The sequence below is a fragment of the Gilliamella sp. Occ3-1 genome (assembly GCF_001690655.1).
Classification (GTDB): Bacteria; Pseudomonadota; Gammaproteobacteria; order Enterobacterales; family Orbaceae; genus Gilliamella; species Gilliamella apicola_P.
Map to the genome: position 1 here is coordinate 57,672 of NZ_LZHQ01000024.1, position 57,671 is coordinate 115,342.

The 57,671-nt window shown below is 34.5% G+C and carries 47 protein-coding genes, 4 tRNA genes and 1 pseudogene (2 of these 52 cut by a window edge); 23 read left to right on the forward strand and 29 right to left on the reverse strand.

Annotation, left to right across the window (positions count from 1 at the left end):
* From dcuS to A9G43_RS06905, 4 genes are all read right to left on the reverse strand, one after another.
* Positions 1–1,614, reverse strand: partial view of a DcuS/MalK family sensor histidine kinase gene (dcuS, locus tag A9G43_RS06890; protein ID WP_065607758.1) — the 5' portion only. The gene continues 15 nt to the left of window position 1, outside the view; only the first 1,614 of its 1,629 coding nucleotides appear in the window; its start codon is at positions 1,612–1,614; its stop codon lies off the left edge, out of view.
* A 122-nt stretch (positions 1,615–1,736) separates the two neighbouring features.
* The gene (locus tag A9G43_RS06895; protein ID WP_065607760.1) at positions 1,737–2,891 is read right to left on the reverse strand and encodes an NAD(P)-dependent malic enzyme; all 1,155 of its coding nucleotides are present in this window, start codon (positions 2,889–2,891) and stop codon (positions 1,737–1,739) included.
* Between the two features lie 114 nt (positions 2,892–3,005).
* Entirely contained in the window at positions 3,006–4,301 is a 1,296-nt protein-coding gene (locus A9G43_RS06900; RefSeq protein ID WP_065607762.1) for a 2-hydroxycarboxylate transporter family protein, read from the reverse strand.
* Between the two features lie 318 nt (positions 4,302–4,619).
* Complete coding sequence (locus tag A9G43_RS06905; RefSeq protein WP_065560418.1) at positions 4,620–5,324, reverse strand: lipopolysaccharide core heptose(II) kinase RfaY; 705 nt, start codon at positions 5,322–5,324, stop codon at positions 4,620–4,622.
* 184 nt (positions 5,325–5,508) lie between these two features.
* Between A9G43_RS06905 and A9G43_RS06910 the strand changes: the two genes are divergently transcribed.
* Positions 5,509–5,802, forward strand: a complete 294-nt coding sequence (locus tag A9G43_RS06910; RefSeq protein WP_065560428.1) for a GIY-YIG nuclease family protein — start codon at positions 5,509–5,511, stop codon at positions 5,800–5,802.
* Between the two features lie 12 nt (positions 5,803–5,814).
* Here the strand turns inward: A9G43_RS06910 and A9G43_RS06915 are convergent, their stop codons facing one another.
* From A9G43_RS06915 to argD, 3 genes are all read right to left on the reverse strand, one after another.
* Positions 5,815–6,801, reverse strand: coding sequence for a serine/threonine protein kinase (locus A9G43_RS06915; protein ID WP_065607764.1), 987 nt, complete (start codon positions 6,799–6,801; stop codon positions 5,815–5,817).
* Between the two features lie 11 nt (positions 6,802–6,812).
* Positions 6,813–7,424 (reverse strand): ribosome biogenesis GTP-binding protein YihA/YsxC, encoded by a 612-nt coding sequence (gene yihA / locus A9G43_RS06920; protein WP_065607766.1) that lies wholly within the window; start codon positions 7,422–7,424, stop codon positions 6,813–6,815.
* 65 nt (positions 7,425–7,489) lie between these two features.
* Complete coding sequence (argD, locus tag A9G43_RS06925; RefSeq protein ID WP_065607768.1) at positions 7,490–8,701, reverse strand: bifunctional acetylornithine/succinyldiaminopimelate transaminase; 1,212 nt, start codon at positions 8,699–8,701, stop codon at positions 7,490–7,492.
* Positions 8,702–8,915: 214 nt separating this feature from the next.
* Between argD and A9G43_RS06930 the strand changes: the two genes are divergently transcribed.
* The 5 genes from A9G43_RS06930 (at position 8,916) to pflA (ending at position 15,273) form a co-directional block, all read left to right on the forward strand.
* Positions 8,916–9,185 carry an oxidative damage protection protein gene (locus A9G43_RS06930; protein WP_065607770.1) on the forward strand — a complete coding sequence of 90 codons (270 nt, stop codon included), beginning with the start codon at positions 8,916–8,918 and terminating at the stop codon, positions 9,183–9,185.
* Between the two features lie 8 nt (positions 9,186–9,193).
* Complete coding sequence (gene mltC, locus A9G43_RS06935; protein WP_065607772.1) at positions 9,194–10,261, forward strand: membrane-bound lytic murein transglycosylase MltC; 1,068 nt, start codon at positions 9,194–9,196, stop codon at positions 10,259–10,261.
* Between the two features lie 788 nt (positions 10,262–11,049).
* The gene (gene focA, locus A9G43_RS06940; protein ID WP_034914633.1) at positions 11,050–11,898 is read left to right on the forward strand and encodes a formate transporter FocA; all 849 of its coding nucleotides are present in this window, start codon (positions 11,050–11,052) and stop codon (positions 11,896–11,898) included.
* A gap of 67 nt (positions 11,899–11,965) precedes the next feature.
* Complete coding sequence (gene pflB / locus A9G43_RS06945) at positions 11,966–14,248, forward strand: formate C-acetyltransferase (protein ID WP_065574488.1); 2,283 nt, start codon at positions 11,966–11,968, stop codon at positions 14,246–14,248.
* Between the two features lie 245 nt (positions 14,249–14,493).
* Complete coding sequence (gene pflA / locus A9G43_RS06950; protein WP_141674043.1) at positions 14,494–15,273, forward strand: pyruvate formate lyase 1-activating protein; 780 nt, start codon at positions 14,494–14,496, stop codon at positions 15,271–15,273.
* A gap of 49 nt (positions 15,274–15,322) precedes the next feature.
* Here pflA and rarD read toward each other — a convergent pair whose 3' ends face one another.
* From rarD to recA, 10 genes are all read right to left on the reverse strand, one after another.
* Positions 15,323–16,219, reverse strand: a complete 897-nt coding sequence (gene rarD / locus A9G43_RS06955; protein WP_065607773.1) for an EamA family transporter RarD — start codon at positions 16,217–16,219, stop codon at positions 15,323–15,325.
* Positions 16,220–16,285: 66 nt separating this feature from the next.
* The gene (gene serS / locus A9G43_RS06960; protein WP_065607775.1) at positions 16,286–17,578 is read right to left on the reverse strand and encodes a serine--tRNA ligase; all 1,293 of its coding nucleotides are present in this window, start codon (positions 17,576–17,578) and stop codon (positions 16,286–16,288) included.
* Between the two features lie 155 nt (positions 17,579–17,733).
* A tRNA-Arg gene (locus A9G43_RS06965) sits at positions 17,734–17,810 on the reverse strand.
* 20 nt (positions 17,811–17,830) lie between these two features.
* A tRNA-Arg gene (locus tag A9G43_RS06970) sits at positions 17,831–17,907 on the reverse strand.
* A gap of 19 nt (positions 17,908–17,926) precedes the next feature.
* Positions 17,927–18,003: transfer RNA gene (locus A9G43_RS06975), tRNA-Arg, on the reverse strand.
* Between the two features lie 18 nt (positions 18,004–18,021).
* A tRNA-Ser gene (locus tag A9G43_RS06980) sits at positions 18,022–18,114 on the reverse strand.
* A gap of 123 nt (positions 18,115–18,237) precedes the next feature.
* Positions 18,238–18,438 (reverse strand): carbon storage regulator CsrA, encoded by a 201-nt coding sequence (gene csrA / locus A9G43_RS06985; RefSeq protein WP_065607777.1) that lies wholly within the window; start codon positions 18,436–18,438, stop codon positions 18,238–18,240.
* A gap of 136 nt (positions 18,439–18,574) precedes the next feature.
* Entirely contained in the window at positions 18,575–21,208 is a 2,634-nt protein-coding gene (gene alaS, locus A9G43_RS06990; RefSeq protein ID WP_065607779.1) for an alanine--tRNA ligase, read from the reverse strand.
* Positions 21,209–21,408: 200 nt separating this feature from the next.
* Positions 21,409–21,915 (reverse strand): regulatory protein RecX, encoded by a 507-nt coding sequence (locus A9G43_RS06995; RefSeq protein WP_065607781.1) that lies wholly within the window; start codon positions 21,913–21,915, stop codon positions 21,409–21,411.
* Entirely contained in the window at positions 21,908–22,954 is a 1,047-nt protein-coding gene (recA, locus tag A9G43_RS07000; RefSeq protein ID WP_065607782.1) for a recombinase RecA, read from the reverse strand. The genes A9G43_RS06995 and recA overlap by 8 nt, the downstream gene beginning before the upstream one ends.
* Positions 22,955–23,467: 513 nt before the next feature.
* Here recA and A9G43_RS07005 point away from each other — a divergent pair.
* The 3 genes from A9G43_RS07005 to A9G43_RS07015 are packed head-to-tail and all read left to right on the forward strand — an operon-like array spanning position 23,468 to position 26,949.
* Positions 23,468–24,712 carry a PqiA/YebS family transporter subunit gene (locus A9G43_RS07005; protein WP_065607785.1) on the forward strand — a complete coding sequence of 415 codons (1,245 nt, stop codon included), beginning with the start codon at positions 23,468–23,470 and terminating at the stop codon, positions 24,710–24,712.
* Positions 24,713–24,727: 15 nt separating this feature from the next.
* Positions 24,728–26,365: an intermembrane transport protein PqiB gene (gene pqiB / locus A9G43_RS07010; RefSeq protein ID WP_065607787.1), complete on the forward strand. Its 1,638-nt coding sequence runs from the start codon at positions 24,728–24,730 to the stop codon at positions 26,363–26,365.
* The gene (locus A9G43_RS07015; protein WP_081298064.1) at positions 26,362–26,949 is read left to right on the forward strand and encodes a PqiC family protein; all 588 of its coding nucleotides are present in this window, start codon (positions 26,362–26,364) and stop codon (positions 26,947–26,949) included. The genes pqiB and A9G43_RS07015 overlap by 4 nt, the downstream gene beginning before the upstream one ends.
* Before the next feature lie 44 nt (positions 26,950–26,993).
* Here A9G43_RS07015 and pabB read toward each other — a convergent pair whose 3' ends face one another.
* Positions 26,994–28,751, reverse strand: coding sequence for an aminodeoxychorismate synthase component I (pabB, locus tag A9G43_RS07020; protein ID WP_065607842.1), 1,758 nt, complete (start codon positions 28,749–28,751; stop codon positions 26,994–26,996).
* A 7-nt stretch (positions 28,752–28,758) separates the two neighbouring features.
* The gene (locus tag A9G43_RS07025; RefSeq protein ID WP_065607840.1) at positions 28,759–29,328 is read right to left on the reverse strand and encodes an anthranilate synthase component II; all 570 of its coding nucleotides are present in this window, start codon (positions 29,326–29,328) and stop codon (positions 28,759–28,761) included.
* A gap of 294 nt (positions 29,329–29,622) precedes the next feature.
* Between A9G43_RS07025 and manD the strand changes: the two genes are divergently transcribed.
* From manD to A9G43_RS07050, 5 genes are all read left to right on the forward strand, one after another.
* Positions 29,623–30,837, forward strand: a complete 1,215-nt coding sequence (gene manD, locus A9G43_RS07030) for a D-mannonate dehydratase ManD (protein ID WP_065607791.1) — start codon at positions 29,623–29,625, stop codon at positions 30,835–30,837.
* Between the two features lie 15 nt (positions 30,838–30,852).
* Complete coding sequence (locus A9G43_RS07035) at positions 30,853–31,869, forward strand: Zn-dependent oxidoreductase (RefSeq protein ID WP_065607793.1); 1,017 nt, start codon at positions 30,853–30,855, stop codon at positions 31,867–31,869.
* A 63-nt stretch (positions 31,870–31,932) separates the two neighbouring features.
* The gene (locus A9G43_RS07040) at positions 31,933–33,264 is read left to right on the forward strand and encodes an MFS transporter (RefSeq protein ID WP_304363219.1); all 1,332 of its coding nucleotides are present in this window, start codon (positions 31,933–31,935) and stop codon (positions 33,262–33,264) included.
* Positions 33,265–33,287: 23 nt separating this feature from the next.
* Positions 33,288–34,769, forward strand: coding sequence for a mannitol dehydrogenase family protein (locus A9G43_RS07045; RefSeq protein ID WP_065607795.1), 1,482 nt, complete (start codon positions 33,288–33,290; stop codon positions 34,767–34,769).
* A gap of 194 nt (positions 34,770–34,963) precedes the next feature.
* Positions 34,964–35,647 (forward strand): GntR family transcriptional regulator, encoded by a 684-nt coding sequence (locus tag A9G43_RS07050; protein ID WP_065607797.1) that lies wholly within the window; start codon positions 34,964–34,966, stop codon positions 35,645–35,647.
* Positions 35,648–35,737: 90 nt separating this feature from the next.
* On the opposite strand, the pseudogene A9G43_RS11390 reads toward A9G43_RS07050, so the two are convergent.
* A pseudogene (locus A9G43_RS11390) lies at positions 35,738–36,094 on the reverse strand (CHAP domain-containing protein); the annotation flags it as partial.
* Between the two features lie 492 nt (positions 36,095–36,586).
* Between A9G43_RS11390 and yccX the strand changes: the two are divergent.
* From yccX to A9G43_RS07075, 5 genes are all read left to right on the forward strand, one after another.
* Entirely contained in the window at positions 36,587–36,865 is a 279-nt protein-coding gene (gene yccX / locus A9G43_RS07055) for an acylphosphatase (protein WP_141674044.1), read from the forward strand.
* Positions 36,866–36,945: 80 nt separating this feature from the next.
* On the forward strand, positions 36,946–37,509 hold the full coding sequence (gene lptC / locus A9G43_RS07060) for an LPS export ABC transporter periplasmic protein LptC (RefSeq protein WP_065607799.1): 564 nt from the start codon (positions 36,946–36,948) through the stop codon (positions 37,507–37,509).
* Between the two features lie 3 nt (positions 37,510–37,512).
* A complete protein-coding gene (gene lptA / locus A9G43_RS07065) occupies positions 37,513–38,067 on the forward strand; it encodes a lipopolysaccharide transport periplasmic protein LptA (RefSeq protein WP_081298066.1) in 555 nt (184 codons plus the stop codon).
* A complete protein-coding gene (lptB, locus tag A9G43_RS07070; RefSeq protein ID WP_034913235.1) occupies positions 38,068–38,793 on the forward strand; it encodes an LPS export ABC transporter ATP-binding protein in 726 nt (241 codons plus the stop codon).
* Complete coding sequence (locus A9G43_RS07075) at positions 38,793–40,208, forward strand: RNA polymerase factor sigma-54 (RefSeq protein ID WP_065561222.1); 1,416 nt, start codon at positions 38,793–38,795, stop codon at positions 40,206–40,208. The genes lptB and A9G43_RS07075 overlap by 1 nt, the downstream gene beginning before the upstream one ends.
* A 72-nt stretch (positions 40,209–40,280) precedes the next feature.
* Here A9G43_RS07075 and leuD read toward each other — a convergent pair whose 3' ends face one another.
* The 4 genes from leuD to leuA all read right to left on the reverse strand — a co-directional run bounded on the left by leuD (position 40,281) and on the right by leuA (position 45,148).
* Complete coding sequence (leuD, locus tag A9G43_RS07080; protein ID WP_065561211.1) at positions 40,281–40,883, reverse strand: 3-isopropylmalate dehydratase small subunit; 603 nt, start codon at positions 40,881–40,883, stop codon at positions 40,281–40,283.
* A gap of 13 nt (positions 40,884–40,896) precedes the next feature.
* A complete protein-coding gene (gene leuC, locus A9G43_RS07085) occupies positions 40,897–42,297 on the reverse strand; it encodes a 3-isopropylmalate dehydratase large subunit (protein ID WP_065607802.1) in 1,401 nt (466 codons plus the stop codon).
* A gap of 156 nt (positions 42,298–42,453) precedes the next feature.
* The gene (gene leuB, locus A9G43_RS07090; protein WP_065607804.1) at positions 42,454–43,533 is read right to left on the reverse strand and encodes a 3-isopropylmalate dehydrogenase; all 1,080 of its coding nucleotides are present in this window, start codon (positions 43,531–43,533) and stop codon (positions 42,454–42,456) included.
* 67 nt (positions 43,534–43,600) lie between these two features.
* Entirely contained in the window at positions 43,601–45,148 is a 1,548-nt protein-coding gene (gene leuA, locus A9G43_RS07095; RefSeq protein ID WP_065607806.1) for a 2-isopropylmalate synthase, read from the reverse strand.
* Between the two features lie 444 nt (positions 45,149–45,592).
* Between leuA and nfsB the strand changes: the two genes are divergently transcribed.
* A complete protein-coding gene (gene nfsB, locus A9G43_RS07100) occupies positions 45,593–46,237 on the forward strand; it encodes an oxygen-insensitive NAD(P)H nitroreductase (RefSeq protein WP_065561215.1) in 645 nt (214 codons plus the stop codon).
* Between the two features lie 449 nt (positions 46,238–46,686).
* Positions 46,687–48,354, forward strand: a complete 1,668-nt coding sequence (gene ettA / locus A9G43_RS07105) for an energy-dependent translational throttle protein EttA (RefSeq protein WP_065607808.1) — start codon at positions 46,687–46,689, stop codon at positions 48,352–48,354.
* A gap of 92 nt (positions 48,355–48,446) precedes the next feature.
* Here the strand turns inward: ettA and A9G43_RS07110 are convergent, their stop codons facing one another.
* The 4 genes from A9G43_RS07110 to A9G43_RS07125 all read right to left on the reverse strand — a co-directional run bounded on the left by A9G43_RS07110 (position 48,447) and on the right by A9G43_RS07125 (position 53,471).
* The gene (locus tag A9G43_RS07110; RefSeq protein WP_065607810.1) at positions 48,447–50,075 is read right to left on the reverse strand and encodes a DUF2813 domain-containing protein; all 1,629 of its coding nucleotides are present in this window, start codon (positions 50,073–50,075) and stop codon (positions 48,447–48,449) included.
* Positions 50,076–50,090: 15 nt separating this feature from the next.
* Positions 50,091–50,894, reverse strand: a complete 804-nt coding sequence (gene rfaP, locus A9G43_RS07115; protein WP_065607812.1) for a lipopolysaccharide core heptose(I) kinase RfaP — start codon at positions 50,892–50,894, stop codon at positions 50,091–50,093.
* Positions 50,887–52,011, reverse strand: a complete 1,125-nt coding sequence (locus tag A9G43_RS07120) for a glycosyltransferase family 4 protein (protein ID WP_065607814.1) — start codon at positions 52,009–52,011, stop codon at positions 50,887–50,889. The genes rfaP and A9G43_RS07120 overlap by 8 nt, the downstream gene beginning before the upstream one ends.
* Positions 52,012–52,544: 533 nt before the next feature.
* The gene (locus A9G43_RS07125) at positions 52,545–53,471 is read right to left on the reverse strand and encodes a TIGR01212 family radical SAM protein (RefSeq protein WP_065607849.1); all 927 of its coding nucleotides are present in this window, start codon (positions 53,469–53,471) and stop codon (positions 52,545–52,547) included.
* A gap of 218 nt (positions 53,472–53,689) precedes the next feature.
* Between A9G43_RS07125 and glyA the strand changes: the two genes are divergently transcribed.
* Entirely contained in the window at positions 53,690–54,946 is a 1,257-nt protein-coding gene (gene glyA, locus A9G43_RS07130) for a serine hydroxymethyltransferase (protein WP_065607816.1), read from the forward strand.
* Between the two features lie 48 nt (positions 54,947–54,994).
* Here glyA and A9G43_RS07135 read toward each other — a convergent pair whose 3' ends face one another.
* Complete coding sequence (locus A9G43_RS07135; RefSeq protein WP_065607818.1) at positions 54,995–57,172, reverse strand: phage holin family protein; 2,178 nt, start codon at positions 57,170–57,172, stop codon at positions 54,995–54,997.
* 202 nt (positions 57,173–57,374) lie between these two features.
* On the opposite strand from A9G43_RS07135, the gene A9G43_RS07140 reads away from it, so the two are divergent.
* On the forward strand, positions 57,375–57,671 hold the 5' portion of the coding sequence (locus A9G43_RS07140) for an ABC transporter ATP-binding protein (RefSeq protein ID WP_065607820.1). It continues 1,629 nt past the right edge of the window; only the first 297 of its 1,926 coding nucleotides appear in the window; its start codon is at positions 57,375–57,377; the stop codon falls past the right edge of the window.

Here is a 57,671-nt window from a genome sequence, read left to right on the forward strand (position 1 = left end):
TTTCTCCCTATAAATCGCTTTTAGTGGTAATAATACTTTAAAACAGGCTCCTTTTTTATTACTTAGGTCACATAATTGAATATGCCCATTAAGTTCATCAATACTGGCTAATACTAAATACAATCCGATTCCACGATTATTGCCTTTGGTTGAATACCCTTTTTGGAAGATGTATTGAGTATCCTCATCAGAAATACCTTCACCATTATCATTAACCTCAATTTGGAGAGTATCATTATTAATTTCCAAATTGACATTTATCTGCTTATTGTCTAAAAATTGTACCGCATCTAAACTATTATCAATTAAATTACCGAGGATTGTGATTAAAGAGTGAGTAATTGAAATATCTGTAATTGGAGATAATTCTCCATTAATATTAAACAACAAACTTACTCCCAATTCTCTAGCTCGGCTAAATTTACTATTTAAAAAACCAGAAATAATAGGATCTTTGATTGCTTGAGTAACAAGTTTTGATTCAGCTTGCTGATTACCAATAATCTCTTCAAGATAATCAATTAACTCTTGTTTATTATTATTAAACGCCAAACCATAAATAACATGCAATTTATTATTAAATTCATGTGATTGTGAACGTAAGGCGTCGGCATAACGGTTTACTCCAGTTAAATTTTCTGCTAATTGTCTCATTTCGGTCATATCCCGAAACGAGGCAATAGCACCAACTAATGAACCATTAACAAGTAAAGGGACTCGATTTGTTAGAATAACTACTCCATTTATATTTTGCTCACAATCATATTCAGCAATCCCACTAACCATTACATCATGCAAACGAGTATTTGGAATAACATCTACAATTTGTTCCCCGATTACATCTTCTTTATTACTATTAATACGCAATATACGTTTAGCTTCATTATTAATTTGTGTAATGTAACCCTCCCGATTTATGACAACAATACCTTCTTTAACTGTTCTGATTATAGCGTCTCTTTCCTCAAATAAATGCGCCATTTCTGTAGGCTCAAGGCCATATAATATTTTTTTAATATTGCGAGATAACAATAATGATAAAATAACTGCCACGACTAATGATGCGAACAAAGATAACCAAATTGATTGACTTGTTCTTGATGCAAGTTGATTAATTTTTTGTAGTGTTTGTCCGACTAATACCGCACCAATTTGCTGATGCTCATCATTGTAAATAGGACTAAATGCACGCACCGAATTTCCGAGAGTTCCTTTGGCAATTGATGTATAAGATTCCCCTTTTAATGCTCTGTGTTCGTCGCCACCAACAATAGACAATCCTATTTTACTTTTATCGGGATGAGAAAGTCGTACTCCCTGCATATTAAAAACAACGACAAAATCAACTTGTGTTAATCTTCGTATTTTTTCGGTCTCATTTTGGAGAAGAGCTAAATTTTCAAAAGTAGGTGTTTGTATACTTTCTATTGTATTATTTGAAGAAGAAATAATTTTAGCGATATTTTCAACTCGTTGGCGAGATGTTTGTAAATATTCATTATTAACAAGTTGGATAATATAGACATTTTCAGCTATGGCTGATAACGTAAAAACTAAAAAGAACAAGCTTATCAGCTTAAATTTAAGTGTTAACCGATTAAAAAAGTATTTCATTTAATAGATCTTTCGACAGCAATATTGTGAATTTATATTAACCTAAAAATGATAAAAATCTGCTAATAAAATAGATAATTAGCAGATTATAATTAATACACCTTAACTAGCAAATAGTACATCTATTTTGCAGCGTTTTTTACGCTCTCAGCAACAACTTTAGCAACATTGAGTTCAAATGCATTAGGTAATATACATTCCGTCGATAATTTATCATCAGACACAATACTTGCTAAACCTCTAGCTGCAGCTAATTGCATTTTAAGTGTGATATTTTTAGCTCTTGCATCCAAAGCACCTCTAAAAATACCTGGGAATGCTAAAACATTATTAATTTGATTTGGATAATCGCTACGCCCAGTTCCAACAATATAAGCACCAGCGGCTTTTGCTTCTTCAGGGAATATTTCAGGGGTTGGATTAGCCATTGCAAAAATAATCGATTTTTCTGCCATGGTTGAAACCCATTCAGGTTTTAATACACCAGGAGCAGAAACACCAATAAATACATCAGCTCCTTTTACCGCATCTTCTAACGTCCCTTTTTGTTTTTCATGATTGGTAATTTTAGCCATTGCTAAATGATGTGGCGGTAATGAATCATCATCCTCAGATAAAATACCTACCTTATCGACTACTTTTAAATTGTTAACACCAGCTGCTAATAACATGTCAGCAATGGCTAAGCCTGCTGCGCCACCACCATTTATAACGACCTTGACAGACTCAATCTTTTTACCGGCAACTTTTAATGCATTATATAATGCAGCCAATACAACAATAGCCGTTCCATGCTGATCGTCATGAAATACAGGTATATCTAATATTTCTTGCAAACGTTTTTCAATTTCAAAACATCGCGGAGCACTAATATCTTCAAGATTAATACCACCAAAAGAAGGGGCTAGAGCCGCAATATGCTTAACCAACTCATCAGGATCTTGAGTGTTTAATGACAAAGGAATTGCATCTACATTAGCAAATTGTTTGAATAATATCGCTTTGCCCTCCATCACGGGAATAGCTGCCTCTGGCCCAATATTCCCAAGACCCAATACAGCAGAACCATCAGTGATAACTGCAACTAAATTACGCTTACTTGTATATTCGTACACAGATTCAGGATTTTCAGCTATTTCTGTACAGACTGCCGCCACGCCAGGGGTATAAGCGACACTCAGATCCGCCATAGAATTTACTGGTACTTTTGAATGAATTTCTAATTTTCCATGCATTTGTTTACTAATTGCTAATGCTTTTTCTTGAACTGTTGTCATAATTATTCCCTTCAAATTATTTTTAATAAAGATTAAAATCACTTTTTAATATTATGTTTTTATATAACAATTTATTTTAAAACTAATTATCTAATAATAGCTTATCATTTTTTATTACATATTTAGATAGCGCAACAATGCTGTGGTACAAATAACCATTAGTGCACCACCTAATCGAGTTGCTACTTGTGCAAAAGGCATTAGATTCATTCGATTAGCGGTAGAAAGTATTGCCACATCTCCAGTTCCTCCCATACCACTTTGGCATGAAGAAATAATTGATGCTTCGACTGGATACATTTTTAAGAAAAAACTACAAATAAATCCTGTCATAGAAACGGTAAATACGACAGAAATGATTGTAATAAAATAAGGAATAGTTAACACATTAACAACGCTACCCAAATCAATATATAGCAAACCTAATCCAGCCATTAACGGAAAAGTAAAATTACCTGAAATAAATTTATACCATTGTTGACTACCGCGCTCCACACTTTCAGGTAATAAACGAAAATACTTCACAACAGCAGTTGCAATAATCATTAATACAGGCCCAGGAAAGTGAGTAATCTTTTCTAAAATCATACCAAAGATAAATAATGTAGCTAAAATCATAACCGCACCACTCATAGCTCTAGCATCTAATGGCGTTTTATCTTCTTTTAAAGCATCAGCTAAACCATCAAATTCAATTTTCACTAATTGACCATGACCACTTAAATTTGGTTTGACTTCTCCAATTCGGCTCATTATGGCGGTAAAGGTAATGGCAAAAAAGTTACCTACGACAGTTGCAGGAATTAACGCACTAACAAATGAATCGTAATTTTGATTAAGAATATTGCTATAAGCGTTTGATAGTTGTAAAACACCTTCGCCAATACCACCAGCCATAACAGGCGAAACAGTATAGAAAAAAGCATGCCTCCAAGTATCACCAAAAGCAACGGCTACTGAAACACCAACCAATGCGGCTAGGCACATACCAAGTAACATCGGAATCATCATCCGAATAAAACCTTGAATTAAAATAACCCGATGCATACCTAAAATACTACCGCAAACTAAACTCGCAATATAAAAAAGTAAAAAGTTAGAATCTTTCATCAACATTTTTGTTGCAGTTAAAGTATTTTCGTCAAAAACACCATAGTAAACTAACAGTGATGGAACAATTAAAGATAAAATTGCAGGTGCACCAAATTTTTTAAAAAAAGGAATATTTTGCCCAAGCGTTCCTAAAAACCAACCTAATGGCAAAATAACAGCAAAGCCTCCAATTAATGTTCTTGGTAGCATATCTAATTGGGCGGCGATAATAACGATGATGGAACAAACAACGAAAATAGGTAAAGGTAAAGAACCTATATAAAGTTTATTTTCTTTTAATTTTTGCATCATGCTCATAATATAACCTCTTGCACTCCTAATTTATTTCAAAAGTACAATCAGTATAATCATGGATATAAAAATCAGAAGAATAAGAAAGTTATATAACTAATTATGTAATTAATGTAAGTCATTAAATAATTTGGATTGCATAAATTGAAATATAGAGACAGCTTTATCTAGCTATTCACCTATTGATTTACGAGTGTTTAAAATGATCAATACAGATCAAATTAAAATTATAGATTAATTGAAAGATTACGCATTAATAACCAAGGCCAGATACAAACATCAATTACCATTGTGAATGATGATACTCTCACCATGGTAAAATAATTAATCTTCTTTCCCTCGGATCTTCCGAGACAATCGTTTAAACCCATGAGTAAACTTTTTAATTGTCATTGCCAAAAAAGGAACCTTAATTTTGATATCAAAGCGTTCTTTCAGCTCGATTGCATCATTGGCTTTAGTTAACCAAATAAACCCTGAGTTCGTTAAATCAATGGCCTTGATTTTTCCTTCAGGCGTTAAGATAAAATTTCCGCCATGAATATCATTAGATACTAAATTATAACTGTGCAGTTTTTCAATACAGTTTTTAACTTGCTCGCCATACTCTTTCATTTCTTCCCACTTTAAAGAACGTCCTTCGATAAAATTAAAAATCATATAATGGCGTTTAGATTTTTGATCAAAAGCAACCAAATACAGTTCATAAGCAATATCGGCATTATCAAGTGATATTTTGGCGAGTTTACGAATCAAATTGAAATAAAAGTCGCCTGTAATTTTGGCGATTAAACGACGCTCTAAACGATGCTCAACACCGCCATCAATTTTAAAAATAAATTTTGATTCATTATGATCGATTAAATAAGTATATCGCTCTAATTTATCGCTAGGATCGAGTAATTCATGATGTCCTTCTTCTGCCAAAAATTGGTCAAAAAGTTCTAAATAATTGATTTCGTCATTTTGCACATAGGCGAACTTCATATCGCCACGTTGAACTTCAATAATCTTTGCAAAGTTATTCAAATTTTATTATCCCAGAATACATCAAAAAAGTTGACTTATCTTAAACATTATCTGCGTTAAAGTAAATGAAACAGTAACGTTTAACTAGTAGTACGATTAATATTAATTAAAAAGTGATGAATATTTGCTATGCCATTAAAATGATATTATGGTTAAATAATTGAATTTATATTATTGGTTAGTTATGTCTAATAGCTCATCCGAATGGTTTTTATATATTATTAGAACAGCAAAAAAATCACTCTATACTGGTATTACAACAAATGTGGAAAGAAGGCTTCACCAACATCAAACCAACAAAGGTGCAAAGCATCTAAAAGGGCAAAAAGATTTAACTATTGTGTACCAAATCTATATTGGTGACAGATCGATGGCGCTCAGGCTTGAGTACCGAATAAAACAGCTTTCTAAACAAAAAAAAGAGAAGTTAGTCACAAACCAACCTAATTTAAACGAATTATTAAAACTACTCAATTAATACGCTTTATATTCACATCATTGGCATTAACTGTATTGCAGGAGCTTTAATTGCATCAATTTGCTTATTAAACTCAGCTAATTGTTGACGCCAAAAATCCTCATCAGTAATCCATGGAAAGGCGATAGGAAAAGCAGGATCTTGCCAACGCTCTAAAATCCATGCTAAATGATGAACCATTCTCATCGCTCTTAAAGGTTCGATAAGCTTTAATTGATGATGATCAAACTCACAAAACTCCTGATACATTTCAATCAATAAATCCAACTGTAAACGTTGCTGTTGACGATCACCATGCAGTAACATCCACAGATCTTGAATTGCAGGGCCATTACGAGAATCATCAAAATCAACAAACATTGCATTATCGCGCCATAAAATATTACCCGCATGGCAATCGGCATGTAATCGAATAGGCTGCCAATCGTTATGCCAATGCTGTTCAACAGTTTTTATTAACTGGGCTAAAATATCTTTAAGGTCAGTTTGAACTTTTTTAGAAATATAAGCGCTAGATAGCAAGATATCTTGTGGCCGATAAAGATACTCTTCTAATCCAATAGTTGGACGATGTAAAAATGTCTGCTTAGCACCAATTTGATGGATACGACCAAGCAACATACCCACAGATTCCATTTGCTCGATATTATCCATCTCATATTGTCGTCCTCCAACACTAGCAAACAACGTAAACAGATAACCTTGATATTCGTGTAGTGTCGTATTATTAAATGTTAATGGCGTAATAACGGGAACCTCAGCATCAGCTAATTGTTTAGTAAACTGATGTTCTTCAAGAATTTGCTGACGATCCCAACGATTTGGTCGATAAAACTTAGCCACATAACGTTTATGATCTTCATCTTGAAATTGATAAACACGATTTTCATAACTATTTAACACAGTCAAACCAGAATCTATACTCAATCCTATTGAAGATAGGCTATCAATAATTAAATCTGGTGATAAAAATTGAAACGAAAATGTTGAACTATTCATTGAATGATCCTTTATTGCAAACTAAACCATTCATCTAATTTTTGTTTTAGAGCTTCAAGTCCAATACGCTTAGGTGATGAAAAAGGAGCGACAGTAATATCTCCTTGAAAAGGTAAAATGGCTTCTTTCACCATATTAACTTGTTTTTTTTGAGCGCCAGAAGCTAATTTATCAGCTTTAGTAAGCAGTAACATAATAGGGATATCAACAGAAACCGCCCACTCAATCATCTGTTGATCTAAATCTTTTAACGGGTGTCTAATATCCATCAATACAACCAAACCTTTTAAACTCTCACGTTTTTGCAGATATTCACCCAATGATTTTTGCCATTTACGCTTTATCGCCTCTGGCACTTGAGCATAGCCATAACCGGGTAAATCTACTAAACGGCAATTTTGTTCAACTTCGAAAAGATTAATAAGTTGGGTTCGACCTGGCGTTTTACTCGTTCTAGCAAGTCCTTTTTGATTGGTTAATGTATTAAGAGCGCTTGATTTACCAGCATTAGAACGGCCAGCAAAAGCAATTTCAACACCATTATCAATAGGTAGATGAGAAATATCAGGTGCACTCAAAATAAAATGAGTTTTAGCATAATTTAATGGGTGAATATTGGTCATAAATAAGTATCCTTTAAATGCAACGGCATTTAATTGACTAAAATGTCGTTACTGTATAGAAAAACTTAAGAATTGACAACTTTTTCCACAGCTTTTGCTAATCGAGTCATACCTTCTTTAATTTCATCTTCAGAAATAATTAGTGATGGGGTAAGGCGTAAAACATTAGATCCGGCATTTAAAATCATCACTTTAAATTCGGATGCTACGTTCAAAAAATCACGAGCTTTATTGTGAAATTTTGGCTGTAACTCTGCACCTAACAATAACCCTTTTCCACGATACTCTCGGAATAATTTAAATTTATCATTAATTTCCTCTAATTGCTCAATAAATACAGCACGTCGTTTTTGCACACCTTCAAGTATTTCAGGTGAATTAATAATATCAAAAGCCTCGCCACCCACAGCACAAGCTAAAGGGTTACCACCATAAGTTGTACCATGTACACCGGGATGCATAACTAAAGCAATTTCGTTTGTTGTTAACATAGCACTAATAGGAAATCCACCACCCAGTGCTTTAGCCGAGGTCAAAATATCGGGTTTTACATCATATTGCTGATAAGTAAATAAACTGCCTGTTCGACCCATTCCACACTGCACTTCATCAAACACCAGTAACGCTTTATATTCATCACATAGCTCACGCAAACCCTGTAAAAATTCTGGTGTGGCTGAAGTTAACCCACCTTCACCTTGCACAGGCTCTAGTACAACCGCACAAGTATGATCATCCATTACGGCTTTAACTGCATCAAGATCATTAAAAGGAACATGAATAATATCAGCTGGTTTTGGACCAAAACCATCCGAATACTTAGCCTGACCACCAACAGAGACGGTAAAAAATGTACGCCCATGAAAAGATTGATAAAAAGCAATAATTTTAGTCTTATAAGGATTGTATTTATGTATTGCGTAATGACGAGCTAATTTAAACGCAGCTTCATTAGCTTCGGCACCAGAATTTGCAAAAAAAACACGTTCAGCAAACGTATTATCGATAAGTTTTTGAGCAAGATTTAAAGCCGGCTCATTAGTAAAAACATTACTTACATGCCATAACTTTTCACTTTGTTCATGTAATGCTTTAACTAATCTTGGATGACAATGCCCAAGCGCATTTACAGCGATGCCACCTGCAAAATCAATATATTCTTCACCATTTTGATCCCAAACACGACTCCCTTTACCCTTTACGGGGATAAATTTTGCTGGTGCATAAATAGGTAAAATAACTTTATCAAAAAGTTCACGTGTGATTTTTGACTGCATTGTTTAATCCTTATTTATTTTATTAACTAGTTCCTATCATTTTAATCGAACTAATTGCGGTGTAAAGTAAATAATTATTCAAATATTTTAAATTAATATTCACTAATTAAAGGTGAATTCAATTTAAAATTAATATAATAATTTTCTTCTTATCTATAATTATTTTCAGGTATAATCAGCCTTTGTTTGTTAATTGTACTTAAAAGAGATAAAAATGAGTCGTATTGTTTATTGCCATTATTTAAAAAAAGAAGCAGAAGGATTAGATTTTCAACTTTACCCAGGAGAGCTTGGAAAACGTATTTTTAACGAAATATCCAAACAGGCATGGCAAGAATGGCTCAAAAAACAAACTATGTTAATTAACGAAAATAAATTCAATATGATGAATCTAGAACATCGAAAAAAAATTGAAGCTGAAATGATCAAATTTCTATTTGAAGGCGAAGAAGTGATTATTGACGGATATAAACCCCAAAATTGAGATGCAAAATGAAAAAAAACATTAAAATCATCACATTAGTTGCTATTATAAGTCTTCTAACAGGTTGTTCTAGTACAAATTCAAAAAAAGATGAAGACTATTATATTAAAGATACTAATGCTTTTAATATATTAATTAGCCAATATGCTAATAACATTGAACAAATTTGGGGGCCTAAAGAAGTCCTTATAGCAGGCCCAAAAGACTATGTTCAATATGAAGATAACCTAAGAACTCGCGTCCATATTAATTTCGTTTCAGGTATAATCACTATTGAAACCATGGCAGAATCACCAATAGAAAATCTAAAAGAAGCGATAGTTTCGACATTACTTATGTCAGAGCCGGTTGACATTATACGACATGACAAAATCAGCCAAGATTTATCTCAAGAACCATTTTTATACAATCAGGTGTTAGATCAAGATCATCAACCAATTCGTTGGAGTGGCAGAGCTAATAGTTTTGCTGATTATCTACTTACCAATAACATAAAAACCCGCTCATCAGGTTCTCATAAAATCACTTATGTTGAAATTAAACTAGTTCCTAACCACATAAATCAGCGTGCCAAAAAATTCCTACCAATCGTAGCCGAAGCCTCTAATCGTTATTTTATTGATGAACGTTTGATTTTAGCCATTATGGAAGTTGAATCAGCATTTAACCCATATGCTGTCAGCCGTACTGATGCACTTGGATTAATGCAAGTACAACAACACACTGCGGGCCGTGATATTTTCAAATTACGAGGAAAATCAGGTGAACCAAGTCGAAAATTCTTACTTGATCCGCGTAATAATGTTGATATGGGTACAGCCTACTTATCATTACTGAAAACCAAATATTTAGCAGGCATTAATAACCCAATCTCGTTAAGATACGCCATGATTACTTCTTATAACGGTGGGGCAGGTAGTGTATTGCGCACATTTTCTAACGATCGCAACGAAGCGATCAACATCATAAACTCAATGACACCAAAACAAGTTTATCGAAAACTGGCCACATCTCACGTCTCGAAAGAATCACGTAATTATTTAATAAAAGTTAGTCGGATTTTAGATAATAAATAAGCTAGTAACAATCATTAACCATCACCTCATCATTACTTATAAATGATGAGGTGATGGTTAATTCTGAAAAGATAGGAATAATAATTCTTTGATTAGGCAAAAGGGGAAATATGTGATTTTATAAAAGTTTGTTTTTTTTATTAAAATATAAGTTATAAAATTATTAGCGTTGTTTATAGTGATTTAAGAAACAACAATAATGGATATACATAAAAATTGAAATTAATACCCTATCACAGATAAGGAAAAGAGCGACTACACAAGAAAAAATAATAATATTTACTACTTTTTTTTGAAACGTTTTAAGTTGAAACGTCCGACCATTTGTAATGTATTAAAAAGCCTGATTAGAATAGTGTGGTTCTTTCAAGCAAGTAGTAAATATTGAATGTTTTGCGGGTAACGAGCGCGAATGTTAAGGAACATGTAATAATATGTTAAAATTTGTGATGCCTATTGCGTATATTAAAATTTACTCAACTGGTTTACTCATAAATAAATGGGAAAAATTGAAACAGTGTGATACGTATTTTAATGGTGATGCGACATAATCAGCCAATATTTAGCCATTTAATATATATATAAAATAAATAGAGCAAGATTAATACATCAAGTGTGGATAAATTTTTTCAGAAATTGTTACATTACACTTTTTACTGCTAGCAACTTCTTTAATAAACAGCGTTTTTTTGTGGTTTTAAAATTTTTTAATAAAAAAACGTGATCTGCTTCAGATTTTGAGTATACTATGCGTCTCATAAAACCCTAGTTTTTTTGAGGATGTTAGTTTGAGTACCAATAAACTTGTGGATTCATATTCTCCCGCACAAATGACCCAAATTGCTGAAGATCTTGGCAATTACAAAGTAAACAAACACCCGTGTAGTACGATTTTATCCGCAATGCTTGCTGGTGTTTATATTTCTATCGCTTTTGTATTTTATATTACCGTAACAACAGGAACAGCAACCGTTGCTTTTGGTTTGGCAAAATTAGTCGGCGGTATTTGTTTTTCTTTAGGACTTATGCTTGTTGTTTGTTGTGGTTCTGACTTATTTACTTCAACAGTATTGACCATTTTACCTAAAATGACCCATAAAATTAGTTGGACTAAAATGATTCGTAATTGGATTTTGGTCTATGTTGGTAACTTTATTGGTGCTATACTGTTTGTCACAGTTATTTGGTTTTCTGGCCAGTATATGGTAGCCAATGGTTTGTGGGGACTAAATATTTTACAAACCGCCGATCATAAATTACATCACACCTTTATTGAGGCAGTATGTCTTGGCTTTCTAGCTAATCTAATGGTCTGTTTGGCCGCCTGGTTGAGTTACGCTGGTCGTAGTTTACTTGATAAAATGCTAATTATGGTTTTACCTGTTGCGATGTTTGTTGCCAGCGGTTTTGAGCATAGTATTGCAAATATGTTTATGATTCCTATGGGTATTGTGATTAAGAACTTTGCGTCCCCTGAGTTTTGGCAAGCAGCTGGTGTGTCGGCAGATGCATTTAAAGAGTTAACTATATCGCATTTTGTATTTAAAAATTTAATTCCAGTTACAATTGGGAATATTTTAGGTGGTTTAGCTGTAGCACTACCTTATTGGGCTTTATATTTACGTAAGCCACATTGATTTTATAATATTTACCCTAATATGTAATAGGGTAAATAGTTATTTTTGTAAACCTGAGGTGAAAATTATGAGTAATTTAAACGAAGTACAAGCAGCAGCTTGGAAAGGATTTAAAGATGGTGATTGGCAAAATAATGTTAATGTCCGCGATTTTATTCAAAAAAACTACACGCCATATGAAGGCGATGAGTCTTTCTTAGCTGGCGCAACTGAAGCTACAACTAAGTTATGGGATAAAGTAATGGAAGGCATTAAAATTGAAAATGCTACCCATGCCCCTGTGGATTTTGATACAAGTGTTATTTCGACAATTACTGCTCATGATGCAGGTTATATTGAAAAAGATTTAGAAAAAATTGTTGGCTTACAAACTGAAAAACCATTAAAACGTGCAATTATTCCGTTTGGTGGTATCAAAATGATCGAGAATTCTTGTAAAGCTTATAACAGAACGCTTGATCCTTTAGTCAAAAAAATCTTTACTGAATATCGTAAAACTCATAACCAAGGTGTTTTCGATATTTATACTCCAGATATTCTTCGTTGTCGTAAATCAGGTGTTATTACTGGTCTTCCTGATGCTTATGGTCGTGGTCGCATTATTGGTGACTACCGTCGTGTTGCGCTCTACGGTATCGACTACTTAATGCAAGATAAATTTGCACAATTTAATTCACTACAAGCTGATTTCGAAAACGGTGTTGATCTTCCAATGATTATGCAACGTCGTGAAGAAATTGCTGAACAGCATCGTGCACTTGGCCAAATTAAAGAAATGGCAGCTAAATACGGCTTCGATATTTCTGCCCCAGCAAAAACTGCACAAGAAGCAGTTCAATGGACATACTTTGGTTATTTAGCTGCGGTTAAATCACAAAATGGTGCTGCAATGTCATTAGGTCGGACTTCGACTTTCTTTGATATTTACTTCCAACGCGATCTTGAAGCTGGTTTAATTACAGAAAAAGACGCTCAAGAAATTGTTGACCATTTTGTTATGAAGTTACGTATGGTTCGTTTCTTACGTACGCCAGAATATGATGAATTATTCTCTGGTGACCCAATTTGGGCAACTGAATCTATCGCTGGTATGGGTGTTGACGGTCGTACATTAGTTACTAAGACTTCTTTCCGTTTCTTAAATACTTTATATACAATGGGTCCATCTCCAGAACCTAACATGACAATCCTTTGGTCTGAAAAATTACCAAGTGGATTTAAAGAGTTCGCATCAAAAGTATCTATCGATACATCATCATTACAATATGAAAATGATGATTTAATGCGTCCTGACTTTAATAATGATGACTATGCTATTGCATGTTGTGTAAGCCCAATGATTGTTGGTAAACAAATGCAATTCTTTGGTGCGCGTGCAAACCTTGCTAAAACTCTACTATACGCAATCAACGGCGGTGTGGATGAAAAATTAAAAATGCAAGTTGGTCCTAAAGAGACTCCAATCACTGATGAATATTTAGATTTTGATACAGTGTTTGCTCGTTTAGACCACTTTATGGATTGGTTAGCAAAACAATACGTAACAGCATTAAATGCAATTCACTATATGCACGATAAATACAGCTATGAAGCATCATTAATGGCGCTTCATGATCGTGATGTTATTCGTACTATGGCTTGTGGTATTGCTGGTCTTTCAGTTGCAGCTGACTCTCTTTCTGCGATTAAGTATGCAAAAGTAAAAGCAATTCGTGATGAAGATGGTTTAGCTACTGACTTTGAAATTGAAGGTGAATATCCACAATTTGGTAATAACGATCCACGAGTTGATGATATCGCTGTTGATTTAGTTGAACGTTTTATGAAGAAAATTCAAAAACTTAAAACTTATCGTAATGCAACTCCTACACAATCTGTATTAACCATTACATCAAATGTTGTTTATGGGAAGAAAACAGGTAATACTCCAGACGGACGTCGTGCTGGTGCGCCATTTGGACCAGGTGCTAACCCAATGCATGGTCGTGACCAAAAAGGTGCGGTAGCTTCATTAACATCTGTTGCTAAACTTCCATTTGCTTATGCTAAAGATGGTATTTCTTATACTTTCTCTATCGTTCCAAATGCATTAGGTAAAGATGATGATGTGCGTAAACGCAACTTAGCTGGTTTAATGGATGGTTATTTCCATCACGAAGCTACAGTAGAAGGTGGTCAACATCTAAATGTTAATGTATTAAATCGTGATACATTATTAGATGCGATGGAACATCCTGAAAAATATCCACAATTAACTATTCGTGTTTCTGGATATGCGGTGCGTTTCAACTCATTAACTAAAGAACAACAAAATGACGTAATTAATCGTACATTTACGCAAAAAATTTAGTTTAGTTAATTGTTAGATTAATTGAAATAGCGTCCTTAAGGGCGCTATTTTTTTATCAGCACGAACACTATTTTGCCAACTTTAATTAAATATTAATACGATGATAATAATTTAATATTGTTGATATTTATCCAGTATAATTAATCGAAATATAATTCATGGCGATTAATACTATTGGTTTAAGTTTGACGATAGTGGAGTTAAAATTATTAAAAAGTCATATGAGCAATGATTCGAGATTATCTATGGAACAACAAAATATTATTATGACAACTAAGTCGCCTGTTAAAGGCCGTATCCACTCTTTTGAATCCTTTGGTACTGTTGATGGTCCAGGGATTCGTTTTATTGTTTTTTTTCAAGGTTGCCTAATGCGTTGCTTGTATTGCCATAATCGTGATACATGGGATTTAAAAGCTGGTCGAGAGGTCACCGTTGATGAGCTTATGAAAGAGATTGTTTCTTACAAAAGTTTTATTATGCCCAATGGTGGTGGTGTGACAGCTTCGGGCGGTGAGGCTACGTTACAAGCTGAGTTTGTTACTCAATGGTTTATAGCTTGTCATCAAGAAGGCATTAGTACTTGTTTGGATACTAATGGTTATGCAAGGCAACTCGACCATGTTGTTGATGAACTTTTAGAGGTAACAGATTTGGTCATGCTTGATTTAAAGCAAGTTAATGATGAAATTCATCAAAAATTAGTTGGAGTGTCAAATAAACGAGTTCTTGAATTTGCTAAATATTTGCAAAAAATTAATAAGCGAACTTGGATACGTTATGTTGTTGTTCCTGGGTGGACTGATGATGATAATTCCGCACATCTGCTTGGTAAATTTATTGAGGGGATGGATAATATTGAGCGTGTAGAATTACTTGCTTATCATAAACTAGGTGCTTATAAATGGGATACGATTGGTGATAAATATAAGTTGGAAGGCGTTGAGGCTCCACCAAGAGAAACCCTTGATAGGATCCAAGGTATTTTAGAAAGCTATGGTCATTATGTTACATTTAGTAAATAGTTGATAGATTGTTTGATAAGAGGCGCATTCAATTGTGCCTCTTTTGTATCTATTGTAATCTTTTTCGTTTTATTGCACGTATAACAAAAATCCCACCCTCAAAAGCTAGAATGCAAACAGATAACCAAATAAATCCATATGATACAATATGTTCTGATGAAAATTTCTCATGCAAAAACAGTATAGAAATAACTGTTAGTAGTACTGGCTCTACATATCCTAATAAACCAAATAATCCCATAGGCAGTAAGCGACTTGCAACAAAATAGATTGCAAAAGCAATAGCCGTGATGATCCCCAAGGTTGGTATGTAAATCGGGAAATCAGAAAGATCACTAATTATTTTGTCTAAACGATAATTTAAGGCACAATATATAAGGCACCCTAGGAAGATAAAGAAAAAGTCAGAAAACGTGCCCACAATGCCATCTATTCGCAATTTGCGCCTTGTCATAAAGTAGATTGGATACCCCAAAGCAATAACAGCGGTTTCCCATGAGAAAGCACCAGTGATGTAAATTTCAATAGCAACGCCTAATATTGCAAGTGCAACAGCTATTTTTTGCAAGAAGCTGAGCTTTTCTTTATAAAAAATTTTCCCAGAAATCACCATTGCTAGTGGCAATAAAAAATAACCTAGCGATGCTGATAACCCATGTCCGTTAAGTGGTGCCCAAATAAAAATCATCATCTGTATTGTGAGCAAAACAGAAGAAAATAATAACCCTAATAAAAAAAGTGGTTGTTGTTTTATTCGTCTAAAAAGTGCAGTTATAACTGACCACTGTTTTCCTGCAATGATTAATATAGCTATTGTAGGAAATGAAGTTAGTAATCGCCAACAAAAAATATCAACAACAGATAAGGAGTGTAACAAAACTGGGTAGTAATAAAGTAACCCAAAGAGACATGATGCCAGTATTGAAAGCGCTACACCTTTTATCATTTTTTTCACCTTTATTAATAAAAAAATAGCGCTAATAGATAGCGCTATTCTCTAAGATAATGTGAGTTATTTAATAAACTCAACACCATTCATATAAGGTACTAAAACGGATGGAACTTTAATTGAACCATCTGCTTGTTGATAGTTTTCCATAATAGCAACAAGTGTACGTCCAACAGCTAGACCAGAACCATTTAGTGTATGTACTAAATATGTTTTATTATCAGCTTTATTACGATAACGAGCTTGCATTCGGCGAGCTTGGAAATCCCACATATTTGAGCAAGAAGAAATTTCTCGGTATGTATTTTGAGCTGGTACCCATACTTCAAGATCATAGGTTTTACAAGAGCCAAAGCCCATATCTCCAGTACATAACACAATTTTTCGATATGGTAATTCAAGTAATTGTAATACTTTTTCTGCGTGAGCAGTTAACTCTTCTAATGCTTTCATAGATTCTTCAGGTTTAACAATTTGAACTAATTCTACTTTATCAAATTGATGCATACGAATTAAGCCGCGAGTATCTTTACCGTAAGATCCTGCTTCAGAGCGAAAGCAAGGGGTGTGTGCTGTCATTTTTAAAGGTAATACACTTTCATCAAGGATTTCATCGCGCACAAGATTAGTGACAGGCACTTCGGCAGTTGGAATTAACGCATAATTACTGCTTTCAGCTTCTTCATCAAGCGGTTTAGTATGAAATAAGTCACCTGCAAACTTTGGCAATTGCCCTGTTCCAAAAAGTGTTGCTTGATTGACTAAATACGGAACATAAATTTCGGTATAACCGTGCTGTTCTGTGTGTAAATCTAACATGAATTGAGTAATAGCACGATGTAAGCGTGCTATTTGTGATTTCATAACCACAAAACGAGCACCTGTGAGTTTTACCCCTGCTGCAAAGTCAAGATCACCAAAGCGTTCTCCTAATGCAACATGATCTTGAATTGGGAAATCAAATTTTCTTGGTGTGCCAAAGCGAGAAATTTCAACATTATCATTTTCATCTTTTCCGTCGGGAACAGAGGCATCAGGAATATTTGGGATAGTGGAAGCGATATCTCTAATTTTGCTTAGTAGGATATCAAGCTCTGCTTTAGCGCTATTGAGTTTTTCACCAAGTTTATTGACTTCCTCACGGACAGCGGTAATATCTTCGCCTCGTGCTTTGGCTTCACCAATTGCTTTTGAACGAGCATTACGTTCGGCTTGTAAGTTCTCGGTTTCAATTTGTAATACTTTGCGTCTTTCTTCTAAGTGACGAATCGTATCAACATCTAATTTAAATCCTCGACGTGCTAATTTATTAGCAACAACATCCAATTCATTTCGGAGTAAATTTGGGTCCAACATAAATAATGTCCATTATTATTAACTAGGAAATATGTTTCTACTTTATCGTTATTCTATTATAGAAAAGAGAACATATAAATTAAAAGTAGATTGATTTACCAATATAAAAATTTGTGAGCTTAGTATACTAGAATTATATCGGGATTCAACCGAAATGGCGCACCCGAAGGGATTCGAACCCCTGACCGCTCGGTTCGAAGCCGAGTGCTCTATCCAGCTGAGCTACGGATGCGTGTAAGTTCGTTAAAAAAGTGGTGCATCCGAAGGGATTCGAACCCCTGACCGCCCGGTTCGTAGCCGAGTACTCTATCCAGCTGAGCTACGGATGCGTTTTGAATTTATTTAAAATGGTGCATCCGAAGGGATTCGAACCCCTGACCGCCCGGTTCGTAGCCGGGTACTCTATCCAGCTGAGCTACGGATGCATACTTTAATTTATTAAATGGCGGTGAGAGAGGGATTCGAACCCTCGATGCAGCTTTTGACCGCATACTCCCTTAGCAGGGGAGCGCCTTCAGCCTCTCGGCCATCTCACCAAGACATTATGACTTTGCTTGAACAACAAAATCATAATGTGTGGCGCACATATTACGTTTTACAAAAAATAAGTCAAACATTTTTTTGTTTACGCGTGCTAGTTGTTTATTTACTACTCAATATTACTCTCTTGGCTCCAATAATTCATCATTTGTATCTTGTGATTGATGAATTTTGTTATATATCTCTTCCCTATGAATAGAAACTTCTTTAGGTGCATTAATACCTACTCTGACTTGATTTCCTTTCACGCCTAAGATAGTAATAACTACATCATCACCAATTATTAGTGTTTCACCTACTCTCCTAGTTAAAATTAACATTAGATCTCCTAATATCAGTTAAGTATATTCAAACAATTTTAATATATAGCTTCGTCAGCCCCCATCAATAAGACAGAAAGACGGAATATTACAGAAACACTTAATATTCAACTAACAAATATTTGAGCATATCTGGCTAACTTGCTTGTAATTTATTACTGATTTCTTTTTTCACAGAAGATAAAGCTTCTGGTAATGCTGAGAGATCCATTCCACCTGCCTGAGCAAAATCAGGTCGCCCACCACCTTTACCACCTATTTTTAAAGCTAATTGGGAAACTAATTCTCCAGCTTTAACTATATTGACTAAATCGTTGGTTACACTAGCAGCTAAATTGATTTTATCACCATTGACGGCGGCCAAAATTATCACGCTTGTCTTTAATTGATTTTTAAGATCATCAATCATCGTTCGTAATAATTTTGCTTCAACGTTATCAAGTTTAGCAATTAGTAAATTTTTACCATTGATTTTTTCGCATTGATTAAGTAGTTGTGCACTTTCTTGGCTAGCTTTCTGTGCTTTTAATTGTTCAATTGTTCTTTCAAGCTGTTTATTTTGATCGATCAATTGCTCAATGCGCACTAAAACTGCCGACTTATCACTTTTAGTTAGTTGTCCAATCTGAGTTAATAAATTGGATTCATTATGTATCACATCTATTGCATTTTGCCCTGAAGTTGCCTCAATACGGCGTACACCAGAAGCTATGCTTGATTCTGATATTATTTTAAATAAACCAATATCACCAGTTCTATCTACGTGAGTACCACCACAAAGTTCAATTGAAAAATCGCCCATTGTCAAAACTCTAACGATATCTTCATATTTTTCACCAAATAAAGCCATTGCGCCTTTATTTTTAGCCTTATCAATTGGCATTAGCTCAATATCTACTGGTAAATTATGACGAATCTGTTGATTTACTAAGTTCTCTATTTCAATAATTTGTTCTGGCGTAATGGCTTGATTATGTGAAAAGTCAAAACGCAGATAGCTATCATTAACTAAAGACCCTTTTTGATGAACATGGTTACCTAAAATACGTTGTAAAGCAGCTTGTAATAGATGCGTAGCTGAATGATTACGGCGAATACGTTCACGTAATTCAACATCAATAGCAGCAGTGACATTATCACCAACTTTTAAAGAACCTTTTATGATTTGTCCTATATGACCAATACTGTTACCATATTTTTGGCTATCAAAAACACTAAATTCAAGGTTAGCTGCAGTTAGTAAGCCTTTATCACCAATTTGGCCACCAGACTCTCCATAAAATGGTGTTTTGTCTAAAACGACAATAGCTTCATCGCCAGCGTGAATATTCTCGACTTTTTGACCGTTTTTAAATATAGCAATAACTTTTCCTGATGATTCTGTTGCTTGGTAACCTAAAAATTCAGTTTTATCATCAAGTTTGATAACATTACTATAATCAACATTAAATGAGCTTGATTCGCGAGCTCGTTTTCGTTGCTCTTCCATGCATTGGTTAAAGCCATCTTCATCGATAGTAATGTTTTTTTCACGACACACATCTGCCGTTAGATCTAATGGGAAACCATAAGTATCATATAGTTTAAAAGCAATATCTCCAGGTAAAACTTTACCTGTTATTTTGGCTAATTCCTGATCTAATAATGATAATCCTCTTTCAAGTGTCTTCAAAAACTGCTCTTCTTCAATTTTGAGTGCGTCTTCGACTAGTTTTCGATTATTTTCTAATTCAATCGCTGCACTTCCCATCACATCAATTAGTGGTTTAACTAGTTTATAGAAGAAAATATCTTTTGCTCCTAGCATGTGCCCATGGCGCACTGCGCGGCGAATAATGCGGCGTAATACATAGCCTCGCCCTTCGTTCGAAGGCAAAACACCATCCGAAATTAGGAATGCACAAGAGCGAATATGGTCGGCAATAACGCGTAGCGATTTATTTTCTAAATCTTTAGTCTGAATAACGTTAGCTGCATCATTAATTAATTTCTTAAACAGATCTATTTCATAATTAGTGTTAACGTGTTGCAAAACTGCAGCAATACGTTCCAGTCCCATACCTGTATCAACAGACGGTTTAGGTAGTGGTTCCATTGTGCCATCAGGATGGCGATTAAATTGCATAAAGACAATGTTCCAAATTTCTATAAATCTGTCACCATCTTCTTCTGCGCTACCAGGAGGTCCTCCCCAAATATGATCACCATGATCATAGAAAATTTCGGTACAAGGACCACAAGGGCCAGTATCCCCCATCTGCCAGAAGTTATCTGAGGCATACGGAGCACCTTTATTATCACCGATACGTACTATGCGTTCTTTAGGGATACCGATTTCTTTTTCCCATATTGCATATGCTTCGTCATCTGTCTCATAAACGGTAACGGTTAACTTCTCTTTAGGTAAGTTAAACCATTCTTTACTGGTCAATAATTCCCATGCAAAATGTATTGCATCATGTTTAAAGTAGTCACCGAAACTAAAGTTTCCTAACATTTCAAAGAATGTATGATGCCGAGCAGTGTAACCAACATTATCTAAATCATTATGTTTACCACCAGCACGAACGCAACGTTGCGATGTTGTTGCTCTAGTGTAAGAACGCTTATCAACACCAAGGAATACATCTTTAAATTGATTCATTCCAGCATTGGTAAATAATAGTGTTGGATCATTGTGTGGAACAAGGGAACTACTTGCGACAACTTCATGTCCTTTGTCACGGAAAAAGTCAAGAAAACTTTGACGAATTTCTGCAGTACTTTTCATTTATGCTTCCATATAAAACGATAGATTTTTAAACATAGTAATATACCCGTTACAACTAAAGTTGAAAAGTAAATATTCCTAAATTGGAGTGGTGCTAACTAATATTACAAGTAAATAGGGATAAAATAAAAAAGAATTAATGAGCTTTATTTGTAATAGGCTTTAAATTATATATTTTGTATTCTAGATATTATAATTATTTAAGTCAACAAATCGTAAGCAGCTTTAATATCATCTTGTGTATAACCTCTAGCAATTAAAAAATGAATAACTTTTTGTTTTTTATTGTTATTTTCAGGTTTGATTTGTTTTGACTTTTTTAATAATTGTTTATATGCAAGGTTTTCCCAGTTGATATTAGATGTTTGCAATAGTTGACGACTTAAGTCAATAGATAAGCCCCGTTGTTTAAGTTCCATTGCAATTTTATATTTTCCGTAACCTTTATTGGCACGAATAACAATATATTTTTCAATATAGTGGGTGTCATTTATCCAATTTTGATTAATACAATATTCAATCACATCTTGTATTTCAGTTTTTAGTTTAGTCAATTGGTCATGATATTCTTCTTCTGTACTTTGTTGCTTTTTTGCAAAAAAGCATATCATTTTTTTGCTTAGTTCATATGAAGAGTGATCGCGCTGTGCAAGTAATTGCACAGCTTTATTTAAGATTGATTTATTGAGTTTTTTTTCATTATTCAAGGCTGTCATTCTCTAATGAAATATCGTCTTCAGGTGCTGTAAAATCTGCTGGGCTATTTAGTAATAAATCACGTAGTTTTGTTTCGAGTCCTTTTGCGATTTCAGGATGTTCTTGTAAAAACTTAATTGAATTAGCTTTACCTTGCCCAACTTTTTCGCCATTGTAGCTATACCATGCACCAGCTTTATCGACTAATTTATGTTTAACCCCTAAGTCAATCAATTCGCCTTCTTTGGAAATACCACAACCATAAAGAATCTGGAATTCTGCTTGTCTAAAAGGTGCTGCAACTTTATTTTTAACTACTTTAACTCGAGTATCATTACCAATAACATCTTCGCCTTCTTTAACAGATCCTGTACGACGAATATCAAGGCGAACAGAAGCATAGAATTTTAGTGCATTACCGCCAGTTGTTGTTTCTGGACTACCAAACATAACACCAATTTTCATACGAATTTGGTTAATAAATACAACTAAACAATTTGCATTTTTTATATTCGCAGTTAGTTTACGTAAGGCTTGTGACATTAAGCGAGCTTGTAATCCCATATGAGAATCGCCCATTTCACCTTCAATTTCAGCTTTTGGTGTTAATGCAGCTACTGAGTCGACAATGATAACATCAACAGCACCAGAACGAACCAATGCATCACAAATTTCAAGAGCTTGTTCTCCAGTATCAGGTTGAGAAACTAATAAGTCGTCAACCTGAACGCCTAGTTTAGCAGCATAAATTGGATCAAGTGCATGTTCAGCGTCAATAAATGCACAAGTTTTACCTTCTTTTTGAGCTTGTGCTATGACAGATAAGGTAAGTGTTGTTTTACCAGATGATTCTGGTCCAAAAATTTCAACAATACGACCCATTGGTAAACCGCCGATACCTAGTGCAATATCAAGTCCTAAAGAACCTGTAGATACAGCATCCACATCTAACGTTTGGGTATCTCCTAAACGCATAATTGAACCTTTACCAAATTGTTTTTCTATTTGACTTAATGCAGCGGAAAGTGCGCGTTGTTTATTTTCGTTCATATTGTAAAATTCCAAGAAGTTAAGATTGATAATCATTATACTGTATTGTTATACAGTATCAAGTTTTTTTATACACAACAATTATTTAGTTAATTATGGAAATTACTTCACAAATTTTTATGGATAATTTATTTGATGTAATAACTGAAACTAACAAATGGTGATAAAATATCAATATTCAAGATTAAATTTATTGGTTTATTCTGTTAATTTTATAACTATAAATTTTTATCAAATTTAAGCTAATAATGAAAGAATAATGTATTTGATAAAGATTGTTTTCTTTTATATTTAATAATAATTAAAATTCGCCAATTTAATTTAGTAATACTTTCATAAAAAAAAATCATTTGATATGATTGGTTTTGAATCAGACACAACCAACTTTTATTCATTAAAATATTTGTTCTTCAAAAGATTATTTAATAATAATGTATTAGTTTTACATTTAAATGTAATGCTAATCTAAAATATTTATACAGATTCAAAAATATTTCGAAATAAAGGAAAATAATGGCCATTGATAAACAACATTATGTTTTATGCTCACACTGTGATTTGGTCATAGAATTAGCTGATATAACAGTAGGGCATAAAGCTGTTTGCCCGCGCTGTAATACTACATTAGCTAAAAATGGTAGCAATATGAAGTTTAGAGCTGCTATGTATGCTACTTGTTCATTAATTATGATTATTGTCGCCTGCGGCTTTGTCTTTATTGATATCCGAATTGTAGGAAATTACATTGGTGTTAGTGCATTAGATATTCCTAAAACCCTTTATTTAGATAAATATAGCTATGTTTCAGCGCTTTTTATTTTATTTGTTTTGCTTTTTCCTATATTTAATTTGTTAATTACCGTCCTGCTTTGCTCCAGAATTCAATTAACAAAATATCGCAAACGCGATCTACTTATTGTTTATGAAAAATTTCAACATTGGTGTATGCCGGAAATCTTTCTTACTGGTGTTTTGGTCAGTTTTGTTAAATTAATGAGTTATGGCAGTATTGGGGTCACTGGTACGTTTTGGGCATTTTGTCTATTTGTCTTTTTTTATATAAAATCTTTAGTTATTTTCTCTCCTGAAGTAATTTGGAACGAAATTCATCGTAATAACTTTGCTGTTAATTCATTGAAAGTTGGAAAAACAGGAATTAGCCAAAATCTAAAATTATGTAATTGTTGTCAGGCTATATTACCCATAAATTATAAAAAATGCCCTAGATGTAAACAAAAAAGTAAAATTAGAGATCGTGATAAAATACAATGGACTATAGCTTTATTAATTACTTCATTAATTCTTTACATTCCTGCTAATTTGTTTGGAATTATGATAACTGTTGTTTTGGGGGTGGCATCAACTTCAAATATCATGGATGGAGTTATTTATATGTGGCAAGCAGGTGATGTACCTGTAGCTCTTGTTATTTTTCTCGCTAGTGTCGTTATACCAATTTTAAAAATTATTTCACTAAGTTGGCTTTGTTATTTTGCATTAGCAGTAAAACGGAAAAATAAGAATAATTGCTTAAAAATGAAAAAATTATATACTGCAGTTGAGTTTATTGGTAAATGGTCAATGATAGATATATTTGTTGTTTCTGTTATTTGTTCTTTAGTGAGAAATCAGCAAATGATGGGGGTTTATCCAGATATTGGTGTTACATTTTTTGCAACTGTCGTTATTATCACAATGATTGCATCACAAAAATTTGATCCTCGTTTAATTTGGGATCGTCCGCAAAATAAAAAATAGTTTAATGGGAACAATATGGCTACATCAAGTAAATTGGCAAAAATAATTAAAATTAGAGCTATTTCAGCAATATGGATTATTCCTATTGTTACTGCAATTGTTGGTCTTTGGATAATCTACTCTCATTATGCTTATAGAGGTACTTCGTTCACATTACTAGCAAAAGATGCAAGTGGCATTGTTGCAGGTAAAACGGTAATTAAAAATCGCAGTGTTGATATTGGTATAGTCGATGAAGTGACGTTATCTGATGACTACCAGCAAGTGGTTATAAAAGGCCGTATTTATAATGATATGGAGCCGTTACTGAAAAATGATTCGATTTTTTGGGTTGTTAAGCCAGAAATTGGTCGTGATGGAGTAACGGGATTAGGTACTATTTTATCCGGTATCTATATAGAATTGGCCGCTGGAAACGATACTCACGGTTTTCAAAACAAGCCTTTTGCGCTTTTTGATACGCCTCCGTTGTCCGATCCTAGTATCAAAGGAATTCGCCTGAATTTAGAAAGTGAGCAAAATGGTGTAATTCCTCGAGGGGCAGCTATTATGTTTCATGGCTATCGCGTAGGCAATGTGGAGACTTCGGAATTTGATGTTGAATCGCGTAAGATGAAATATCAAATTTTTATTACTAAACCTTATGATGTGTTAGTAACACAAAACGTACGATTTTGGAAAGAAGGGGGTATCAATTTAACTCTTTCATCTCGAGGGGCAAGTCTAGATGTTCCTTCTCTGGATGTATTAATGTCTGGAGGAATTAGTTTTGATTTACCTGAAGGCTCCAAATTAGGTGCACCTGCTGAGCAAAATGCAGTTTATACATTATATGAAGATAAAAAATCTATCCAAGATTCACAGTATACTGAATATAAAGAATTTCTTATTATGCTTTCAGATTCTATCTCAGGGTTAACAGAGGGAGTACCAGTTGAATATCATGGTATTAGATTAGGAACAGTATTTAAAGTACCATTTTATACCGCTGAAATGTTAGAAAAATCATCAATTTTAAATAAAAGGGTGCCGATATTAATTAGGATAGAGCCTGATCGTTTATCTGAATTAGTTGATGAGAAAATCGATATTGCCGCTTTGATAATGAAAGAACAAAAAAATGGGTTAAGAGCGTCATTAAAAACTTCAAATATGTTCACTGGTGCGTTATATATAGATCTTGATTTTTATCCTGAGTTAAAAAATAAGTATGATCCTCAACTAGCGAAGCAGTTTGGTTACGATACAATTGAGGCGACTTCGACAGGGATTGCACAAATTCAGGCAAAAATTATGCAGTTACTTGACAATTTTAATAATTTGCCACTTAACAACACACTATCACAATTTAATCAATCATTAGCTTCGAGTGAAGGATTAATGAAATCATTAAATCGTATTATGGCAAGTAAAGAGATGCAAAATATACCAAAAGATCTGCAAAAGACATTACGATCATTAAATGAAACAATGAAAGAATTACAACCTGGTTCTGAACTCAATACCCAAATGAAAGAGAGTTTACAAAAAGTGCAACAGATGATGGATGAATTAACGCCATTACTTAATACTCTTAATGATAAGAGCAATGCACTGATTTTTTCTGCTCCAGCGAAGAAAGATCAAGAGCCTAAAGCAAAAGGTAAAAAATGATGAACAAAATATATAAAAAGCTACTTACAGTCATATTTATGCCATTACTTGCTATATTAGTCGGTTGTTCAGCTAACAACCCAAGTAAAAGCTATTTTCAACTAACTAGTAATTTACAGAGTCCAGTATCGCAAAAAATAAAAACTACCAAATATTTTATTTGGATTGAGTCGGTAGATGTGGTGAGTTTTTTAAATAAACCAGGTATTGTATTACAAACTGATAATATCAAATATGAAACAGCAATGCATCATTTATGGGCTTCAACACTATCTCAGCAATTGCAAGAACGATTGACGCAAGATTTAACGGTCATGTTACCAAATTATTTAGTCTCTAGCAGATCAATTACAACGCCAACATTGACGGTTAAGTTATTTATTGATGGGTTTCATGGAAGCTATACTGGTGATGCGGTGATTAAAGGACGATGGGTTGTTACTGATAGTAAAAATAATATTGAAAGCAAACCATTTGAACGCCATGTTCCTTTAGCAAGTAATGGATATGATGCTTTAGTTAACGCGCTATCTAAAGGTTGGCAGGATGAAGAACTAGACTTTGCAAACTCAATAAAACTTTAATGTCATAATAATATTCCGCCATAATGTTGGCGGAATATTTGAATTTAAACAGTAATTGATCTTAATGATCGTTTGAACTGACTAAAAACCTTGTCATCAATTTCTACCCATTTACGAACACTATTGATAAATGCGATTTTATCGGCTTTTAAAAGGTCATCTTTTAAAATCGTTTTTTCTAACAATTGATTGTGATCTAAATAAAATTGCCTCATGGTGCCAGCTAGTAACCCCGATTCTTTTTTAGGGGTAATCCATTGATCATTAATCAGCAATGCGAGGTTACCGTTAACAAATTCAGTTATTTCATTGTGTTGGTTAAAATTAATATATTCCTTTCCTGTAATTAAATTAGGAAAATGCTCCCGATTAGACGTTTTATGATACAAATATACATTTTGGTTATGAACACACTGCTTTGCAAATGCGATTTCATTGATCTCCATTGGCGAGTTAATTATATTCTCGCTAATGGTATATAGCCCATTTTTTTGCAGTAAAATTCTGACTTTATAGATATTCCCAATATTTTTATTAGTTGCATTTGCTAACTTAATAAGTTGCAACTTAATTGCATTGATATCATAGTTAAAATCAAAATAATCAGCTGATTGAGAAAGTCTCCTTAAATGTTCTTCCAATAAGAAAAATTGTCCTTTTTCAAGCAATAATGATTCAATGACATATTTGGGAGAAGAGGTGGTGCGAGTTAAAATTGCTGTTTTAGCTAAAATCTCATTATATTCCTCTTGTGAGGTTGAATCCCAAGTGATCCCTCCGCCAACACCATAATGCATTTGTTGATTGTGTATGGTTAAAGTCCGAATTGGGATATTGAATATAGCTTTGTTCATATATGGTTCAATATAACCAATTGTCCCGCAGTAAACTCCACGTGGTGAGTTTTCAATATCTGCAATAATTTGCATTGTACTGGTTTTAGGCGCTCCAGTTATTGATCCACAAGGGAATAGTGCTTGAAAAATATGATATAAATTAACATGTTCTTTCAATTCACCTTGAATCATAGAAGTCAATTGCCAAACGGTTGGATATTTTTCGGCTGAAAATAATTTAGGAACTGTAACTGATCCTGCCTTTGCAACCCGACTTAAATCATTACGTAATAAATCAACAATCATCATATTTTCAGCTTGGTTTTTTTCAGAGAATAATAATTCTAATTGTTGTTTATCTTGGTGATTATTTAAACCGCGCGCAGTTGTTCCTTTCATTGGTTTTGTTGTAATAATTTTATTTTCTAACTTAAAAAATAATTCTGGCGAAATTGATAAAATACAATAATCGTCAAACTCAATATAAGCGCAATAATCGGCTTGATTGTTCTTTTGTAGAAAGTGGTAATAATTAATAGCACTTTCATTAAATGAAGTAGTAAATTGAATTGTATAGTTGGTTTGATAAGTATTGCCTGATTCAATTTGAGATCGAATAAAGTTAATTTTTTGATTATATTCCTCAATTGATGTATCGCTTATCAAATCAAAAGTTGGTGGAGTGTAATCACTTATTTCTACATGTTTTTGCTCAATGATAGAAAATTTATCAAAAATACCAAATATCAATAGCGGCAAATCATAATTCTGTTTTGTTTTATTTTCACTATTGAACCCCATTGCGCTTTCATAAGCGAGATATCCAACCGCATAATAGCCTTGTTGTGTGAATTTTTCGATTGAATCAAATTGTTGTTTGATTGTTGAATAATCATCAGACTTTAAAATGGCGATAGGGTTGCAAAAATATTTATGTTGATCTTCAAAGTCGATATGAATTTTCATTCTAGTATTACTCATGGACAAAATTATCAATCATTTGTAAACCAAATTCGGTTTTAATTGCTTCAGGGTGAAATTGGACTGACTCGATGGGTAACTTTTTGTGACGTAATCCCATAATCAATCCTTGATTGTTTCTTGCTGTTACGATTAATTGAGAGTCTTTTGGTAAAAGCTTATCACAAGCAATTAATGAATGATAACGAACCACAGAAAGTGGGTTTTTGATCCCTTTAAACACGGCTTGACCATCGTGCGTTATTTCATCGACTTTTCCATGCATAGGTGTTGGTGCTTTGATGATCTTATAACCATAATATTGAGCAATCGCTTGGTGCCCTAAACAAACTCCCAATATTGGGCAAATATGACTAAATTCGGCAATAGTTGCAAGTGATATTCCAGCATCGGTAGGGGATCCCGGACCAGGTGAAATGATAATCTTAGAAAAGCTAAGCTCTTTTATTTGTTCAATTGTCATTTCGTCATTTTTAATCACTTTAATTTCTGCGCCAACTTGACACAAATAATTGTGAATATTGAAAGTAAAAGAATCATAATTATCTATTAATAATATCAAAATAGAGTCCATTAATTACATAGCGTATTGTTTTTAAACCATTGGCATTTATAACAGCCAAATTCCAGTCATACCCAGAGTCATTATACCGTTAATACAGTTAAAAACAGATATGATTGCCAGTTTGCTATCTTTTTATTTCCTTTTTTATACTGAAACATAGTATTACCTGAAACTTTTTAACAAAAATTCTCTTTCTCTGTGATAAATCTCACAAAGACATGCAACTCTACTTGTATGGTAGTATTTATGTCGTTATTTTTATCATGCTTAAATTTACAAAAGAGGTTTTAAATGAAAATTTTAAAAGCAGAAGTATTTGTATGTAGTCCGGGGCGGAATTTTGTTACATTAAAAATAACTACCGATGAAGGTGTTTATGGTGTTGGAGATGCAACACTTAATGGTCGAGAATTAGCTGTAGCATCCTATCTTAAAGATCATCTTTGCCCGCAACTTATAGGGCGAGATCCTCATCAAATTGAAGATATCTTTCAATATTTCTATAAAGGTGCGTATTGGCGCCGTGGCCCAGTTACCATGTCAGCCATTTCGTCCATAGATATGGCACTTTGGGATATCAAAGGAAAATTGGCTAATATGCCACTTTACCAGCTACTAGGTGGTGCATCACGAACAGGGGTCATGGTGTATTGTCATACGACTGGTTCAAGTATTGATGAAGCATTAGATGATTACGCTAAACATAAGGAAATGGGGTTTAAAGCAATTCGCGTACAATGTGGTATCCCTAGCATGAAGACAACCTATGGTCAAAGTAAAGGGAAAAACCTTGCTTATGAACCTGCAACAAGAGGGAATTATCCTGAAGAACAATATTGGGCAACCGAGAAGTATCTTGATTTTATGCCTAAATTGTTTGATGCAGTACGAAGTAAATTTGGTTTTAATGAGCATTTACTGCATGACATGCATCATCGCCTAACACCTATCGAAGCCGCTCGTTTTGGGAAAAGCATAGAAGATTATCGTCTATTTTGGATGGAAGATCCAACACCTGCTGAAAATCAAGAATGTTTCCGTTTAATTCGTCAACATACTGTCACACCAATTGCAGTCGGTGAAGTGTTCAATAGCATTTGGGATTGCAAACAACTGATTCAAGAGCAATTAATTGATTATATACGAACCACAATTACTCATGCAGGTGGTATTACCCATATGCGCCGTATTGCTGATTTTTCTGCTCTTTATCAAGTGAGAACAGGATCTCACGGACCATCTGATTTATCTCCAATTTGCCATGCTGCAGCACTACATTTCGATATGTGGGTACCTAATTTTGGTGTGCAAGAATTTATGGGGTATTCACAGCAAATGCTAGAAGTCTTTTCACCAAATTGGACCTTTACAGATGGTTACATGCACCCAAGTGACAAACCAGGACTAGGTATCGATTTTGACGAAAAACTTGCTGAAAAATATCCCTACAACCCAGCTTATTTACCTGTTGCTCGTTTAGAAGATGGTACGTTGTGGAATTGGTAAATTATAGGAGGTTATATGAAAAGTATTGTAATCAAAAAAACTAATGAATTGGTAATTGAGGAACGAAAAGTTCCTCAGCCTGCAAAGGGGGAAGTAAGAGTAAAAGTAAAATTAGCAGGTATTTGTGGTTCAGATAGCCATATATACCGTGGGCATAACCCATTTGTTAAATATCCAAGGGTTATTGGTCATGAATTTTTTGGTGTGATTGATGAAGTTGGTGAAGGGGTTGATAGATCTAGAATTGGAGAAAGAGTATCCGTCGATCCCGTTATTAGTTGTGGGCAGTGCTATTCTTGTTTAGTAGGCCGTCCTAATGTTTGTACATCTCTAATTGTATTAGGTGTTCATCGAGATGGTGGATTTAGTCAGTACGCAGTAGTTCCAAGTAAAAATGCTTATGTTATCCCAGATGAAATTAGTGATAAATTTGCAGTGATGATTGAGCCATTTACTATCGCAGCGAATGCAACCAGCCATTTAAAACCAACTGAAAATGATATTGCACTAATTTACGGCGCAGGCCCAATGGGACAAACTTCAGTACAAGCGTTAAAAGGAGTTTATAACGTTAAAGAGGTCATTGTTGTTGATCGAATTGAAGAACGTTTAGATATGGCAAAAATTAGTGGTGCTGACAGAGTAATAAACAACACTTCTTTATTTTTAAAAGATGAGCTAGATAAGCTTAGTATTAAACCGACAGTTATTATAGATGCAGCCTGTCATCCCTCCATTTTGCAAGAAGCAATTAGTATTGCATCACCAGCAGCAAGAATCTTGATTATGGGATTCTCAGGTGATGCCTGTCAGATAACTCAGCAATGTATTACAAGTAAAGAATTATCTATTTTTTCATCTCGATTAAATGCTAATAAATTTCCAGTTGTAATTGATTGGCTTAAGAAAAAATTAATTGACCCACAAAAGTTAATTACACATCAATTCGATTATATGCAAGTCATTCAAGCGATAGAAACTTTTGAAAAAGATCAAAAACTGTGTTGCAAGGTGTTACTCACTATTAGTTAGAAATTTTTAAATACATTTTTATTGATGATCTTTTTATATATAAAATTATAAGGCGAGTAAAATATGAATAACATAGGAAAGATTAAATGTGAAAGAAATGCTTCAGATTTAGTTAAAGCCGCTGTTTCTGGATGGCTTGGAACAGCATTAGAATTTATGGATTTTCAGTTATATTCTTTAGGTGCAGCACTAGTATTTCGTGAAATATTTTTTCCTGAACAATCGGCAATTATGGCATTAATTTTAGCTATGGGAACCTATGGGGCAGGATACATTGCCCGAATTGTTGGTGCTTTTATCTTTGGACGAATGGGCGATGCAATTGGTAGAAAGAAAGTATTATTTATTACAATTACTATGATGGGTATTTGTACAACACTAATTGGTGTACTACCAACTTATGCTCAAGTAGGTATTTTAGCTCCTTTAATGTTGGTTCTCTTACGTATAGTACAAGGATTGGGCGCTGGTGCTGAAATTTCAGGGGCAGGCACTATGCTTGCAGAATATGCTCCTATAGGAAAAAGAGGAACCATTTCTTCATTAGTTGCAATGGGTACTAATTGCGGTACATTGAGTGCTACTGCAATTTGGGCAATTACGTTTTTTTTGTTAGATAAACAACAGTTAATTGCATGGGGATGGAGAGTACCTTTTCTTGTAAGTGCGATCGTTATGATCTTTGCCATATGGCTTAGAATGAACTTAAAAGAAAGCCCTGTATTTGATGGTGTTAATGATGTAAATATCCAACCAATCAAACACATTTCATTAGTTGAAATGATAAAAAGTAAATCATTTTGGCTAGCAACTGGTTTACGTTTCGGACAGGCAGGAAATTCAGGATTAATTCAAACTTTTTTAGCAGGTTATTTAGTGCAGGCTTTATTATTCGAAAAAGGTACACCCACAGATGCTTTAATGATTAGTTCTATTGTAGGATTTATCACTATTCCTTTTTTAGGATGGTTATCGGATAAAATTGGGCGACGAATTCCATATATTATTTTGACTGTTTCTTCAATTATTCTTGCTTATCCAATGCTATCTATTGTTGTTGATAAAAGTCATTCCGTTAGCACTATAATGTTATGTTTGATTATTATTCATAATATTGCCGTACTAGGGCTATTTGCACTAGAAAATATTACAATGGCTGAAATGTTTGGTGCTCGTAATCGCTTTACTCAAATGGCAATATCTAAAGAAGCTGGAGGTCTTATTGCAGTCGGGTTTGGTCCTTTATTAGCCGGAATTTTCTGTAATATTGTCAACGATTGGTGGCCAATTGTTGTTATGATCATTGTTTATTCTTGTATTGGTTTGATATCAGCGATTTTTATGCCGGAAGTTAAAGACCGTGATTTATCTGATTTAAATGATGCCGCATTATAATTTAAAATTTTGAAGGAAAAATAATGAAACTATCAACTAAAACTTTATCACAACTACCTAAAGAGGTAGTTGTACCAAACTATGATAGAAATAAGCTTAAAACTAAAATTGTCCATCTTGGTCTTGGTGCCTTTCATCGTGCTCATCAGGCAGTTTTTACTGATATCTTAGCGGCTAAATATGGTAGTGATTGGGGATATTGTGAAGTCAATTTAATCGGCGGTGAAAAGCAAATTGAGGATTTAAAACAGCAAGATTGCTTATTTAGTGTTTGTGAAATGGCTTATGACAATTGGTCAACTCAAGTTGTTGGTGTTGCTAAAGAAGCATTACATGCCGATATAGATGGTATTGTCAAAATACTAGAAGTTATGACACGCCCTGAAATTGCTATTGTGTCAATCACTGTTACCGAAAAAGGTTATTGCTATTTACCTGCAACGGCATCAATTGATACCAATAATACACTAATTAAACACGATATTGAAAATCCAACTAAGCCAAAAACTGTCCCTGGTGTGATTGTTGAAGCATTATATTTACGTAAAGAAAAAGGTTTAAAACCGTTTACAGTTATGTCTTGTGATAATATGCCAGAAAATGGTCATGTAACGCGGAATGTCGTTTTGGCGTTAGCGAAACTGCGCGATCCAAATTTGGCTAATTGGATAGAACAAAATGTAACATTTCCTTCAACAATGGTTGATCGAATAGTACCAGCAGTGACACCAGAAACGATGGAAAAAATTCAAAAACAACTGGGAGGAATCGAAGATCCTGCAGGTATTGCTGGCGAACCCTTTAAGCAATGGGTTATTGAAGATAACTTTGTTGCTGGCCGGCCTGATTGGCAAAAAGCTGGCGCTGAACTTGTTAGTGATGTCTTGCCTTATGAAGAGATGAAGCTACGTATGTTAAATGGTAGTCACTCATTTTTAGCTTATTTAGGCTATTTAGCTGGATATTTACATATAGATGAATGTATGCAAGATCCTTTTTATGTTAAAGCTGCAAGGTATTTGATGATAAATGAACAAGCAAGTACACTACGAGTGAAAGGCGTTGATTTACAGGCTTATGCTGATTCGTTGTTTGATCGTTATCGTAATACAGGTTTAAAACATCGTACTTGGCAAATAGCCATGGATGGCACCTTAAAATTATCTCAACGTATGCTTGATTCAGTCCGTTTTCATTTAGCAAATAACACACCATTTGATTGTTTAGCTTTAGGTATTGCAGCTTGGATGCGGTATGTAAGTGGGACTGATGATGCGGGTAGGAAGATTGAGGTAAGTGACCCAATTGCCGATAAGCTGAAAGAACTAGTAGCAAATAGTCAAGATAATCAAGAACGAGTAAAATCGTTATTGTTATTATCACATGTATTTGGTGATGATCTACCTAACAATCAATATTTTGTTGAGCAGGTGACTAAAGCTTATTTGTCTTTGCGGGATATTGGTGCTAAACAGTCAGTAAAACAGTTAGAAAAAATTTCTTAAAGCATTATTAACAAAACTAACATAATTAATAAAAGCAAAGTGTAATTATCCACAAGGGCGTTACACTTTTCACCTTTACTTCTATTTAGCTCAAATAAGCTTTTTATATTGATAGTCATTTATCAAAAAAACTTTTCTTATATTTAAAAATCCCCTACTATTCTTCATAATTTAATTTTTATCTAAGATGATATATGTTTAAATCTGCCGACTTAAATATTTCAGAACCCGTTAATCAACAAATTTACCGTAAATTAAGAAAAGCGATTATTACTTGTCAAGTATTGCCTGGTGTTTTACTTTCAGAAAAAGAGATTTCTAGCCAATTTAATGTCTCAAGGCAACCAGTCAGAGAAGCTTTTATTAAGTTAGCCGAAGCGGGGCTTGTCCAAATTTTGCCGCAAAGAGGAACATTTGTCACAAAAATATCGATTAAAAAAGTTATTGATGGGCAATTTATTCGAGATGCAGTTGAATGTGCAATTATTAGACAAACCGCATTAAAAATTAATAATTCAGATATTTTATTACTGCAAAAAAATATTGATGAACAAAAAGAGGCCAATAAACATAAAAATATTCAATATTTTCTAGAAAAAGATGATGAATTCCACCAAATTTTAATGAACGTAATAGACTGCCAAATGGCATGGGAAACGGTTGAAAATATTAAAGCTATGATGGATCGCGTAAGATTTCTTTCATTAGAAGAAATTTCGCCTCCCGAAGATCTTGTTAAACAGCATGAAAAAATTCTGATAGCTTTAAAAAATCATGATCCAGATCTTGCAGCAATAGCTCAACATGAACATTTATCGGCTATTTTGGAGACTATAAAAATAGTATCAAAACAGAAGAATGAATGGTTTGTTGATTAATCTTTGATTAAAGATCTGAATTATTATTTTGAATATTTTCTGTAATTATGCCATTTGTTTTTTTGTTGTAGTTTACTCTGGTGCAGGCAATTATTTATTTTTACGTAAATAACCTAAAATACGGAAACTATCTATTTTCCATAATCTCTTATTAAAAATTAATGTATAAGTTGCACGACTGCTTTTGTTGGGACTAGGATTTTGTTGAATAATTTCAATTTTGTTATCGCTAACTTTGCTAATAATGGCAATATGACCATATCTTGACCAACCAAAAACAATAACATCTTCAACTTGTGGTTTAGTTGGTGAACCATTATGAAATTGTAATAAATTACGTTTAGGATTAAGTTGACCATCAGGAATTGATTCATCGAAGTAATTTTTAGCATGACCATAACTATCTAGTATTTTATGATTGAAGCGCTGATAATAAGAGCATTTGTTAAATTCAACACATTAATGTTTTTGATTTAAGTAATGTTTTTTCCACTATACATTATAGATGCTACCATTATAATAGACATTTACACTATTAAATTCATCAGTGACTCTGCTAATTTTTTGTGTATCAATTTCAATATTGGTAAAAGAATATGAATCAAGTATATAGTAGCTTAATACTGACAATAGCCAAATAAAGAACAGCCTTTTTCTATATTTTAATAACATTTTTATTTTTTTCGTTTTAATTATTTATAATTGTTTAATATATTAAAAAATAAAATTTAGTCGATAAGTAAAAACTTAATAATAGTAAGATTATTAATAAATCTAATATAAAACTAGACGTTTAGTATCTATTCATTAAATAGTATTTATTTTTTAATAAATTATTTAACTATGATAAGAAATTTTATTCCGCATTTATAATCTAAATTAGTATTTCATCATTAAGATAAAAATATATTTAAAATAATAATAAAATGAGGTTGAAGGATGATTAAAAAAATTAAAATAAATGTTGGTGGCCGTGTGCAAGGTGTAGGATTTCGTTTTTTTACTTATCAGCAAGCACAAAAACTGAGTTTAGTCGGTTATGTTCGAAATTTAGATAATGGAAGTGTTGAGATTATTGCTCAAGGTGATAGCTTACAAATAAGAAAATTGATAAAATGGATTGAAAATGGAGGTCCTGCTTCGTCGCGTATTTCACGTGTTAATATTTTTGAATTATTGCCACAAAACGATTTAACTTCTTTTAATGTTCGATATTAATTTAATGAAAAATAAAGTAGAATAATTAAAATTTTGGCATTCGAAATAATAATTTCTAATTAATGTGAAAAACGTAAGTTATGAATAAAAAAAATCTAATCAGTTTTTTACTTCTCATTGTTGTTATCGGTGTTTATTATAATTATCAAAAAGGAGATGAGGCGGTAGAACAATCTACCCCAAATATATCAGATAAGCCGATTTATCAAAGTGATGAAATGTTAACAGATATTTACGATTTATCTGGGGATCTTATTTATAAAATTGAGTCCAGTAATGTTAGGCATTTTGATGATTCAGATAATACTGAATTTGATTTGCCCAATTTTACGTTTTATGATCAGAATCATTTAGCTACATGGCATATTAAAGCAAAGAAAGCGACGTTGACAAAAGATAAATTTCTTTATCTTTACGATAATGTTCAATTAGATAATTTGACACAAGAAACCCAATTAAAACAAGTAAAAACTGATAATGCAGTGATAGATTTAACTTCACAATTAGTTAAATCAAAAGATCCTGTCATCATTAATGGGGTGGGGTTTTATTCAACTGGTATTGGTTTGGCGGGTAATTTACACACCAAAACGGCTAATATACTTGAAAATGTAAAAACATATTATAACACAGAGGTGAAATAAAACATGAATTCGCTAAAGCAAGTTGTTTTTTCATTAATTTTATTGCTACCAATCTCTTTAAGTAGTTTCGCTAATGAACCTACTTTGCAATCTAAAGACTCTAAAGAAGAACATAGAATGTTTGCTAATAATAAACCCATTAGGATAGATGCAGATAATCAAAAAATTGATATTGAAAATAACACAATTACATTTATTGGCAATGTTGTTATTATCCAAGAAGGATTAACAATAAAAGCTGATAAAGTGGTTATCACCGACACACAAGACACAAATAAGCAAAAAATTACAGCCTATGGTAATCCTGTGAATTATAAGCAAATTTTACCAGAAAACAATAAAGTTGTGACGGGTCATTCTTCACAAGTTATTTACAATGTAAAACAAAATAATGTTATTTTACGAGGTTATGCTGAATTATTTCAACAAGACAATCATATTGTTAGTGATCTGATTACATACGATGTTAAAAAACAGCAAATTTTAGCCAATCCTGGCAAGAATATGCGAGTAAAAAGCACTATTATCCCAAACCAAGTTAAAGGGATGAATAAATAAATGTCAATTTTAAAAGCGGAAAATCTGGCCAAAGTATACAAAAAAAGACGAGTTGTTGAAGATGTGAGTTTAACCGTCAACTCTGGCGAAATTGTTGGATTATTGGGCCCTAATGGTGCGGGTAAAACCACTACTTTTTATATGGTTGTTGGTATAGTGACATTAAATGCAGGTAAAATTTACCTTGATGATCATGATATCAGTATCTTACCTTTACATGAGCGAGCTCAAAAAGGTATTGGCTATTTACCACAAGAAGCGTCTATTTTTAGAAAATTGTCTGTTATAGATAACATTATGGCAATTTTAGAAACGCGCAAAGATATTGATAAAAATGAGAAAATCGATCGTGCCGAAGAATTACTTGAAGAGTTCCATATTTCTCATATTCGTGACAGCATAGGACAATCTCTATCAGGTGGAGAAAGACGTCGAGTAGAAATAGCAAGAGCGTTAGCTGCTAATCCTAAATTTATTTTACTTGATGAACCCTTTGCTGGGGTTGATCCAATTTCGGTGATAGATATCAAAAATATTATTAAGCATCTACGCGATCGAGGGTTGGGAGTATTAATAACCGATCACAATGTACGTGAAACTTTAGATGTTTGCGAACGTGCTTATATTGTTAATAAAGGACATTTAATTGCTGAAGGTTCACCAAATGACATCTTAAGTAACGAATATGTAAAACGCGTTTACTTAGGAAACGAGTTCAGATTATGATGAAAACCAGTTTACAACTGAAAGTCTCTCAACAATTATCCATGACGCCACAATTACAATTGGCGATTAAATTACTACAGTTGTCAACTTTAGAACTCCAACAAGAAATACAAACTGCGCTTGAAAACAATCCATTACTTGAAGTTGATGATCAATATGACGAAGTGAACGTTAAACAAAACGATGAAACAGAAAATATTGATACGCGTGAGGCTTTAGATAGCAAAGAGATTCCCGATGATATTCCATTGGATGCATCTTTAGATGATATTTATAGTGCAGGAACTCCATCTGGAACTAACTCAGATTATCGTAATGATGAATTGCCTATCTATCAAGGTGAAACTCACGAAACATTACATGCTTATCTGGAATGGCAACTTGAACTAACACCCTTTAGCGATACAGATAGGGCGATAGCGGTATCTATTATTGAAGCTATAGATGAGAGAGGCTATTTAACAGTTTCAACAGAAGAAATACTTGAAGAACAAGGTAATGATGAAATTGAAATTGCCGAAGTTGAAGCAGTATTGAAACGAATATGGAATTTTGATCCTATCGGTGTCGGTGCCAGATCGTTGCAAGAGTGCTTGTCTATTCAAATTCAACATTTAGACACTCCACCATTAGTTAAACAAATTATTGATAATTATTTAGACTTATTAGCCATACGTGATTATAGAAACTTAAAAAAAGTGTTAAATACAACAGATGAACAATTAAAAGAGGCTGTTGATTTTATACAACGTTTACAACCTTATCCCGGCGATTTGGTTAATACTGCTTCTCCAGACTATGTCATCCCTGATGTCATGGTAAAAAAGGTACAAGGAAAATGGGTTGTGTATTTAAATAGCGATACAGTTCCATCTTTACGTATTAACCAGCAATACGCCGATATGGTAAAATTAGCTAATGAAAGTGATGGGCAATATATTAGATCTCATCTGCAAGAAGCTAATTGGTTTATTAAAAGCATCGAAAACCGTAACGAAACCTTATTAAAAGTCAGCCAATTTATTGTTGAGCATCAGCAAGCCTTTTTTGAACACGGTGCTGAATACATGAAACCAATGATTTTGTCTGATGTTGCAACGGCAATTGATATGCATGAATCGACCATTTCTCGTGTAACAACTCAAAAATATCTGCATTGTCCAAGCGGAATTTATGAACTTAAATTCTTTTTCTCAAGTCATGTTAATAATGATTCAGGTGGTGAGGTTTCATCTACAGCTATCCAAGCATTAATTAAAAAATATATATCGGCAGAAAATAGTAAAAAGCCATTAAGTGATAGTAAATTAGTTTCGATGCTTGAAGAACAAGGCATTATTATTGCACGTCGCACCGTAGCAAAATACCGTGAAGCCTTATCAATTCCACCATCAAGTCAACGAAAACAGCTTTAAATTTGAATTCAAATTTTTTGGATATATATCGCTTATTTTAATCATGGGCGCAATTTGCGCCCTTTAATAAAATTAAGCTAAAAAGCTTGGAATTTTATGTTCAAAGTCGCTAATTGCATCTTCATGTTGTAGGGTTAAGCCAATATTATCTAACCCATTTAACAAGCAATGACGTTTAAAAGCATCAATTTTAAATGAATATTGCTTATCGCCGGCAATGACCACTTCATTAACTAAATCGATGGTAAATTCAATGCCTTCATTAGCTTCGACAATTTTAAATAGCTCATCGATATCTTCTTCGGATAAATTAACCAATAATAATTGATTGTTAAATGAGTTATTGTAAAAAATATCGGCAAAACTTGAACCAATAATGGTTTTAAATCCATAATCAGCAAGTGCCCATGGAGCATGTTCACGAGAAGAACCGCAACCAAAATTTTCACGTGTTAATAAAATGCTAGCACCTTTATAGCGGGGTTTATTCAAGACAAATTCAGGGTTAGGCTGCTCGCCAGCATCATCTAAAAAGCGCCATTCATGAAAGGCATGTTTACCAAATCCAGTGCGTGTTACTTTCTGTAAAAACTGTTTTGGAATGATTGCATCTGTATCAACATTAGCCGCATCCAAAGGAACGACTAGCCCAGTATGTTTTGTAAATTTTGCCATGACAAGTCTCTCCTTAAAATGGTTTGCGAATATCTGTAAAATGACCAGTAATAGCTGCGGCTGCTGCCATAGCAGGACTAACTAAATGTGTTCTAGCATCACGTCCTTGGCGACCTTCAAAATTACGGTTGCTAGTTGATGCACAGCGATCTCCCGGTGCTAATTTATCATCGTTCATTGCAAGACACATAGAGCAACCCGGTAAGCGCCATTCAAATCCTGCATCAATAAAAATCTTATCTAATCCTTCGGCTTCAGCTTGTTCTTTCACTGGTCCTGAACCGGGTACAACTAATGCTTGTACACCTTCAGCCACTTTACGGCCTTTAGCAATTTGCGCAGCAGCTCGTAAATCTTCTATACGTGAGTTTGTACAAGAACCAATAAACACTTTATTGATCTTAATATCAGTCATTTTGGTGCCAGCGATTAATCCCATATAAGTTAATGCACGCTCTGCAGAGTGTTTTTCAATAGGATCAGCAAAATCATTAGGATTCGGTACTGTTGCATCAACTGAAGTTACTTGACCAGGATTCGTTCCCCAAGTGACTTGTGGTGCGATATCTTTTCCTTCTAACGTCACAACTGTATCAAAATGTGCACCTTCGTCGGTTTTTAATGTCTTCCAATAGGCAACAGCTTTATCAAAATCCTCACCTTTAGGTGAAAATTGACGACCTTTTAAGTACTCAAAAGTCACTTCATCTGGTGCAATTATGCCAGCTTTAGCTCCCATTTCAATTGCCATATTACACAACGTCATACGTCCTTCCATGGATAATGATTTAATCGCATCACCACAAAACTCAACCACATGCCCAGTACCGCCAGCGCTGGTGGTTTTACCAATAATAGCTAAAATAATATCTTTAGCGGTAATGCCGTCAGCAACTTGCCCTTTAACTTCAATTTTCATGGTTTTAGCACGACCTTGTTTTAAGGTTTGAGTTGCTAACACATGCTCAACTTCGGAAGTACCAATACCAAAAGCTAATGCACCAAATGCGCCATGTGTAGCAGTGTGCGAATCACCACACACAATAGTCATACCCGGTAAAGTCATACCTTGCTCAGGGCCGACTACATGGACAATACCACGTAATGGGCTTTGTAAATCATATAACGAAACACCAAACTCTTTGGCATTTTTTGCCAGTTCGGTTAACTGAATGCGAGCCATTTCGCTACAGGCACTTAAATCATTACTTTTGGTTGAAGTGTTATGATCCATAGTTGCAAAAGTCTTATTGGGCTGGCGAACTTTACGATTCATTGCACGTAAGCCATCAAAGGCCTGTGGAGAGGTGACTTCATGAACTAAATGACGATCGATATATAAAATAGGCGTTTCATTTGGAGCTTCATAAACGACATGCGCATCATATAATTTCTGATACAGTGTTTTTGACATTGCAGATTCCTTATTATTTTTTACAACTGGTATTAGTTTTAAACTTTGACATTATTTACTAATCCTATAATTAATTGAATTAAAAAGGATACAAGTAGCAGTTTATTCTGCATACTTGAGTATCTTTTTACTACACATTTTACATAGCTAATTCAACTAAATAAGCTTACAAATAATGTCTCCCATTTCATCAGTTGAAACGGGTTGTTCTTTTTGTGCAAGATCGATAGTACGATAGCCTTGTTCTAATGCTTTATTTACTGCTGTTTCGATAGCTGAGGCAATATCATCACGTTTAAAGCTGTAACGGACTAACAAAGCTAATGACAAAATTTGTGCTGCAGGATTAGCAATATTTTTACCAGCAATGTCAGGTGCGCTACCACCAGCAGGTTCATATAAGCCAAAGCCTTGTTCATTAAGACTAGCAGAAGGCAACATACCCATTGAACCAGTTATCATGGCACATTCATCGGATAATATATCTCCAAATAAATTTGAGCATAAAATAACATCGAACTGAGACGGATCTTTAACAAGTTGCATTGTGGCATTATCGATATACATATGCTCAAGTTCAATATCAGGATAGTTTTTAGCTACTTCATTGACCACCTCGCGCCACAAAATTGAGGTTTGTAAAACGTTGGCTTTATCAATTGAAGTTACTTTTTTGCGACGTAAACGTGCAGCTTCAAATCCCATTTTTGCAATACGTTCTATCTCAAAACGATGATAAACTTCAGTATCAAATGCTTTTTCTTGAGCACTACTACCTTCACGTCCTTTAGGTAATCCAAAATAAATACCGCCAGTTAATTCGCGCATACATAAAATATCAAATCCACGCTCAGCAATATCGGTGCGTAATGGGCAAAGATCTTCTAAGCCTTGATATAAACGAGCAGGGCGCATATTAGCAAATAATTTGAAGTGTTTACGTAGTGGCAATAACGCACCACGTTCAGGTTGCTTTTCAGGTGGTAAATTAGACCATTTAGGACCACCCACTGAACCAAATAAAATAGCGTCAGCTTTTTCACAGCCTTCAAGTGTTTCATTAGGTAATGGGCAACCATGAATATCAATTGCTGCACCACCCACATCATATTCACTAGTAGTAATAGAAAGTTGATATTTTTGGCGGATAACATCTAATACTTTATAGGCTTGTCTCATTACTTCAGGGCCAATACCGTCGCCGGGAAGTACTGCAATATGGTAGTTTTGTGACATTTTTTATTCCTTTACAATCTAAATTAATTTTCATGTTTTGCTGTTAAACGGCAAAACAAATTATTTTTTAGTCATGATGTAATTTTTGTTTTTCTTGTGCAACTTGATTTGCTCTATATACATTATTCAATACATTAATTAAAGCCAAAGCCGATGAGTGAACAATATCAGTTGCAAGCCCCACACCATGGAACTTACGACCTTTATATTCGGCAACAATATCAACTTGTCCTAAAGCATTTTCACCTTGTCCTTTAGAAGCTAATTGATATTTTACAATCGAAATAGGTTCGCCAGTAATACGGTTGATAGCTTGATAAACAGCATCAACAGGACCGTTACCCGTTGCAGCATCAGAATACTTTTTATCACCAATTAACAAGCTAACCGAAGCGGTTGAAACAACCGTCGAACCTGATTGAACATTAAAATAGTCTAAAACATAATGTCCTTTTTCATCTTTTAATTGATTGATAAATATTAATGCCTCTAAATCATAATCGAATACTTGGCCTTTTTTATCAGCTAATTCTAAAAATGCCTCATAGACTTGATCTAAGTTATAATCTTTATCGTGATAACCAAGTTCTTCTAAACGATGTTTAACGGCGGCTCGTCCTGAGCGAGAGGTTAAATTTAATTGGATTTGATTTAATCCGATTGATTCAGGGGTCATAATTTCATAAGTTTCACGATTTTTTAAAACCCCATCTTGATGAATTCCTGAGGAGTGGGCAAAAGCGTTACTACCAATAATTGCTTTATTACCTGGAATTGGCATGTTAGTAATTTGGCTAACAATTTGGCTGGTACGATAAATCTCTTGGTGATTGATATTTGTGCGAACATTTAAGATATTTTGACGAACTTTAATCGCCATAATAACTTCTTCAAGTGCGGTATTACCCGCACGTTCGCCTAAACCATTCATCGCACCTTCAATTTGCCGAGCACCTTCTTGAACCGCGCTAATCGAGTTAGCCACCGACATGCCCAAGTCATCATGACAATGAATAGAGATAATCGCTTGATCAATGTTCGGGACACGTTCAAATAGGGTACGAATAATGCCACCAAATTGATAAGGGACAGTATAACCGACAGTATCCGGAATATTGATCGTTCTTGCCCCTGCTTTAATTGCTGCTTCAACGATACGACATAAGTTATCAATTGGGGTACGGCCTGCATCTTCACAAGAAAACTCCACATCATTAGTATAATTACGTGCACGTTTAATACAGTGCACAGCTCTTTCAATGACATCATCAAATGTCATTTTTAATTTATCTTTAACATGTAAGGTTGATGTTGCCATAAAAGTATGAATTCGAAACTGATCTGCAACTTTTAATGCCTCGGCAGCAACATCAATATCTTTATCAACACAACGAGACAATGCACAAACACAGCTATCTTTAATGGTCTTAGCAATCGTTTGAACTGATTCAAAATCACCAGGAGATGAAACAGGAAAGCCAACTTCCATCACATCGACCCGCATTCGCTCCAAAGCAAGCGCTATTTGTAACTTTTCTTTAACGCTCAAACTTGCTTGTAATGCTTGTTCACCATCGCGTAATGTTGTATCAAAAATAATGACTTGATCGCTCATTGTTTTTCCTTTTATATATTTTAGTGCTATCTCGGTATTTCAAGTTAAAAAAACAAAAAAACCCGCACTTTAGCGCGGGTTCTTGTTAATTTGTTGAGTTGGTTATTTAACTACTTCTTTTTACTTCACACACAAGCTATCCGCGCAAGTTGATGCGAGGAGGAGGCTGAGGTCAAGCGATAAATAGTTAACAAACATAAAAAATCTCTATTTGGATTGTAATTAATGAAAACTAAAACTGATGATATTTTTACCAAATGATATTTGTGGTGTCAATGATTATTTTCTGCCAATCTTAATATATTTATTTTTATTAAAAAAGTGACAAATATATAATACTAATAAATATTGCTTTACTATTTGACAAATCTATTAAAATAATAAGTTGAGACATAATAAAACCGAATTATAATGGTGAAAAGAATAACTCACGAGGGCATAATAATGAACATAGTTGATATTTCTCAAAAACGCTACACTACCAAACATTATGATCCAACAAAAAAAATTCCTGCTGATAAGATTGAACAATTATTAACTGTTTTAAGAAACAGCCCATCATCAGTTAACTCACAACCATGGCATTTTTATGTTATTGATAATGATGCGGCAAAGAATAAAATTTTACCGGCTATACTTGAATTTAATCAACCAAGAGTGACTGGCGCTTCGCATACAATTGTCTTTTGCATTAAAACACCATTAGACGAAGCCCATTTAGTCAATCTACTCAATCAAGAAGATAAAGACGGTAGATACCCTTCAACCGATCTTAAACAAGCACAAGATCAAGGTCGTCGGCACTTTGTAAAGCTCAATAGTGCAACCATTGAATCGCAACAATGTTGGGAAAGTAAACAAGCTTATCTTGCATTGGGGCAACTGCTTTTTGCAGCAACGGCAATTGGTATTGATTCAACAGCGATTGAAGGGTATGACGCCCAAAAAATGGACGAGATTTTAGATCTCAAAAGCAAAGGGCTTAAAAGCGTTATTGTAGCCACATTAGGCTATCGAGCTGAAAATGACGGCAATGCGCATCGACCAAAATCACGCTTACCTAAAGAGCAACTTTTTACGTTTTTATAAAAAATAACGTTTTCAATTATCCCACCTAGTAAAAGGTGGGATACCTTAAAATGGCTTTATATTATTTTTGATAATAATTTTGATATTGCTTGAGTTTATCTTTTAGTACTTGTTGTTCTAGGGTATTCTTCATTAAAGAAGAAATAACCACCATATCTTTGAGTATAGAATGAACAGCCTTTGTTGAATTTTTCAATTTTATAAAATTGAAAATATTTAAGTAACCAAGATATGCATAATAAATTTAATTTAAGGTATTGTTGATTATATATGCACATGGGGTGAATTTGAACGGTTTTATATAAATCTACCGTTAACACCATTTAACCAATTTACTCACATTATTACAAATAACCCTAGACCCAATCCTCAGAATCGCTACAATATACGCAATTAATCATATAGCAAATGCCTTTTGCTATTTTAACCCAATAAACGGATGATGTTTTATGGCGCAATATGTTTATACCATGAACCGCGTAGGGAAAATTGTTCCCCCTAAACGCTATATTTTAAAAGATATTTCTTTAAGTTTTTTTCCGGGTGCAAAAATTGGTGTACTCGGTTTAAATGGAGCGGGTAAATCCACTTTACTACGAATTATGGCGGGTGTTGATACCGAAATTGAAGGCGAAGCACGCCCACAACCTGATATTAAAATTGGTTATTTACCCCAAGAACCGAAATTAGATCCTAAACAAACTGTGCGTGAAGCCATTGAGCAAGCGGTTAGTGAGGCTAAACAAGCATTGGCTCGATTAGATGAAGTATATGCCGCTTATGCTGATCCTGATGCCGATTTTGATAAATTAGCCAAAGAACAAGCAGAGCTTGAAGCCATTATTCAATCGCAAGATGCTCACAATCTTGATAATCAGTTAGAGCGAGCCGCTGACGCACTACGTTTGCCAGATTGGGATGCGAAAATTGAAAATTTATCAGGTGGAGAACGCCGTCGAGTAGCAATTTGTCAATTATTACTTGAAAAGCCTGATATGTTATTAATGGATGAACCGACCAACCACTTAGATGCCGAATCGGTAGCATGGTTAGAACGATTCTTACATGACTACGAAGGTACGGTTGTTGCAGTAACTCACGATCGCTACTTCCTAGACAACGTAGCTGGTTGGATTTTAGAGCTTGACCGTGGTGAAGGCATTCCATGGGAAGGCAACTACTCATCTTGGCTTGAACAAAAAGATCAGCGCCTAGCGCAAGAAGCCTCGACCGAATCGGCACGTCGTAAATCGATCGAAAAAGAACTCGAGTGGGTACGACAAAATCCGAAAGGGCGCCAAGCAAAAAGCAAAGCCCGCCTAGCTCGCTTTGAAGAACTCAACAGTAACGATTACCAAAAACGTAACGAAACTAACGAGCTCTTTATTCCAGCTGGACAACGTTTAGGCGATAAAGTGATTGAAGTAAGCAATCTAACTAAATCGTATGGCGATCGTGTGCTGATTGATAACTTATCTTTTAGTATTCCTAAAGGGGCAATTGTTGGCATTATTGGTCCAAATGGAGCAGGGAAATCAACCCTATTTAGAATGCTATCAGGCAAAGAACAACCTGATTCAGGCACGATTACTTTGGGTGAAACAGTGCAACTTGCATCAGTTGATCAGTTCCGTGACAGTATGGACGACAAAAAAACAGTTTGGGACGAAATTTCAAACGGTCAAGATATTATGCGTATTGGCAATTTTGAAATCCCAAGTCGTGCTTATGTTGGTCGTTTTAACTTTAAAGGTGTTGATCAGCAAAAGCGTGTTGGTGAACTTTCAGGTGGTGAACGTGGGCGTGTACATTTAGCTAAATTATTACAAGTGGGCGGTAATGTATTATTACTTGACGAACCGACTAATGATTTAGATGTCGAAACCTTACGAGCACTTGAAAACGCACTCCTTGAATTCCCAGGTTGTGCTTTAGTGGTTTCACATGACCGTTGGTTTTTAGATCGTATTGCGACCCATATTTTGGATTATCAAGACGAAGGACATGTGGAATTCTTTGAAGGTAACTTTACCGAATACGAAGAATGGAAAAAGCGCACATTGGGTGCTGAAGCATTAGAGCCTAAACGTGCTAAATATAAACGAATCTCCAAATAGAATTAATTTTTATTTTATTCCGCCGATTTATATTGGCGGAATTGTTTTATCTTCTTGATAGCGATTTTAAATATTTTTCAAAATGTAATTATCTAAACTAACCCTTTAGATGAACTAATAATTCTCGAAAAAGTATCCATTAGCAAACGCGGTATAGCGTTTATACCACGTGATTTTGCATCATCACAAATGGCAATCGCAAGATCAGGTTTTGAACTTTTATGAATTGCTTTTTGAATAATTTGATGTACAGGCAGATCAATATGCTGTGTTGTATTATAAGCGGCAAGTTTATAGACATGACTAAAACCATGTTTAAATAAAAAGTTTTCAATGTCTCGCGCAGGTAAAACCGTTAAGTAATCATTAGGATTTTTATCTTCACCACATAACGATTTTACTGTATCGGCATATTTTTTACCCGCCATATCCCCATCAGTAATTACATACCAATGAATTCCCATTTTATTGGCATATTTTATAAGCGGTTTTAAACCACACTGAGCAAACTCAATAAGCTGAACTCCCTCTGAACTCAGATGATAACCACTTTGTTCTGCTAGTTCACGTAACAACCACACTTCGGTTTCGCCCTCGACTAACAACCAACATCGTGCAAATAAGGCATTTGATCGGCGATAAAGAATATGAAACGCAATACGACGACTATCACTAACGCTTAATGAATAAGGTTCAATGTATTTGGCAATAATTTTATCTGGCAGACGAATTAAACGATAAAGGTTTTCTAATGAAAATAATGATACCAGATCACTTGAGTTAGACGTGATAATTTTTTGTGTAGGGAAGTTTTTTAGTAAGCGAAATGCAACGGATAAAATGATTGGATGTAACAAACTTTCAGGCTCTTCTAAAATTAAAATAGGCATTGAACTTTGTGAAAGTGAATAATTTCCTTTAGCATCAATAATAGAGCCGAAAATTCCTAAAAATACAGTTCGTAAATAATCATTATCAAGATTATCCAATACATCATTAATTTGTTCCAAAACATTCCAATCTTCTGATCTTGGTGTACTTTTGGCATTTTTTTGTTTGTAATGATTGCGGTGTGCTTGATCGACAAAATAATACTCTAATAATGAGCGTGCGGCTTGTAGGCCTCGAGCTAATTCATCTTGGGTTAATTCGGCTGAATGGGCTTTTAGTTGGTTTGAAAGTTGGCTAATGTAGTGTTCGGATAATGGTTCGTTAGTAACAGTTAATTGCTCAGGATTAATTGCGTTTTTAAGTGTCATTACTGGATTTAGTTTGATTAATGTTGCAATTAATAATTTTTCGTTTTCTATATTAAAAGGATTGCCTTGTGCATTGAGCAATTTATGTTGTGTTATAATTTGGTTATCTTGTTTATTAGCAGAAATTTGATAAGTGATACGATGCAGATTATCTTGGTGTGATTGATACGAAACTGAGCGTAATGGTTGATAATCTTGATTATTTAATTCATGTAAGTGTGATTGGCAATAAGTGATTTTAATAATAATATTATCGCCATAACATTGGTATTGATCATGATAAAAATCGGAAACGACAAATTGATAAAACGTGTTATCCAGTGATAACAATTGCAAAGCGCTGATTAAACTTGACCGCCCCCAACGATTTTCACCCATTAGTACGCTAGAACTAGCATTTAATTTTAAAGATAGCTGACTAATACCTTTAAATCCGGAAATATCAATTTGTTCAATAAACATAGCGTATCCTTATTGTTAAAGATGATACTTTTCTGTCCTTTTACGAATTCGTTCAACTTTTTGATGCGTACTAGCAATTAACTTAGCTTCATTACGCAAGATCGTTTTTAAAGGTTGATTAAAATAAACTTTCAAAAAACGCCAAATATCGCGATCAATTAGCCCAATATTCATGGCTGAAAAATAAAGCCCAATTAAATCTTTATCACGCCAACGAACAGGAACTATTTTACGGATCTGAGCACGATGTAAATCAATCACCGACAATTTTATTTGCTGATGATTTTCAAAAAGCGGAATATCAAGCAAAAAGTGACACAAATAACAATCACGATGATTAACCCCAGCCACATGCATTCGAGCCACCATTTTTGCCAAATAAATAACTAAAGAACGCTTTATATGATAGCTAGGTGGGTTAGTTAACCATGGCTTAGTAAAATCTTCTAAACTCACAGTCGGGTTAAGATCTCTTGTCACAATAAATGAATGACGAGTCAGCGGATTTAGTCCCTTACGACCAAATGCTCGCTCATCCATCGTATTAACGCCAACTTGCTCCAAACGCTTAATCGCATCCCACTCCTGCTTAGCATCTAAAACAGGTAAACGTAACGAAATGAGATTTTTAAAAATCTCTTTAATGGTTGTACCACGATGAATTTTAATAAAATACGATGCATCACCAAGCTCAAAATTCAACGTCTTACGTTGCTTAACCGCTCGATAGACTTTGCCTGATATTAACTCAACTTCCGCAAACGGATCTTTATTTTTCCACAAAGCATCAAAAGGGGATTTTAACTTTAACTCATTCATAATGATCACAACCTAAAATAATATCTGCGGCTCGCTGGGCTAAGTGGTATAAATCAGACGTTTTACCATAATGTATTGCATTGTTGTGCCATGTTAATAACTGATCGTGATTTGTTATGGCATTTTGCAACGCTTGATTGAGATCTGCTTGTACAAAAGGCTCGGCAAGGATCACCCCAGCATTGGCATCATCAATATGATAAGCATAGCCAGAAATGCTTGACACAATCACTGGCACCCCAGCAGCTAACCCTTCAATAAGCACCATACCAGCTGCTTCTTGTCTTGCTGGGTGCAATAGCAAATCTGCCGCAAATAAAAAGTCAGGGATATCATTACGGCCTGCAAAAAAACGTACTTGATACTCAATGCCGAGTTGCTTAGCCAGTTTATGATAAGCTTCGGGATTATCCTGCCCCACTACTAAAAAAGTCACTTTTTGTTTTAAATCGCAAGGTAGTGCGGCAATGGCGGTTAAAGAACGATCTACTCCCTTACGCTTAAAATCTGATCCAATTTGCACAATCACAAAATTATGTTCATCAATTTGATTGGCTTGCCTAAATTGCTTACCTTTAGCTAGCGACTCATAATTGTATTGACGATCTTGCGCAATACCGGGTGGCAATAGGTAAAAGCGTGATGAATCAGTATGGTAATGGCGCTCAAAATCACTAATTTGCTGTTTTGTTAGTACCATAACTTTGGTTTGGCTATGTTGATTAAATACCGCATATTCGAAAGCTAAATAGTGCTTACAGCGTTTTGACAATTTATACAAAAAGCCCTTTTGTGAAACCTTTTCGGCATAACAAGTATCACCTGCAAAATAAACATCCAAATCAGGCATTTTATTAAAGCCAACTACACAATCAACAGGATTTGCTTGTAAATGAGCCTTCACCCAATGGTAATAAGATTGATTACGACTATGGTTGGATAAGCCCTTTTTAGGTACCAAAATAATGTCAAACCCACAAGGTACATCGCCTTGCCAATCTATGACATAAACACGAACATTATGTCCTCGATTTTGACAAGCTTTGGCTATTTGCAAAAAATCACGTTGCAAACCACCAAAAGGAAAATATTTATAAATACAAAAAACCAGTTGCATGCAGATTGTCTCAAGTTTGAAAGGAGTATTATATACTTAGTATTTATTTTGGTGCAAAGTTTGATTTTTATAGAACCAAATTTGCTGGAAAATTTTGGTCATAGTGACAGTTGAATAAGCATACTGTCATTTGTAAAAATAATTCAAGAGTCTATACCATTATAATTTTGTTTTATTATTAGTGTGGGTGCGTTACGCTATTGATAATCTCTCAAACTATAATAATTTTAAATGAAATTGTTAGCACCATTGAAAACGTAAAAAAAATTACCAAAAACAATAGCGAATAGCAAGGGACAAATAGATATATCTTATTTTTTTTGATAAAAAATAAACACAAAATTAAGGGCATGGTAAGGATAAGGAAAACGTCTTCACTATTTCTTCCACCTAATGGTAACGTACAAAGGTTGTCTGGATCACTTGTAAAAATCATCCATCATATTTATCGGTTGAAAATAAATTAATAATTATTAATAAAACGCGAAGTGGATAAATGAAAGGATGTCCTTTTTCATAATCATTAAATCCACTTATGATTTAAAAAAGTAACTATCACCAATAGCACTACCTTGAGCACCAAACTGGCGTAAATTGTGATCAACGGCATTCATCGATTGCCAATGGTTTTCACACCAATCAGGGGCGAGTAAAGTTGGTTTTCTGGCATTAGCTGATATGCGATGATACAAAATATTTGCTGGAGTTTGGCGAATGATATCGCCAGCAATATCGACATATTTATCTAATGTTAATACTGGAAGCCGTCCAGCCCGCCACGCTTTTGCCATAATACTACCGTCAACAATATGTAAAGGGTGTAATTTTAAACCATCGACACCACAGTCGAGCACACGCTTAAGGGTTATAAAGTTATCTTGTTTGGTTTCTTTCGGTAAACCAATAATTAAGTGAGTACAGACCTTAATGCCAAGCTTGCGTGCCTTTTGTACGGTTTGATAATAATCATCAAAAGTATGCCCTCGATTAATATCGTGTAAGGTTTTGTTATGAGCAGTTTGTAAACCAAGTTCTAACCAAACTTCATAGCCATTGGATTGATAATGCGCAAGCAAATCAAGCGCTTCATCAGGAACACAATCAGGGCGAGTACCAACACAAAGCCCAACAATATCTGTACTATTCAGGGCTTCTTCATACATATTTTTTAGAATTTCAACCTCGGCGTAGGTGCTGGTATAAGCCTGAAAATAAGCAAGGTATCGTTTAGATTTTTTCATTTGTTGGGCTTGCGAAGTTAATTGCTCAGAAATTGATTTAACCTGAATAGATTCATCAATGATTGAGGCAACATTACAAAAAGTACAACCACCTTGACCAATAGTGCCATCTCGATTGGGACAGCTAAAGCCACCATGTAAAGTAAGTTTATAGATCTTTTCGCCATAACGACGTTGTAAATCGGAACCGAATGTATTAACGACTAAATGAAGTTGCATTATAAACCAAATAAAATTTTTAATTATTTTAGCAATATGCCTTGTATGCCATACCTCAGTCATAATACTACATTTCAACAATATATAAATATTTTTTATAACTCAAAAAAAAGATTGAAATTAAGCACTGATTAAGTAAGGATAATTAGTGTTGTTTTTTTATACTGTAGTGTACGACAACGTTTAAGGTTTGTTGCGATTAATAACTAGGAGTTAACATGTTTAGTAAAGATATGACTATTGCCGATTATGATGCGGAATTGTGGAATGCTATTAAAGGTGAAGAACAGCGCCAAGAAGATCACCTTGAACTGATCGCATCAGAAAACTACACCAGCCCACGAGTAATGCAAGCGCAAGGTTCGCAATTAACCAATAAATATGCCGAAGGTTATCCCGGAAGACGTTATTATGGGGGTTGTGAGTATGTTGATATTGTTGAAAAATTAGCAATTGAACGGGCTAAAGCTTTATTTGGTGCTGATTATGCTAATGTGCAACCGCATTCAGGTTCACAAGCTAATTTTGCCGTTTATATGGCACTTTTAAATACAGGCGATACGGTTTTAGGTATGAACCTGTCTGAAGGTGGGCATTTGACGCACGGTTCGCCCGTTAGCTTTTCGGGTAAACTTTATCATGTTGTGGATTATGGTGTTGATGATTCAGGGCGTATTGATTATGACAAGTTAGTTAAAACAGCCCAAGAATCTAAACCTAAAATGATTATTGGTGGATTTTCGGCTTATTCTGGGGGGGTGGATTGGCAACGTATGCGTGAAATCGCAGATAGTGTGGGCGCTTATTTGTTTGTGGATATGGCGCATGTGGCAGGGCTAGTTGCGGCAGGTGTTTATCCAAATCCAGTTCCTTATGCTCACGTTGTTACTACTACAACTCATAAAACTTTAGGTGGTCCTCGTGGCGGTTTGATTTTGGCTAAAGGTGGTAGTGAAGAATTATATAAAAAGTTAAATTCGGCTGTCTTTCCAGGAGCGCAAGGTGGTCCTTTAATGCATGTAATTGCCGCTAAAGCAGTTGCGTTAAAAGAGGCGATGGAGCCTGAGTATAAAATCTATCAACAACAAGTGGTGAAAAACGCTAAAGCTATGGTCGAGGTGATTTTGCAACGTGGCTATAAAGTAGTTTCTGGCGAAACACAAAACCATCTGTTTTTAATTGATTTAGTCGATAAAAATATTACAGGTAAAGAAGCTGATGCGGCTTTAGGTAGTGCTAATATTACCGTTAATAAAAATAGTGTACCAAAAGATCCACAAAGCCCATTTGTAACATCTGGTGTGCGTATCGGTACGCCGGCTATTACTCGCCGAGGCTTTAGAGAAGCCGAGTCGCGAGATTTAGCTAATTGGATTTGTGATGTTTTAGATAATATCGATGACGAGCAAAACATCCAAGCTGTGAAAGAAAAGGTGCTTGCAATTTGCCGTCGTTTGCCGGTTTATCAGCATTAATGGTTGTTTCATTTCGCCGACGGTTGTCGGCGAAATGGTTTTTTGCTTTTATTTACCAATATTGGCATTTGTGTCAGTTTTGTTTTGGGTTTGTGCTTGTTTGTGCTGTTCGATATAGCGGTCAAGGTAACCTTCATGCCATAACCAGCCTCCTGTAACTCCAATACTAAGTAAAATTGCTAACCAAAAAATAATAACTAATTTGTTGTGACGTTGTTTCATTGGATCGTGCAAATTACGTTTTGCATTGGTAGGGAGCTGGGCTTTGCTAGTGAGCAAGCTTCCTAGCATTAAATTAATTTTGACTTGCCCATTAATTGCCCAACCAGATGCTTCTAGTAATGGCCCAAGCGTTCTTCGACGTAATTTTAACCATGCTAAAATAACAGAAGGTCCTGAAATAATTAGAAATAACCCAATAAAAACTAAAGGTACTTGCCACCAAGCTAGTGCAAAAATGGCTTGGAATATTGTGGCTAATGCTGTGCCGATTGCGCCAATGGCTAAACCAATTGCAGCAAAAATCCCTACACTTTTACCAATATCAAATTTATTAGCTGGATTTTGTAGTGCTTGTTCACTTGATTTTTCAACATCGGCATCTTTGCTGCTTGCCCATTTGTTAATTTGTTCGGTAATCACACGTCCCATACGTTGATAAGGAGCCCAAATTGCTTGTTGGATGCTGATTGGCTTAGTGATTATTTTAACAACATTGGCGTCCCAATCGTTACCTTTATTGTCAATAAACACACCATTGCGACCTTCAATTAATAAATCACCTTGTCCTGCTGTCATTGCTGCTGCAATTAGCTGTTTTTCTCCATGTCTAGTGCATTCACAATAAAGTAAACAGAGTTCAGAATAATTTGCCATGGTTGTGTGTTTGGCAATATTATCGACCGCAACGCAAAGTGTTGCACAGCGGCCATCAATGTAGAGTTTACCAAGTTGAAATGCTGCTCGTGTTTCAGGCTGGAAGAAGTCTGCAAAAGAGGCAAAGTTAACTAGTAAACGGTAAAGATGTTTATGAAATAGGACTAATTTTTCTAGCACTAGAATATCTGAGGCAGATATTGGTGTTTGATTATCTTGTTCAACCATTTTCTCAAATTCGGTCAGTAAATCATTGTTAGCTAGGTTGGTAATGATGCTAATAGGAATATCATCTATATTGGCCGAAGGCTCAATTTCAACGGTTAATTGTGCCATTTCGGGCTTAGTGCTAATAAGTGTGGTATATGCTTGCAAGCTTTGTTGTATATTTTGCCATTCTTGTTGTGTTAGTTGGTCTGGGTTGGATAATGATGATTCTATTAATGCCTTAAATCGGCTGATTTTAGCTTTCCAAAGTGGATTTAGCCCATTGACTAGATCTAGAGTATCAGTTGTGTCGATTTTGGATAGCGGCAATTCGGCTAATTCTTCTTCAGATAGTAATCCGTTTTGTGTTGGTACAATATATTTTTCGTCGACATTAAGTGCCGTTTGCGCTTGAGGGGCGTATTGTGCTAATTCAGCACGTAAAAAATAATCATCAATTTTGGGTTTTAATAGCTGAATTATTTTCCAAATTTCTGCGGTATTTTCACCAAATGGGGTTTGCGTATTACTTATTTTTGTTTGCCATTGTAACCAAGTTTGTAGATTTTCAACAAAGGTGGTTGCTATGTTTAAATCAATGCCATCTTGCCCACTCATATCTTTTTGTGCACCAGTAGTTTTGATTGCTGTTGTAATAAACATTTGCATGTTTGGTGACAATTCGCTTGATGGAGGAAAGATCAAGTCACCATTATAAAGTTTGTCAGCATTGATTTTTATTGATTGTTGTATATCATCTTGTGTTAAATAATCCACATTTTTTTTATTTAAGCTAGCTAAAATGCTTTGTGCGGTGACCGATAATTTTTTTCCTTGCGGGGTCGATGCGTTAATTTGTGATAATGGTAATGTTTCACTTGTACTTAAGATACTATCAAATGAATTGATTTTATCGCAAGTCCAGCTAATGGCATCTAAAATATCAGGTATGCGAATACGTCCGTCATTATCTGAATCGAGTAGAGATAAGGTTCGTTCATCAAAATCCAACCCTGTTGTTGGGCAACTTAAAGCCACCCATAATTTAGGATCTAAATCAGGTAAATTGATAATATCACTGGCACTTTTAAATACGACTTGATCAAGCCCACCAACACGTTGAAATGTCCACATATGGCTCATAATAATCTCCACACAGAAATTTAATAATATTTTTACTAATTAATATATCAGTATTTATCTTTTTTGATAGAACAGAACAGTGATTTCTAGTATTTGTAAGATCTATTGGTTTATCTTTTGTATTTGCTTTAGTTGCCTTTGGTAACTTTATGATAGAATAATGTCTTATTACTTAATATCTAAATAAAAACCACCAATAACTATGTCATTAATTAATCTTACCAATGCTTATCTTTCATTTAGTGATGCGCCCTTGCTTGATCATATCGATATGTCTATTGAGCCAAACGAGCGTGTTTGTCTTGTTGGCCGTAACGGTGCTGGAAAATCGACTTTACTTAAAGTTTTAAATAAAGAGGTGCCATTAGACGAAGGGCAAATTATTTATGAAAATAATGCGATTGTTTCACGATTGCAACAAGATCCTCCCCGTGATGTGCAAGGTAGTGTGTTTGATTTTGTGGCTGAAGGATTACACGAACAAGCACAGTTATTACGA

Bases quoted from the DNA above. Each gene is read 5' to 3' on its own strand.
- A9G43_RS06895 (WP_065607760.1), bottom strand. From the start codon at position 2,891: ATGACAACAGTTCAAGAAAAAGCATTAGCAATTAGTAAACAAATGCAT.
- A9G43_RS06900 (WP_065607762.1), bottom strand. From the start codon at position 4,301: ATGAGCATGATGCAAAAATTAAAAGAAAATAAACTTTATATAGGTTCT.
- A9G43_RS06910 (WP_065560428.1), top strand. From the start codon at position 5,509: ATGTCTAATAGCTCATCCGAATGGTTTTTATATATTATTAGAACAGCA.
- A9G43_RS06915 (WP_065607764.1), bottom strand. From the start codon at position 6,801: ATGAATAGTTCAACATTTTCGTTTCAATTTTTATCACCAGATTTAATT.
- yihA (WP_065607766.1), bottom strand. From the start codon at position 7,424: ATGACCAATATTCACCCATTAAATTATGCTAAAACTCATTTTATTTTG.
- argD (WP_065607768.1), bottom strand. From the start codon at position 8,701: ATGCAGTCAAAAATCACACGTGAACTTTTTGATAAAGTTATTTTACCT.
- A9G43_RS06930 (WP_065607770.1), top strand. From the start codon at position 8,916: ATGAGTCGTATTGTTTATTGCCATTATTTAAAAAAAGAAGCAGAAGGA.
- mltC (WP_065607772.1), top strand. From the start codon at position 9,194: ATGAAAAAAAACATTAAAATCATCACATTAGTTGCTATTATAAGTCTT.
- pflB (WP_065574488.1), top strand. From the start codon at position 11,966: ATGAGTAATTTAAACGAAGTACAAGCAGCAGCTTGGAAAGGATTTAAA.
- pflA (WP_141674043.1), top strand. From the start codon at position 14,494: ATGGAACAACAAAATATTATTATGACAACTAAGTCGCCTGTTAAAGGC.
- rarD (WP_065607773.1), bottom strand. From the start codon at position 16,219: ATGATAAAAGGTGTAGCGCTTTCAATACTGGCATCATGTCTCTTTGGG.
- serS (WP_065607775.1), bottom strand. From the start codon at position 17,578: ATGTTGGACCCAAATTTACTCCGAAATGAATTGGATGTTGTTGCTAAT.
- csrA (WP_065607777.1), bottom strand. From the start codon at position 18,438: ATGTTAATTTTAACTAGGAGAGTAGGTGAAACACTAATAATTGGTGAT.
- alaS (WP_065607779.1), bottom strand. From the start codon at position 21,208: ATGAAAAGTACTGCAGAAATTCGTCAAAGTTTTCTTGACTTTTTCCGT.
- recA (WP_065607782.1), bottom strand. From the start codon at position 22,954: ATGAACGAAAATAAACAACGCGCACTTTCCGCTGCATTAAGTCAAATA.
- A9G43_RS07005 (WP_065607785.1), top strand. From the start codon at position 23,468: ATGGCCATTGATAAACAACATTATGTTTTATGCTCACACTGTGATTTG.
- pqiB (WP_065607787.1), top strand. From the start codon at position 24,728: ATGGCTACATCAAGTAAATTGGCAAAAATAATTAAAATTAGAGCTATT.
- A9G43_RS07015 (WP_081298064.1), top strand. From the start codon at position 26,362: ATGATGAACAAAATATATAAAAAGCTACTTACAGTCATATTTATGCCA.
- pabB (WP_065607842.1), bottom strand. From the start codon at position 28,751: ATGAAAATTCATATCGACTTTGAAGATCAACATAAATATTTTTGCAAC.
- manD (WP_065607791.1), top strand. From the start codon at position 29,623: ATGAAAATTTTAAAAGCAGAAGTATTTGTATGTAGTCCGGGGCGGAAT.
- A9G43_RS07035 (WP_065607793.1), top strand. From the start codon at position 30,853: ATGAAAAGTATTGTAATCAAAAAAACTAATGAATTGGTAATTGAGGAA.
- A9G43_RS07040 (WP_304363219.1), top strand. From the start codon at position 31,933: ATGAATAACATAGGAAAGATTAAATGTGAAAGAAATGCTTCAGATTTA.
- A9G43_RS07045 (WP_065607795.1), top strand. From the start codon at position 33,288: ATGAAACTATCAACTAAAACTTTATCACAACTACCTAAAGAGGTAGTT.
- A9G43_RS07050 (WP_065607797.1), top strand. From the start codon at position 34,964: ATGTTTAAATCTGCCGACTTAAATATTTCAGAACCCGTTAATCAACAA.
- yccX (WP_141674044.1), top strand. From the start codon at position 36,587: ATGATTAAAAAAATTAAAATAAATGTTGGTGGCCGTGTGCAAGGTGTA.
- lptC (WP_065607799.1), top strand. From the start codon at position 36,946: ATGAATAAAAAAAATCTAATCAGTTTTTTACTTCTCATTGTTGTTATC.
- lptA (WP_081298066.1), top strand. From the start codon at position 37,513: ATGAATTCGCTAAAGCAAGTTGTTTTTTCATTAATTTTATTGCTACCA.
- lptB (WP_034913235.1), top strand. From the start codon at position 38,068: ATGTCAATTTTAAAAGCGGAAAATCTGGCCAAAGTATACAAAAAAAGA.
- A9G43_RS07075 (WP_065561222.1), top strand. From the start codon at position 38,793: ATGAAAACCAGTTTACAACTGAAAGTCTCTCAACAATTATCCATGACG.
- leuD (WP_065561211.1), bottom strand. From the start codon at position 40,883: ATGGCAAAATTTACAAAACATACTGGGCTAGTCGTTCCTTTGGATGCG.
- leuC (WP_065607802.1), bottom strand. From the start codon at position 42,297: ATGTCAAAAACACTGTATCAGAAATTATATGATGCGCATGTCGTTTAT.
- leuB (WP_065607804.1), bottom strand. From the start codon at position 43,533: ATGTCACAAAACTACCATATTGCAGTACTTCCCGGCGACGGTATTGGC.
- leuA (WP_065607806.1), bottom strand. From the start codon at position 45,148: ATGAGCGATCAAGTCATTATTTTTGATACAACATTACGCGATGGTGAA.
- nfsB (WP_065561215.1), top strand. From the start codon at position 45,593: ATGAACATAGTTGATATTTCTCAAAAACGCTACACTACCAAACATTAT.
- ettA (WP_065607808.1), top strand. From the start codon at position 46,687: ATGGCGCAATATGTTTATACCATGAACCGCGTAGGGAAAATTGTTCCC.
- A9G43_RS07110 (WP_065607810.1), bottom strand. From the start codon at position 50,075: ATGTTTATTGAACAAATTGATATTTCCGGATTTAAAGGTATTAGTCAG.
- rfaP (WP_065607812.1), bottom strand. From the start codon at position 50,894: ATGAATGAGTTAAAGTTAAAATCCCCTTTTGATGCTTTGTGGAAAAAT.
- A9G43_RS07120 (WP_065607814.1), bottom strand. From the start codon at position 52,011: ATGCAACTGGTTTTTTGTATTTATAAATATTTTCCTTTTGGTGGTTTG.
- A9G43_RS07125 (WP_065607849.1), bottom strand. From the start codon at position 53,471: ATGCAACTTCATTTAGTCGTTAATACATTCGGTTCCGATTTACAACGT.
- glyA (WP_065607816.1), top strand. From the start codon at position 53,690: ATGTTTAGTAAAGATATGACTATTGCCGATTATGATGCGGAATTGTGG.
- A9G43_RS07135 (WP_065607818.1), bottom strand. From the start codon at position 57,172: ATGAGCCATATGTGGACATTTCAACGTGTTGGTGGGCTTGATCAAGTC.